This is a genomic window from Cytobacillus sp. FSL K6-0129, assembly GCF_038007625.1.
Classification (GTDB): domain Bacteria; phylum Bacillota; class Bacilli; order Bacillales; family Cytobacillaceae; genus Cytobacillus; species Cytobacillus kochii.
Map to the genome: position 1 here is coordinate 2018497 of NZ_JBBOXM010000001.1, position 57671 is coordinate 2076167.

Annotated in this window: 41 protein-coding genes, 22 tRNA genes and 3 rRNA genes (2 of these 66 only partly in view); 19 read left to right on the forward strand and 47 right to left on the reverse strand. The window is 38.6% G+C overall.

The genetic code is table 11. The features are described 5' to 3' along the window. Together MHI57_RS09935 and MHI57_RS09940 are read left to right on the forward strand one after the other, a co-directional pair. Positions 1 to 253, forward strand: partial view of a GNAT family N-acetyltransferase gene (locus MHI57_RS09935; protein WP_095372147.1) — the 3' portion only. 197 nt of this gene lie to the left of the window's left edge; only the last 253 of its 450 coding nucleotides appear in the window; its start codon lies off the left edge, out of view; the stop codon is at positions 251 to 253. A 41-nt stretch (positions 254 to 294) separates the two neighbouring features. Then, the gene (locus MHI57_RS09940) at positions 295 to 771 is read left to right on the forward strand and encodes a DinB family protein (RefSeq protein WP_340976119.1); all 477 of its coding nucleotides are present in this window, start codon (positions 295 to 297) and stop codon (positions 769 to 771) included. Positions 772 to 802: 31 nt separating this feature from the next. Here the strand turns inward: MHI57_RS09940 and MHI57_RS09945 are convergent, their stop codons facing one another. The 5 genes from MHI57_RS09945 to MHI57_RS09965 all read right to left on the reverse strand — a co-directional run bounded on the left by MHI57_RS09945 (position 803) and on the right by MHI57_RS09965 (position 7292). Beyond that, positions 803 to 2290 carry an o-succinylbenzoate--CoA ligase gene (locus tag MHI57_RS09945; protein WP_340976121.1) on the reverse strand — a complete coding sequence of 496 codons (1488 nt, stop codon included), beginning with the start codon at positions 2288 to 2290 and terminating at the stop codon, positions 803 to 805. A 101-nt stretch (positions 2291 to 2391) separates the two neighbouring features. Beyond that, positions 2392 to 3213 carry a 1,4-dihydroxy-2-naphthoyl-CoA synthase gene (gene menB / locus MHI57_RS09950; RefSeq protein ID WP_095372144.1) on the reverse strand — a complete coding sequence of 274 codons (822 nt, stop codon included), beginning with the start codon at positions 3211 to 3213 and terminating at the stop codon, positions 2392 to 2394. 109 nt (positions 3214 to 3322) lie between these two features. Then, positions 3323 to 4075, reverse strand: a complete 753-nt coding sequence (gene menH / locus MHI57_RS09955) for a 2-succinyl-6-hydroxy-2,4-cyclohexadiene-1-carboxylate synthase (protein WP_340976125.1) — start codon at positions 4073 to 4075, stop codon at positions 3323 to 3325. Positions 4076 to 4137: 62 nt separating this feature from the next. Next, on the reverse strand, positions 4138 to 5889 hold the full coding sequence (menD, locus tag MHI57_RS09960) for a 2-succinyl-5-enolpyruvyl-6-hydroxy-3-cyclohexene-1-carboxylic-acid synthase (RefSeq protein WP_307316624.1): 1752 nt from the start codon (positions 5887 to 5889) through the stop codon (positions 4138 to 4140). Next, positions 5886 to 7292, reverse strand: coding sequence for an isochorismate synthase (locus MHI57_RS09965; protein WP_095372141.1), 1407 nt, complete (start codon positions 7290 to 7292; stop codon positions 5886 to 5888). Before MHI57_RS09965 ends, menD begins: the two co-directional genes overlap by 4 nt. Positions 7293 to 7551: 259 nt before the next feature. Between MHI57_RS09965 and MHI57_RS09970 the strand changes: the two genes are divergently transcribed. Next, entirely contained in the window at positions 7552 to 8481 is a 930-nt protein-coding gene (locus MHI57_RS09970; protein ID WP_095372140.1) for a 1,4-dihydroxy-2-naphthoate polyprenyltransferase, read from the forward strand. Positions 8482 to 8804: 323 nt separating this feature from the next. Then, positions 8805 to 9671 (forward strand): dimethylarginine dimethylaminohydrolase family protein, encoded by an 867-nt coding sequence (locus MHI57_RS09975; RefSeq protein ID WP_180316942.1) that lies wholly within the window; start codon positions 8805 to 8807, stop codon positions 9669 to 9671. Positions 9672 to 9804: 133 nt separating this feature from the next. On the opposite strand, the gene MHI57_RS09980 is transcribed toward MHI57_RS09975, so the two are convergent. The 30 genes from MHI57_RS09980 to MHI57_RS10125 form a co-directional block, all read right to left on the reverse strand. After that, on the reverse strand, positions 9805 to 12192 hold the full coding sequence (locus MHI57_RS09980) for a glycogen/starch/alpha-glucan phosphorylase (protein ID WP_322910389.1): 2388 nt from the start codon (positions 12190 to 12192) through the stop codon (positions 9805 to 9807). Further along, complete coding sequence (gene glgA, locus MHI57_RS09985; RefSeq protein WP_307316614.1) at positions 12182 to 13633, reverse strand: glycogen synthase GlgA; 1452 nt, start codon at positions 13631 to 13633, stop codon at positions 12182 to 12184. Before glgA ends, MHI57_RS09980 begins: the two co-directional genes overlap by 11 nt. Next, the gene (locus tag MHI57_RS09990; protein ID WP_095372137.1) at positions 13630 to 14658 is read right to left on the reverse strand and encodes a sugar phosphate nucleotidyltransferase; all 1029 of its coding nucleotides are present in this window, start codon (positions 14656 to 14658) and stop codon (positions 13630 to 13632) included. Before MHI57_RS09990 ends, glgA begins: the two co-directional genes overlap by 4 nt. A 37-nt stretch (positions 14659 to 14695) precedes the next feature. Further along, entirely contained in the window at positions 14696 to 15838 is a 1143-nt protein-coding gene (locus MHI57_RS09995; protein ID WP_095372136.1) for a glucose-1-phosphate adenylyltransferase, read from the reverse strand. Then, positions 15831 to 17720 carry a 1,4-alpha-glucan branching enzyme gene (glgB, locus tag MHI57_RS10000; RefSeq protein WP_340976137.1) on the reverse strand — a complete coding sequence of 630 codons (1890 nt, stop codon included), beginning with the start codon at positions 17718 to 17720 and terminating at the stop codon, positions 15831 to 15833. Before glgB ends, MHI57_RS09995 begins: the two co-directional genes overlap by 8 nt. A 179-nt stretch (positions 17721 to 17899) precedes the next feature. Next, positions 17900 to 17971, reverse strand: a tRNA-Glu gene (locus MHI57_RS10005). Positions 17972 to 17974: 3 nt separating this feature from the next. Continuing rightward, a tRNA-Ser gene (locus MHI57_RS10010) sits at positions 17975 to 18065 on the reverse strand. Positions 18066 to 18068: 3 nt separating this feature from the next. After that, a tRNA-Asn gene (locus MHI57_RS10015) sits at positions 18069 to 18143 on the reverse strand. A 10-nt stretch (positions 18144 to 18153) separates the two neighbouring features. Beyond that, a tRNA-Ile gene (locus MHI57_RS10020) sits at positions 18154 to 18230 on the reverse strand. A gap of 7 nt (positions 18231 to 18237) precedes the next feature. Beyond that, a tRNA-Gly gene (locus tag MHI57_RS10025) sits at positions 18238 to 18308 on the reverse strand. 2 nt (positions 18309 to 18310) lie between these two features. After that, positions 18311 to 18386 (reverse strand) — tRNA-His (locus MHI57_RS10030). A 9-nt stretch (positions 18387 to 18395) separates the two neighbouring features. Then, a tRNA-Phe gene (locus MHI57_RS10035) sits at positions 18396 to 18468 on the reverse strand. Between the two features lie 19 nt (positions 18469 to 18487). After that, positions 18488 to 18564 (reverse strand) — tRNA-Asp (locus MHI57_RS10040). A 3-nt stretch (positions 18565 to 18567) separates the two neighbouring features. After that, positions 18568 to 18641: transfer RNA gene (locus tag MHI57_RS10045), tRNA-Met, on the reverse strand. A 13-nt stretch (positions 18642 to 18654) separates the two neighbouring features. Continuing rightward, positions 18655 to 18747: transfer RNA gene (locus tag MHI57_RS10050), tRNA-Ser, on the reverse strand. Positions 18748 to 18753: 6 nt separating this feature from the next. Continuing rightward, a tRNA-Ile gene (locus MHI57_RS10055) sits at positions 18754 to 18830 on the reverse strand. Positions 18831 to 18843: 13 nt separating this feature from the next. Then, positions 18844 to 18920, reverse strand: a tRNA-Met gene (locus tag MHI57_RS10060). 25 nt (positions 18921 to 18945) lie between these two features. Continuing rightward, a tRNA-Ala gene (locus tag MHI57_RS10065) sits at positions 18946 to 19021 on the reverse strand. 23 nt (positions 19022 to 19044) lie between these two features. Continuing rightward, positions 19045 to 19121: transfer RNA gene (locus MHI57_RS10070), tRNA-Pro, on the reverse strand. A gap of 8 nt (positions 19122 to 19129) precedes the next feature. After that, positions 19130 to 19203, reverse strand: a tRNA-Arg gene (locus MHI57_RS10075). Between the two features lie 16 nt (positions 19204 to 19219). Then, positions 19220 to 19308: transfer RNA gene (locus MHI57_RS10080), tRNA-Leu, on the reverse strand. A 6-nt stretch (positions 19309 to 19314) separates the two neighbouring features. Then, positions 19315 to 19389: transfer RNA gene (locus MHI57_RS10085), tRNA-Gly, on the reverse strand. Between the two features lie 19 nt (positions 19390 to 19408). Continuing rightward, positions 19409 to 19493 (reverse strand) — tRNA-Leu (locus tag MHI57_RS10090). A 17-nt stretch (positions 19494 to 19510) separates the two neighbouring features. Further along, positions 19511 to 19586, reverse strand: a tRNA-Lys gene (locus tag MHI57_RS10095). 14 nt (positions 19587 to 19600) lie between these two features. After that, a tRNA-Thr gene (locus MHI57_RS10100) sits at positions 19601 to 19676 on the reverse strand. Positions 19677 to 19692: 16 nt separating this feature from the next. Then, positions 19693 to 19768 (reverse strand) — tRNA-Val (locus MHI57_RS10105). A gap of 9 nt (positions 19769 to 19777) precedes the next feature. Further along, positions 19778 to 19895 (reverse strand): 5S ribosomal RNA (rrf, locus tag MHI57_RS10110). A gap of 311 nt (positions 19896 to 20206) precedes the next feature. Further along, positions 20207 to 23140: ribosomal RNA gene (locus MHI57_RS10115) — 23S ribosomal RNA — on the reverse strand. Between the two features lie 326 nt (positions 23141 to 23466). Beyond that, positions 23467 to 25015, reverse strand: a 16S ribosomal RNA gene (locus tag MHI57_RS10120). The 16S, 23S and 5S rRNA genes sit together here with 21 tRNA genes alongside, the layout of an rRNA operon. A 797-nt stretch (positions 25016 to 25812) precedes the next feature. After that, a complete protein-coding gene (locus MHI57_RS10125; protein ID WP_322910393.1) occupies positions 25813 to 26688 on the reverse strand; it encodes a DMT family transporter in 876 nt (291 codons plus the stop codon). A gap of 126 nt (positions 26689 to 26814) precedes the next feature. On the opposite strand from MHI57_RS10125, the gene MHI57_RS10130 reads away from it, so the two are divergent. The 5 genes from MHI57_RS10130 to MHI57_RS10150 all read left to right on the forward strand — a co-directional run bounded on the left by MHI57_RS10130 (position 26815) and on the right by MHI57_RS10150 (position 30549). Further along, positions 26815 to 27510, forward strand: a complete 696-nt coding sequence (locus MHI57_RS10130; protein ID WP_340976142.1) for an MgtC/SapB family protein — start codon at positions 26815 to 26817, stop codon at positions 27508 to 27510. A gap of 61 nt (positions 27511 to 27571) precedes the next feature. Beyond that, positions 27572 to 27644: transfer RNA gene (locus MHI57_RS10135), tRNA-Ala, on the forward strand. 546 nt (positions 27645 to 28190) lie between these two features. After that, positions 28191 to 28661, forward strand: coding sequence for a DinB family protein (locus tag MHI57_RS10140; RefSeq protein ID WP_340976145.1), 471 nt, complete (start codon positions 28191 to 28193; stop codon positions 28659 to 28661). Positions 28662 to 28958: 297 nt separating this feature from the next. Then, entirely contained in the window at positions 28959 to 29459 is a 501-nt protein-coding gene (locus MHI57_RS10145; RefSeq protein ID WP_340976148.1) for an SRPBCC family protein, read from the forward strand. A gap of 565 nt (positions 29460 to 30024) precedes the next feature. Then, entirely contained in the window at positions 30025 to 30549 is a 525-nt protein-coding gene (locus tag MHI57_RS10150) for a GNAT family N-acetyltransferase (RefSeq protein WP_340976150.1), read from the forward strand. A gap of 121 nt (positions 30550 to 30670) precedes the next feature. Here MHI57_RS10150 and MHI57_RS10155 read toward each other — a convergent pair whose 3' ends face one another. Beyond that, a complete protein-coding gene (locus MHI57_RS10155; RefSeq protein ID WP_307318077.1) occupies positions 30671 to 31540 on the reverse strand; it encodes an SDR family oxidoreductase in 870 nt (289 codons plus the stop codon). A gap of 168 nt (positions 31541 to 31708) precedes the next feature. Here MHI57_RS10155 and MHI57_RS10160 point away from each other — a divergent pair, with 168 nt between their 5' ends. The 6 genes from MHI57_RS10160 to yidC all read left to right on the forward strand — a co-directional run bounded on the left by MHI57_RS10160 (position 31709) and on the right by yidC (position 36981). After that, the gene (locus tag MHI57_RS10160; protein WP_340978587.1) at positions 31709 to 32062 is read left to right on the forward strand and encodes a winged helix-turn-helix transcriptional regulator; all 354 of its coding nucleotides are present in this window, start codon (positions 31709 to 31711) and stop codon (positions 32060 to 32062) included. Positions 32063 to 33057: 995 nt separating this feature from the next. Next, positions 33058 to 33282 carry a hypothetical protein gene (locus tag MHI57_RS10165; RefSeq protein WP_095372124.1) on the forward strand — a complete coding sequence of 75 codons (225 nt, stop codon included), beginning with the start codon at positions 33058 to 33060 and terminating at the stop codon, positions 33280 to 33282. Positions 33283 to 33541: 259 nt separating this feature from the next. Further along, positions 33542 to 34678 (forward strand): Ger(x)C family spore germination protein, encoded by a 1137-nt coding sequence (locus tag MHI57_RS10170; protein ID WP_340978588.1) that lies wholly within the window; start codon positions 33542 to 33544, stop codon positions 34676 to 34678. Positions 34679 to 35167: 489 nt separating this feature from the next. Beyond that, positions 35168 to 35623 (forward strand): YrvL family regulatory protein, encoded by a 456-nt coding sequence (locus MHI57_RS10175; RefSeq protein ID WP_340976160.1) that lies wholly within the window; start codon positions 35168 to 35170, stop codon positions 35621 to 35623. Positions 35624 to 35860: 237 nt separating this feature from the next. Continuing rightward, positions 35861 to 36193 carry a hypothetical protein gene (locus MHI57_RS10180; RefSeq protein WP_095372121.1) on the forward strand — a complete coding sequence of 111 codons (333 nt, stop codon included), beginning with the start codon at positions 35861 to 35863 and terminating at the stop codon, positions 36191 to 36193. Between the two features lie 35 nt (positions 36194 to 36228). After that, positions 36229 to 36981 carry a membrane protein insertase YidC gene (yidC, locus tag MHI57_RS10185; protein ID WP_095373619.1) on the forward strand — a complete coding sequence of 251 codons (753 nt, stop codon included), beginning with the start codon at positions 36229 to 36231 and terminating at the stop codon, positions 36979 to 36981. A 68-nt stretch (positions 36982 to 37049) separates the two neighbouring features. Here the strand turns inward: yidC and MHI57_RS10190 are convergent, their stop codons facing one another. Further along, positions 37050 to 37583, reverse strand: a complete 534-nt coding sequence (locus MHI57_RS10190) for a PepSY domain-containing protein (protein WP_095372120.1) — start codon at positions 37581 to 37583, stop codon at positions 37050 to 37052. A 754-nt stretch (positions 37584 to 38337) separates the two neighbouring features. Between MHI57_RS10190 and MHI57_RS10195 the strand changes: the two genes are divergently transcribed. Then, positions 38338 to 38940 carry a DUF6944 family repetitive protein gene (locus MHI57_RS10195; RefSeq protein WP_322910394.1) on the forward strand — a complete coding sequence of 201 codons (603 nt, stop codon included), beginning with the start codon at positions 38338 to 38340 and terminating at the stop codon, positions 38938 to 38940. Positions 38941 to 39193: 253 nt separating this feature from the next. Here the strand turns inward: MHI57_RS10195 and MHI57_RS10200 are convergent, their stop codons facing one another. After that, positions 39194 to 39337, reverse strand: a complete 144-nt coding sequence (locus MHI57_RS10200; protein WP_180316941.1) for a hypothetical protein — start codon at positions 39335 to 39337, stop codon at positions 39194 to 39196. A gap of 141 nt (positions 39338 to 39478) precedes the next feature. On the opposite strand from MHI57_RS10200, the gene MHI57_RS10205 reads away from it, so the two are divergent. Both MHI57_RS10205 and MHI57_RS10210 read left to right on the forward strand, forming a co-directional pair. Further along, positions 39479 to 39763, forward strand: a complete 285-nt coding sequence (locus tag MHI57_RS10205) for a transposase (protein ID WP_095372119.1) — start codon at positions 39479 to 39481, stop codon at positions 39761 to 39763. Between the two features lie 71 nt (positions 39764 to 39834). Continuing rightward, complete coding sequence (locus MHI57_RS10210) at positions 39835 to 40920, forward strand: glycosyltransferase family 2 protein (RefSeq protein WP_340976167.1); 1086 nt, start codon at positions 39835 to 39837, stop codon at positions 40918 to 40920. 35 nt (positions 40921 to 40955) lie between these two features. Here MHI57_RS10210 and MHI57_RS10215 read toward each other — a convergent pair whose 3' ends face one another. The 5 genes from MHI57_RS10215 to MHI57_RS10235 form a co-directional block, all read right to left on the reverse strand. Beyond that, positions 40956 to 45209 (reverse strand): beta strand repeat-containing protein, encoded by a 4254-nt coding sequence (locus tag MHI57_RS10215; protein ID WP_445293217.1) that lies wholly within the window; start codon positions 45207 to 45209, stop codon positions 40956 to 40958. A 587-nt stretch (positions 45210 to 45796) separates the two neighbouring features. Continuing rightward, positions 45797 to 46210 (reverse strand): VanZ family protein, encoded by a 414-nt coding sequence (locus tag MHI57_RS10220; RefSeq protein WP_340976169.1) that lies wholly within the window; start codon positions 46208 to 46210, stop codon positions 45797 to 45799. Positions 46211 to 46214: 4 nt separating this feature from the next. Beyond that, a complete protein-coding gene (locus MHI57_RS10225) occupies positions 46215 to 46835 on the reverse strand; it encodes a hypothetical protein (protein WP_328197445.1) in 621 nt (206 codons plus the stop codon). A gap of 104 nt (positions 46836 to 46939) precedes the next feature. Continuing rightward, positions 46940 to 47074, reverse strand: a complete 135-nt coding sequence (locus MHI57_RS10230; RefSeq protein ID WP_157733909.1) for a paeninodin family lasso peptide — start codon at positions 47072 to 47074, stop codon at positions 46940 to 46942. 45 nt (positions 47075 to 47119) lie between these two features. Next, positions 47120 to 48895, reverse strand: coding sequence for an ABC transporter ATP-binding protein (locus tag MHI57_RS10235; RefSeq protein WP_340976173.1), 1776 nt, complete (start codon positions 48893 to 48895; stop codon positions 47120 to 47122). A gap of 240 nt (positions 48896 to 49135) precedes the next feature. Between MHI57_RS10235 and MHI57_RS10240 the strand changes: the two genes are divergently transcribed. After that, positions 49136 to 52528: a chitobiase/beta-hexosaminidase C-terminal domain-containing protein gene (locus MHI57_RS10240; RefSeq protein WP_340976176.1), complete on the forward strand. Its 3393-nt coding sequence runs from the start codon at positions 49136 to 49138 to the stop codon at positions 52526 to 52528. A 52-nt stretch (positions 52529 to 52580) separates the two neighbouring features. Here the strand turns inward: MHI57_RS10240 and MHI57_RS10245 are convergent, their stop codons facing one another. The 4 genes in view from MHI57_RS10245 to MHI57_RS10260 are tightly spaced (at most 34 nt apart) and all read right to left on the reverse strand, a layout consistent with a single transcriptional unit that may run on beyond the window. Beyond that, entirely contained in the window at positions 52581 to 54128 is a 1548-nt protein-coding gene (locus MHI57_RS10245) for a lipopolysaccharide biosynthesis protein (protein WP_095372113.1), read from the reverse strand. A gap of 34 nt (positions 54129 to 54162) precedes the next feature. Next, positions 54163 to 55350, reverse strand: coding sequence for a glycoside hydrolase family 88 protein (locus MHI57_RS10250; RefSeq protein ID WP_340976179.1), 1188 nt, complete (start codon positions 55348 to 55350; stop codon positions 54163 to 54165). An 11-nt stretch (positions 55351 to 55361) separates the two neighbouring features. Continuing rightward, positions 55362 to 56549 carry a glycosyltransferase gene (locus MHI57_RS10255; protein WP_307318098.1) on the reverse strand — a complete coding sequence of 396 codons (1188 nt, stop codon included), beginning with the start codon at positions 56547 to 56549 and terminating at the stop codon, positions 55362 to 55364. 12 nt (positions 56550 to 56561) lie between these two features. Then, a protein-coding gene (locus MHI57_RS10260; RefSeq protein WP_307318100.1) for a glycosyltransferase crosses the window boundary here: on the reverse strand, positions 56562 to 57671 show its 3' portion. Its footprint extends 69 nt past the window's final position; 1110 of the gene's 1179 nt are visible here — the last part of the coding sequence; its start codon lies beyond the right edge, outside the window — the gene reads right to left on this strand; its stop codon occupies positions 56562 to 56564.

Consider the following 57671-nt stretch of genomic DNA (forward strand, 5'->3'; position numbering starts at 1 on the left):
GCTAGAAGAACTGAATGGGTATTGGATTTATCGTATTATGATTTGTGATAGTCATCAACAAAAGGGATATGCCAAGCAAGCATTAAAACTTATCGTGACAGAAATGAAACAGTTAGCTAGAAAACCACTTATTATTGCAGGTATTCATCGTGAAAATCATGCTAGTATTGCTCTGTTTAAAGCGGTGGGCTTCATTAATAGTGGACATCATTTTGGCAAAGAAACGGCTTATATTTTGTCCATAAACGAATAATAGCTATTGCATAAAGTGAAAATCCATTAGGAGGAAGATGAATGGCTGAGGCGATAGAAGTATTATTAGATCAGTTAGCCGCAAATGCAGACGATCCTAGTTGGTATACCCCCTTCTTGCAAACGGTTGATGAAATTAGTGAAGAAGAAGCGTTTATGAAGCCAAACGATAAAAGTCATAGCATAGCCGAAATTACACAACATCTCATTTACTGGAATGAAGTTTGGCATATTCGCTTTAAAGAAAATAATGTTGGGACAGTTCAACGAATCGAAAATAACGATTGGAGCTTTTTCGTTCCTAAGGGAAAAAACTTTTCAGATTTAAAAGCTTCACTCTTAGTTAAGTTACAACACTGGCAAAAACTCCTAACAACCAATGAATTATTGGATCAATATGTCGAAGGATTTCCTGTTACAGCCCATTGGTGGGCAATCATTGCCAATGTCACTTCACACAACGCTTACCATATAGGACAGATAGCTTATTTGAAGAAATTAATAAAGTCATCTCATTAGAAAATCCGAACAATCGTTCGGATTTTCTCCTTTAAAATGCTTGTACCATTTTTCTTAGTTCTCTTCGCAAGATTTTTTTAGCAGCGTTTCTTGGAATTTGATCGACAATAAAGAATCTCTTCGGAATTTTGTACTTCGCTAATTTTTCTTGGCAATATTCCTCGAGCTCTTTATGAGAAACTTCTGCGTCTTTCTTAATTACAACAAATGCTACCGGCACTTCTCCCCATGTGGAATCTTTCATACCTATCACACCTGTATCATCAACAGCTGGATGTGCTGCAACAATTCCTTCTACCTCAGCAGGATACACATTTTCTCCACCTGAAATAATCAAATCAGAGCGACGGTCAAGCACATAAAGAAAGCCATCTTCATCTAGAAGGCCTATATCCCCTGTTGCTAACCAACCTTGTTGAATTTTTTCAGCAGTTGCCTCATCTTTTCCTAAATAACCACTTGTTACATTCGGCCCTTTAACAAAAATTTCACCAGATTCATTCGCCTCTGCCACTTCACCAGTCTCTCGACATATCTTTACTTGAGAAGGAAATAAGGCTTTACCAGCCGAACCTAACTTTTTAATACTATCCTCAGGTGATAATGTTACGATTTGTGAGGATGTCTCTGTCATCCCATATGTTTGATAAACCGGAATACCACAAGAAACGGAATCTTCTAATAGTGCACGCGATGCCGGTCCCCCTCCAAGTAACATACAGCGAAATGAATCGTGCAACGGCTGCTGTTGCAAACGTTCTACCATTTTTTTCAACATCGTACTGACTGCAGACATAATGGTCACTTTTTGCTCACGAATCAGTGTTATCGTTTTATCCGCATCAAAACTATCAAGTAGTACAATCTTATGACCATATATGAGTCCTCTCATAAGAATGGAGAAACCGCTTATATGAAATAACGGGACAGCACATAACCATACATCATCATCCCTTAATCCAAGGTTCAAACTTGAGCCAACAGCACTCCATAAGTGATTACCGTAAGTTTGCATCACACCTTTTGGATGACCTGTCGTGCCTGACGTGTACATAATTGTGCAAATATGATCTAATTGGATTTCACTTACTATCATAGGCTCCTCGAAATCATCAACCATGATTTCCTCTTTCACAAGTAAACGAAGGGATGATACTTCCATTTCAACATCAGCTCTAACTTTTTTAAAAGCATCTTCAGTTATAAAAAAAACAGACCCTGAATCCTGTAGTTGCCAAATGATTTCTTTACTCGTTAATCTACTATTCAATATTACCGCTTTAACGCCAAGAAGTTGCAAAGCGAATAAAACGAAAACCGATTGAAGATTATTCTTAAGCAGTACACCCACGAATTGTGATTGCTTTACTCCTTTAGCTGATAAGATACCAGCCCACCGATATGCCTCATGATAAACGGTTTCAAAAGTATAACTTTTTCCTTCGTAATAAAATGCTTCTCTTTTCGGTGTAGATAGAAACCTTTTATAAATAAAATTTTGCATCTCTTGATTAGACAAAACAGACACCTTCTTTAATATAGTCACAACGAATCCTAAAAAGAAACAATGGCAAAACAGCTTGATGGTTATCCCATCAAGCTGCTCATTTTATCATTTCATTAAGGGAAACGTGGGAATTGTCCAAAGTCCGGATCACGTTTTTCTTTAAATGCGTCTCTTCCTTCTTTTGCTTCATCAGAAGTATAGTAAAGAAGTGTTGCATCTCCAGCAAACTGTTGAAGGCCTGCTAGACCATCAGTATCTGCATTAAATGCAGCTTTTAAGAAACGAATCGCAGTTGGACTTTTTGATAGAATTTCTTCACACCATTGAATCGTTTCCTCTTCTACTTTTTCAAGTGGCACTACTGTATTAACTAGTCCCATATCTAAAGCTTCTTGTGCGTTATATTGACGGCATAAGAACCAAATCTCACGCGCTTTCTTGTGGCCTACAAGACGTGCCAAGTAACCAGAACCGTAACCAGCATCAAAGCTTCCAACTTTAGGACCTGTTTGACCAAATACAGCATTATCTGCAGCAATTGTTAAATCACAAACAACGTGAAGAACATGTCCACCACCAATAGCATAACCTTTTACCATTGCAATAACAGGTTTAGGAATGACACGAATTAATCGTTGTAAGTCCAGTACGTTCAAACGAGGAATCTGGTCATCTCCAACATATCCGCCATGTCCTCGGACTTTTTGGTCCCCACCAGAACAGAAAGCTTTATCCCCTGCTCCTGTAAGAACGATTACACCTACATTAGAATCATCTCGTGCGTATGCAAATGCATCCATTAATTCCATTACAGTTTTCGGAGTGAATGCATTATGTACGTGCGGACGGTTAATTGTAATTTTAGCAATACCGTTATATGTTTCATATAGAATTTCTTCATATTTACGGCCTGCTACCCATTCTACTGCTGACATTTCGAAGTCCTCCTTCTATATTACTAACTCATTTTGTAATTTTAATAGTGCTTCCTATCATATTTTAGCAATAATTGACGAAAAACACACCTTTTTTCATCATTTTCTTCTAATAGGTTGATGTTTCCAATAAAAATTTCTCTATTTCATCTACATACTGTAAAGGTTTTTCAAGGTGAACGGTATGGCCTGATTTTTCAATCGTTTGATGTGTAGCACGTTGAATACGCATAGACATTTCTTCACCAATCGTACAAAACTTTTGATCGATTGAACCGGTCAAAATAAGGACTGGCATCTGAAGCTCAGCTATCGCTGTCCACCAATTAGGTTGCGCACCAGTACCCATCCCAATAAGACTGTTTATTAACCCTTGGGGGCTATTTCTCAGACGTTGCGTACGTACCAGCTCTCTCTTATGTGCTGTTAATTTCTTTTGACTTGCGAACAAAGGAATGTTTTCCCAATAATTCACAAATCCCTCTATTTCTTTATCTTTAATCAATTGACAGATTTTCTTATCATTTTTAATACGTATTTCTCTATCTTCAATAGATTCAATTCCTGGTGTTGTACTCTCAAGGATCAGGCGATGGACCTTTTCTGGAAAAAGCAGAGCAAAGGTAATGGCTAATCGCCCACCCATTGAATAACCAATTACATCAACTTTACTTATTTTCATAAGGTTTATTAAATGTGCTAGCATAGCCGCTTGCTCTTCAATTTGATAATGAGAAATATCATCCGGTGATTCTGACTGTCCGTGACCAATAATATCCGGTGCAATGATTGTTCGATCAGATATTATTTCTGAATAAAATTGCCAACCGCTGCTATTACCTGTAAATCCATGAAGTGCCATGATTGGTTCTCCATGACCGAAAGTTTCGACATGATATTTCACGTTTTTGTAGAAAAAGTCCATTACTCTTCGTCCTTTATTCTCTTATCTATTTCCCGGGAAACAGATTCCCACAAATTCCGATGCTCTTTTACATTATTTTCTCTATTGGTCATAACCTCAATTACCTTTAAATGAGATGTCTCCGTCGCAATTGCTTCCGAGAACTGCTGCCAGTCTTCCACCTTTATATAATCTCCACCAAACATTGTTACACTGTGTGAGAAATCTATGTTCAATGGCGTACCAAATAATAATTCAAAATGCTTCGGGTGTTCTGATTGTGGTAAGAAAGAGAAAATCCCTCCGCCATTATTATTAATAACAATAATCGTAATAGGAATATGGTATAGTTTACTAACAATCAACCCATTCAAGTCGTGGAAAAAGGTTAAATCTCCAACAATTAGATAAAGTGGTTGTGTATACATTGCCACGCCTAGCGCTGTGGAAATTGTACCGTCAATACCATTTGCTCCTCTATTACCTAAAATCCTCATAGATTTGTTATTAATAAAATAAAAGCTATCTAAATCCCGAATGGGCATGCTATTCCCAACGAAAATCGTAGACTCTTCAGGCAGTAACTGACCTAATTGGGCAAATATCTTTCCCTCATTGAGTTGTTCAATCTCCAATACTTTTACCATTTCTTTTTTTGCCACTTCATTAACGACCTGCCATAAAGTAAGATAGCCATTCTCTTTAATAGCAAAAGTATTGGCACGAAGAATCAGTTCTTCACAAAATTGTTTCTCATCACAATATATCATATCTGTTGATAACAATGAGGGATCTCTAAAGCCTCCTCCACCATCGACAATTAATTGACGCGTTTCTGGATACTGCTTCATAAACAGTAGCAACGGTTTCGATACTGGCATCGCGCCAAAACGAATGATTAACTCAGGTTGCAACTCAACTTTCGCTGTCTCACTTTTCAAAATGGCATCATATGCATCAATGATTTGGCTTTGTTCATGGCATCCACTGCGTAATTGTGAAAGTGGATCAGCAATAATCGGAAATTGTAGTGCCTTTCCAAGTTCAACAATCTTATGTGAAAGGTCCGCATCATCCATAGGTCCGCAGATAATCATTCCTTTATTATGTGTTGAAACAGTTTGTGCAATAGTATCAAATTGGGCATCATCCACTGTTAAAATAGATGGTGACACTGTCATATACTTTTGTTCTCTAGAAGAGCTAAGGAAAATCTCCGGATCGTTTAGGTCAGGGATAAGCGGTTCCCTAAACGGAAAGTTCATATGAACAGGACCTTCTGGATTCCTCTTCGCAGTAGCAACTGCTCTTACAGCAGCCGTACGGACATAATTAATCATCGAAGGCCCATTTTCAGGTGGTGCCATTTCTGCAAACCATTTGACATGTTTTCCGTACATTTGAATTTGATCGATAGCTTGTGGCGCGCCTATATCTCTTAGTTCATGAGGGCGGTCTGCAGTAAAGACAAGTAGAGGTACTCGAGAGTAAAACGCTTCGATTATCGCAGGATAGTAATTTGCTGCTGCTGTACCCGAAGTACATAAAATGGCGACTGGACGTTTTGTCCCTTTGGCTATTCCAAGAGCAAAGAAAGCTGCCGAACGTTCATCAACATGGATATGGACTTGAAGATCTGGGTGCTCAGCCATTACCATAGCCATGGGCGTAGAACGAGATCCAGGACTGACGACCACATCTTCTACGCCATTTTTTACTAGTTCAGAAATGAAAGCCGCAATGTATTTAGTTAAAGCCTGTTGATGGCTCATTTCAGTTCCCCTCCAAGCGCTGATAACATTGGTCTAAACTTAATTTTCGTTTCCTGAAATTCACTTTCAACTTCAGAATCTTTCACAACACCACATCCAGCAAAGATCGAAGCCTCATTACCTTGTATTAATCCTGATCGCAATGCCACTGCAAAATCGCCATTGCCTTGGTAATCAAGCCAGCCAATTGGACTACCATATAACCCTCTGTCCAAAATCTCTAAACCCCTAATGACTTCTATAGCTTTTTCTGTCGGAACTCCACCTAGAGCTGGTGTTGGGTGCAGTTTTTCTATAATTGCCAAGAGCGACCCTTCCTTACTAGCTGCTGCAATAACTGGTGTATAAAGATGTTGAATATCTCTTAATTTTAAAAGTTGCGGACCCTCAGGTAATTCGACTTCTGTACCTACCATTTCCATCGCTTGACGAATCATATCTACAACGTATTGATGCTCTTGGAGATTTTTTTCATCTTGTAATAATTCTTTCCCGAGAACATCATCCTCTTCCTTTGTCTCTCCTCTTTTCATTGAGCCCGCTAAACAAGTCGTATAAAGCGTATGACCTTGTTTTTTCACTAACCGTTCTGGTGTCGCTCCAATAAAACAATCGGACCCCGACTCAAAGGCAAAGATAAAGCTGTTTTTTTGCTTGTCTAAAAGATTTTGTAGGACGCTTTCAATTTGTACAGGATGAGCAAAAGTAAGTCTCGTTTCTCTCGCCAAAACAACTTTTTGTATAACGTTTTTTTTCATCTCATCTACTACTTGTGCGACAGCTTTCTTCCATTCTCTAGACGCCACCTCATGTTGGGCAATCACCTTGTTATTTATCCCCGTAGGTAATACTTTAGCATTTTGTAATAATTGCCTACGTTCCTCTAACATATACTCAATACGTTCTTCTCTATCGTGTGGATGAACAAGCATATTCGTTGTTAAAAAAGCACGACCACCAGTAATAGTGCACATATATTGCGGTAGATGAAAATCTGTATGCTTATATTGACTCCATAATTTGGTCTTTTCTTTCAGAGGATCGAAAGTGAATCCACCAAATAATGTTGGACCAATCGCGTCGATTGAGTATGAATTATGGATTATTGCATCATCAAGCAATGACTGCCACTTTTTTTGCACATAAAAAAAGCGGTCAGTAGTCTGATCCGATTGAAATAAATAGTTAATACCAACACCAGTTATTACAACCTCATTATCAGAACCTGTCCAAAAAAACCGATCACCTAGTTCTGTCTTTTTTCCTGCTCCAAAAAAAGCTAAAGGGTCTATGCAATCTATCTCACAAACCTCACTAAATAAAATATCATGGTTCGTTCGTTGTGCTTTCGATAACGCTTTAATAAACCCTTCTTTAAATTCTGTGTGCTGTAAAGTAAACAAAAAAATCCCTCCAATAACAGCTACAGTCAGCTGCTATTCTTCATTCATTAAAGATACACCTCTTGCTTAAATGCTGTCAATCATTCCAATCAATACACTTCCTTATTATATATTATTTTGAGTAAAATAAGCACTGTTCGTTCTTTAGTAGGAAATATCCTCCTTCGCTTCTTTCAAAATTCAATTGACACTTAATAGGACATTACCTAAACTTAAGAAAGTGATTTGTTTTATTTGACTTAATTGGAGGTACTAAAAAGTGCAAACACAACCTAATATAAACACGCCACATTCTACGAAGAAGAAATGGCAAATCTGGTGGCAATTAACACGTCCACATACATTAACAGCTGCCTTTGTTCCTGTACTACTAGGTAGCGCATTGGCTATTTATGAAACGTCGTTAGATGCCGGACTTTTTATCGCCATGATGGTTGCTAGTCTTTTCCTTCAAATTGCAACGAATATGTTCAATGAATATTATGACTTCAAACGCGGCAATGACACAGCTGAGTCTGTAGGGATTGGTGGAGCAATTGTTAGAGAAGGGATTAAACCACATGTAGTGCTTAACTCCGCTTTAGGGTTATACGGCGCTTCCATCTTGATAGGGATTTATATTTGCATGAATAGCAGTTGGTGGTTAGCAGCTGTTGGACTTCTAGGTATGGCTATTGGCTATTTATACACAGGTGGGCCATTACCAATTGCCTATACACCTTTTGGTGAAATTATTTCTGGTTTTGTTATGGGTATGTTACTTATTTTGATCTCATTTTTTATTCAAACTGGCACAGTAACTACGACAAGTGTTCTTGTCGCCATTCCTAGTCTTTTATTAGTTGGAGGTATTATGCTCTCTAATAATATTCGAGACTTAGATGGGGACAAGGAATTTGGTCGAAAAACATTAGCTATTTTAATCGGACGTCCAAAAGCCGTAAAATTATTAGCAACCATGTTTATCGTTTCTTATATATGGGTATTTATTTTAATTGTAATGCAAGTTGTTTCACCATGGCTTGCACTCGTGGTACTAAGTGCACCAAAACCAATCAATGCCATTAAAGGCTTTAAAGGCAAGACGATTGCATATGAGATGGTCCCAGCAATGAAAAATACTGCCCAAACAAACACTGTATTTGGATTACTACTTTCTATAGGATTATTAATCGGATATATTCTATAAAATCAGTAGCACTTTGCTAAGCGCCTTTTACTTATAAGGCGCTTTTTCCTACTTTTTTAGCATTCAATCTCTGCTTAGCGTACCATAAGATGATAAAATAAATGAATAATTATCGCAATTTTTCACTTATTTTAACCAACAACGGCACATCTAGAAAGCGACTAAAGTATTTGAACTAGGTCATATTATAAGAAAAGCTGCAGTGAAACTACCTAATAATCAAGATGAAAACTTAATACATCCTGAATTCACCCATGTAAGATGCTAAATAGGAATAGATACAAAGGACGAAATCTCACTAAAGATTGTAAGGAGGATGAAAGATGCTGGATAGTCAGTATAAAGCACAATGTAGTACCGAGTATGGTCGTTTAAAAACTGTCGTATTATGCGAACCAACCTACATGAATATTGAGAATCAAATCAATGAAACACAAAGAAGGTATTCTGATAAAGGCTTTAATGTGGAGCAAGCCATCATTCAGCATCAACAATTCGTTGCAAAATTAAAAGATTTAGGGATTGAGGTCGTACTTTTACCTCCAGGTAAAAACTATCCTGAACAAGTGTTTACGCGTGACATTGGTTTCACCCTTGGGGACACTGTATTTATCGCTGCGATGGCAACAAAAATAAGACATGGTGAAGAAGATATTTTACAAGAGTGGTTAAAATCCCATAATGTATCTTATAACAATATAAAACATGGTCATGTTGAAGGTGGAGATGTCATTATCGATCAAGATACCGTTTATATTGGACAAAGTGACCGTTCCGATACGATTGGTATTCAATATTTACAATCTAAATTACCACATATGAAAGTATTACCAGTACCATTTACTAAATCCTTTTTACATTTAGACTGTATCTTTAACGTGCTATCTCCTACAGAAGCACTCCTATATCCAGGACAAATGGATAAAAAAGTAGAAGAATATTTATATTCAAGATATGACATTATTGAGGTCTCTAAGGAAGAACAGTTCACACTAGGAACAAATGTCCTTTCTGTAGGTAATAGACAAGTATTCTCACAACCAATCAATACACAAGTAAATCGAGCTCTAAGTCAAAGAGGCTTCGAAGTAATCGAAGTAGATATTTCTGAAATCATAAAATCCGGTGGTGCCTTCCGCTGTTGCACAATGCCCCTATTACGTTTAACAGACCCAGCTTATTTTGATTGAGGAACAAATGCGGTTGATTGAATAAATATAGAGACTCCCTCCGTTTTCTCTAGCATTTATAATATAGTGCTTATACGTTCCAACATAAATAAAAAGCAGAAGTGTGTATGAACTGCACCCCTGCTTTTTTTATCTATTTAATCCCCCATATCCCTTGAGCATATTCATTAATTGTTCGGTCGCTGGAAAAGAAACCCGATTTAGCGATATTGTTAAGGCTCATTTTCCGCCATTTCTCCTGTTTTTCATAAGCGTACCCCGCTTTTTCCTGAATATGAACATAGCTAGAGAAATCACGTAAAACAAAATATTGGTCATTTTCCATAATTAGAGAATCATAAATGGGTTCAAATTCATCAAATACATCAGGAAAGAAACCATTTCTTAACTGGTCCATTACTTGCCGAATTCGATGATCATGATGATAATATTCAGTCGCTTGATAGCCACCATGAGCATAATAATGATTGACCTCATCAGAGCGTAAACCGAAGATAAAAATATTCTCATCACCTACGCGCTCATGAATTTCAACATTAGCACCATCCATCGTTCCAACAGTAATCGCACCATTCATCATGAATTTCATATTTCCAGTTCCAGACGCCTCTTTACTTGCCGTCGAAATTTGCTCACTAATGTCTGCTGCAGGAAAAACATCCTCTGCCAGTGATACCCGATAGTTCTCAAGGAAAATCACCTTAAGGTATTCATTTGTTTTAGGATCATGATTTACCTTTTTAGCAACAGTATTAATAAGCTTTATTACCTTCTTAGCAAAATAATATCCTGGAGAAGCTTTCGCACCAAAAATGAATGTACGGGGGTGCATTTTAAAACTCTCATCTTCTTTGATTCGATTATATAAATACATGACATGAAAAATATTTAATAGTTGTCTCTTATATGCATGTAGTCTCTTTACTTGAATATCGAATATGGAATGGGTATCAATTTTTATTCCTGTTTGGGTAAAAATACGATGGGCAAGATTTTCTTTATTTGCGTGTTTAATATCAGCAAGTCTCGTTAACAAGTCTGTATCATTTTCATATTTTAATAATAATGCCATTTGCTCTGGATCACGAATCCATTCCGCTCCCAACTTTTCTGTTATTAAATCAGCAAGCGACTGATTAGATTTAAGTAACCAGCTACGATGCGTAATGCCATTTGTTTTATTATTAAACTTCTTAGGAAAAAACTGATAAAATGAATGCATTTCTCGATATTTTAATATCTCGGTATGGAGTGCAGCCACTCCGTTTACACTATGGCTACCTACAATAGCCAAATGAGCCATTTTTACTTGGTCATGAGCAATAATCGCCATGTTTTCGATATGCTGCCATTTGCCAGGATACTTTTCCCAAAGCTTGGCACAGAACCGTTCATTGATCTCATTGACAATCATATACATTCTTGGTAATAACGGTTGGAAAATGCGAACTGGCCATTTTTCCAGTGCTTCAGATAAGGTCGTATGATTAGTGTAAGAGATTGTTTGTGTAGTTACTTCCCAGGCATCATCCCAACCAAGCTTTTCTTCATCAATTAATATCCTCATTAATTCTGGAATCGCTAATACTGGATGCGTATCATTAATATGAATACTAATATATTGATGGAATTCCTTCATATCCTTATGCTGTCGTTTAAATGAGCGTATGATCGACTGAAGACTTGCACGAACTAAAAAATATTGTTGTTTTAACCTCAGTATCTTGCCTTCATCTTGCGTATCATCAGGATATAAAAACTCAGATATTGCTTCAGTCTCTTTTTTATATTTTAAGACATCTTGATTGGTAGGATAACGGACTGGCTCTGCACTCCATAACCTAAGTGTATTAATCGTTTCAGTATGATACCCGACGACTGGCATATCATATGGTACTGCAGTTACTCTTTCAGCATGGATGTGTTGAAACACTTGTCTGCCATTTTCTTCACGTATATCTACTTCTCCCCAAAACGGAATTTCAACTGATAAATCTGCCTTTCTCACTTCCCAGACATGACCATTCCTTAACCATTGATCGGGTAGTTCTACTTGATATCCATCAACCACTTTTTGTTCGAATAACCCGTGCTTGTATCTAATCCCACAACCATGGCCAGGCAAATTAAGAGAAGCTAATGAGTCAAGGAAACAGGCTGCTAATCGACCTAAACCTCCATTACCTAATCCTGCATCTGATTCTACTTCCTCTAAAGAGCTTAATTCGATACCTAAATCTTGCAACCCAGCAGACACCACTTGCTCTATCCCTAAATTTAATAAGTTGTTTCGAAGTAGTCGACCTAATAAAAACTCTATCGACAAATAATAAACCTGCTTTACTTGGTCTATCCTGTAACGCTCATTGGTATTAATCCATTCCGTACTTACATACTCACGTATTAATAAGCCCAATGTATAGTAATGATCTTTTTCTGTGCTATCAGCAAAGCTTTTTCCGCATGTCATCTCTAGCTTCTTTAAAAATGCCTCTTTAAATTCTTCTGTATTAGAAAACATGGCTCTCACTCCTAGAGATCACATCTGAATATAATTGATTATATTTAAAAGCGGATTGTGCCCAACTATAATCTTTTTCCATAGCAGTTATAACTAATTGACTCCACAGTGGTTGGTTCCGATAATATGCTAGTGCTCGACGATAAGTATAGAGCATATCATGTGCGTTAAAGTTTTTAAAAGTGAACCCCCAGCCCTCACCTGTCTTCTCATTATAAGACTGTACGGTATCATTCAACCCTCCTGTTTCTCTTACTATAGGAATGGCACCATATTTCATCGCAATGAGTTGACCTAATCCACAAGGCTCGAACTTAGACGGCATCAAAAATAGATCAGCACCCGCATATACTTGATGCGCAACTTCTTCATTGAACCCAATATAACATTTACATTTTTCCCCGTAATTAGCTTCCATTCTTCTGAAGAAATTTTCAAACGCTACATCGCCTGTGCCAATAAGAATAAATTGCACATTTTCTTGCATCATTTCATGGAATACTCTCTCTATTAAGTCCATACCTTTTTGTGTTGTTAACCTTGTGATCATAGCCACAATGGGGGTATTCCGATCTATCTTTAAATCGAATATTTTTTGTAAATATGCCTTGTTTTCCTTCTTTAATAGCCATTGCTCTGGATGAAATGCTTGATAAATCGTCGCATCTTTCTCTGGGTGATAGACGTCTTCATCAATTCCATTCAATATCCCAATTAAACGGTCCTTTCTTTCCTGTAACAAACCATTTAATCCCTCACCAAAATAATCTGTTAGAATCTCATCTCTATACGTAGGACTTACAGTTGTTATTTGATCAGCTGCTACTATGGCACCTTTCATAAAATTAATACAATCATAATACTTTAATTGATCTTCACGATAATACTCAAACCCCAACCCAAACAAATCATGAATGGCCTCTTTAGGGAAGACACCTTGAAAGTGTAGATTATGAATCGTAAAGACTGTTTTAATCAATTCATACCCACTTCTTTTTTGATAATGAACTCTTAATAAAAAAGGAATCATGCCTGTATGCCAATCATGGCAATGAATAATATCAGGATAATAGTCGAGCTGTGCCAGTGCTTCTAATACAGCTCTATTAAAATAAGCAAATCGCTCACCATCATCATCGTAACCATATAATTGTTCTCTCTTAAAATAGTATTCATTATCTACAAAATAAAAAGTAATATCATTTAACTCGAGCACTTCAATTCCACAATATTGATTGCGCCAGCCAACAGCGACTACGAATTCGGCTATCTTTTTTGTCTTATTCTTATATAAGGCAGGGATGTTCCCATACTTCGGTAATATTATTCTTACTTCCGTCCCTTGTTTCGTTAATTCCTTCGGTAACGAACCTGCGACATCTGCTAATCCACCTGATTTAATAAAAGGGACACATTCTGAGACGGCAAATAATACTTTCACGAATTCATCAACGCTCCTTGAATTGACCCTTTTTTAACAACAAAAGGGACCGATTGTGTGCCTGTTAAGTAGGTTCCTTCTTCTACTTTCACATCTTTATCTAAAATAACAGAATCTAATACACATCCCTCTTGAATCTCACATTTCTGCATAATCACACAGTTTCTTACTATCGTATTTTTACCGACTTTTACACCCCTAGCAATAATACTATTTTCTACTTTTCCTTCTATTTGGCAACCGTTGGCCACAATAGAATTCTTTACTTCACAACCATTTAGATATCTTGTTGGCGGTTCATCTTTTACTTTTGTATAAATTGGAAAATCTCTTAAAAATAAATTTCTCCAGACATCGGGGGTTAGTAGTTCCATGCTCGCTTGAAAATAAGATTGGACAGAATCGATAGTTACTGCCTCCCCCTTATATTCATAATGACAAATTGTGTAAGGCTGATGGATATCAGCCATAATATCACTTATACATGTATAACCTGTTTGTCTCCGAGTTTGAATCATATCTATTAGAAGATCTTTTTTGACCAAATACATTTCTAAAGGTTGATTTAGCTGTTGAATTGACGTAATATCACAGCCAGATTGAATATGTCGCTGTAAAACTGGTGAGAAATCAATATTACAAACGGTATAGCAATTAGCAATTAATGCATAATCTTGTGAACTACGATAAAAATAATCAATGTTAGCGACAAAATGATTAAATGAACCAATCCCACTATTTGAACTATCAATCATCGGTGATGGGAAGAAGAAAAGACCATCTCTTTTTCTATCTAGATCCCAGTTCTTCCCCGATCCTAGATGATCCATCAAAGATCGGTATTGATATTTCGGAAAAATCGCCACACTCTCTATTCCTGAATTGACCATATTAGAGAGAATAAAATCTATTAGTCTATATCTTCCAGCAAAAGGAACAGCAGCTAAAGAACGATGAAGGGTTAACTCATCCAGTCCCTTATGATAAGTTGTCGCATCAATGACTCCTAATAAACGATTATTCAATCAATATCCCCCCAGTAAAAATCATACAGTTCTACATTTATGCAAAATGACAAATACTTTCTGGCGTGATTAACAATGCTTCACTTGTTTCTTTTCTTTCTTTAATTACTGTCCCATCTGGTATAACTATATTAGATGGGACAATGACTTTTTCTAATATGACATTCTTACCAATCCTTGTATTTGGCATAACTACTGACTCTTTAATAACAGACCCTTTATCAATCGCTACACCTTGAAAGAGAACTGATTTGATTACCTCGCCTTCAATCGTACATCCTTCATTTACTAAAGATTGTTTGACCTTTGCTTGTGGAGAAATATATTGTGGAGGATGGTTAGGATTAACTGAGTAAATTCTCCAGTCTTGATCAAAAAGATTTAACTCACAATTGTCATCTAATAAATCCATATTAGCTTCCCATAGACTTTGAACTGTACCAACGTCTTTCCAATAACCATTAAAAGGATAGGCATAAAGTTTCTTATTTAACTTCAACATCTCAGGAATAATATCTTTTCCAAAATCATGGCTTGAGTCCTTATTTTGATTATCCTTTTGTAAAAACTCATTTAGTACTGACCATTTAAAGATATAAATGCCCATTGATGCTAAATTATTCTTTGCTTGCTCAGGTTTTTCTTCAAAATCTTCTATTCTCATATCTAAAGAAGTATTCATAATACCAAAACGATTTGTTTCATGCCACGGGACCTCTATAACAGAGATTGTCGCATCAGCTCCTTTACTAATATGGTAATCTAGCATTAGGTCATAGTTCATTTTGTAAATATGGTCACCTGATAAAATTAATACATATTCGGGGTTATGTTGCTCTAAATAATTGATATTCTGATAGATAGCACTTGCCGTACCTGTATACCATTTGACTTCAGAAGATTCACTGTATGGGGGAAGTACTGTCACACCGCCATTTCTTCTATCCAAATCCCAAGCGCTTCCTATGCCAATATATGAATTGAGTATTAGCGGTTGATATTGTGTTAGTACACCGACTGTATCGATGCCTGAATTTGTACAATTACTAAGTGTAAAATCGATGATGCGGTATTTACCTCCAAAAGGTACAGCTGGTTTAGCAAGCTCCTTCGTCAAAGAATTAAGGCGGCTTCCTTTGCCTCCAGCAAGCAACATCGCTACACATTTCTTGTTAGCCATTTACAACATCACTCCTTTTTCTTTTTCTAACAGGACGTAAAACTGAAATACCGAATGGTGGTATCGTCATTTCGATGCTGTATGGTTTTCCATGATAGGATAGTTTTTTTGTATTTAATACACGTTTATTAATACAATGGGAGCCACCAAATTCATTATTATCACTATTAAACACTTCTCTATAACTCCCATTTTTAGGAACACCCATTCGAAAATTCATATATACTTGAGGGGAAAAGTTACATACAACAATTAATATTTCTTGTTCTTCTACTCCTTTACGAATAAATGAAAAAATGGATTGCTGATGGTTATTAGCATCAATCCACTCAAAACCTTCTGATCTGTGGTCCCATTCATATAATGATTTAGATCTCTTATATAACTTTATTAACTTCTTCACATAATGATTCGTTTTTGCATGCATTTCATACTGAAGTATGTGCCAATCCAACTCAGCTTCATCTTTCCACTCGGCAAATTGTCCTAGCTCAAACCCCATAAATAACAGCTTTTTACCTGGATGTGTCATCATAAAACCTAAGAGCAAACGATATTGGGCAAATTTTTGCCAATAATCTCCTGGCATCTTGTCTAGCAGGGATTTCTTCCCATGGACAACCTCATCATGTGATAACGGTAAGAGAAAATTTTCGGAGTATGCATACATTAATGAAAAAGTCATTTTATTATGGTGGTATTGCCGTTCATGTGGGGCTTTCTCCATATAAGATAATACATCATTCATCCACCCCATATTCCATTTATAACTGAAACCTAATCCGCCATAGTGAACAGGAGCCGTTACTTGGGGCCAATCTGTAGAATCCTCTGCCATCATCAAGATAGAAGGATCATAAGCAAAAACAGCCTTATTTAATTTCTGTAAAAATTGAATACCAAATGGATTTTCCCTATTCTCGTTATTAGGCCAAAAAATGATATTTGATACTGCATCAATTCTAAATCCATCGACATGGTATTTTTCCATCCAAAAAATAGCATTGGATATGAGGAAACTATGAACCTCTGTTTTACTTAAATTAAAATTAGCTGTACCCCAAACAAAATTTTCCCTATCAGCTTCTGTTTCGTATTCATAAACATATTCACCATCTAAACAATATAGCCCATGTTGATCTTTACAGAAATGTCCTGGTACCCAATCTAAAATAACACCAATATTATTTTGATGACATTGATCAATAAAAAACATTAAATCTTTTGGTTCACCATATCTACTAGTAGCCGAATAATAGCCTGTTCCTTGATACCCCCATGAACGATCATAAGGGTGTTCAATTATAGGCATCAATTCAATATGTGTAAAACCATGCTCCTTTACGTAAGGAATGATTTCTTCTGCTAGTTCACTGTATGTCAATAAAAGGCCATTCCTCTTTTTCCATGTACCTAAGTGCATCTCATATATCATCATAGGTTCTGAAAATGCTTTCCTTTGTTGTTTTTCCTTTTGCCAGCCTTGGTCCTTCCATTTGTAACCTTCTAAGGAATAAACAATCGAAGCAGTACTAGGCCGTAATTCTGAACAAAAAGCAAAAGGATCAGCCTTTAAAAAAGTTTGTTCATCCTTGTTCTTAATTGCATATTTATAAAGTTCTCCTGTTAAATCTCCATCTAGCTGAATTCTCCATATCCCCTCTTTATTTACTTTATCTAATGAAAAACCTTCGCCATTCCAATGATTAAAAGAACCAACTAATGATATTGAGGTGGCATGTGGAGCATAGATAGTAAAGGAAGTAACCCAATTATCTCCTTCTTTATGACGGTGTGATCCAAACAGTTCGTATGCCTTAAATAAGCTTCCTTCATGAAACAAGTGCATTTCGAATTCAGTGGGGTATGCAGTTGTATTCATCTTAATTCATTCCACTCCTTGTATTACATTACTCTTTCTTAAATAATTCGTCTTAAGTATAAAAATCCCTTGTTATTTTTCGAATTATTTTGACATCTAATGACAGATAATATAACATCCAAAAAGTGTTAGCCACATAAAAAAGAAGCTGTCAACTTATGTTGACAGCTTCTTTTTTATGACCCCTACGGGATTCGAACCCGTGTTACCGCCGTGAAAGGGCGGTGTCTTAACCGCTTGACCAAGGGGCCAACTGGCGGAGAAGGAGGGATTTGAACCCTCGCGCCGGTTGCCCGACCTACACCCTTAGCAGGGGCGCCTCTTCAGCCACTTGAGTACTTCTCCATATGGCTCCGCAGGTAGGATTCGAACCTACGACCGTTCGGTTAACAGCCGAATGCTCTACCACTGAGCTACTGCGGAATAATATAAATGGTGGGCCTAAATGGACTCGAACCATCGACCTCACGCTTATCAGGCGTGCGCTCTAACCAGCTGAGCTATAGGCCCCTATTTAAGCGGGTGAAGGGAATCGAACCCTCATCATCAGCTTGGAAGGCTGAGGTTTTACCACTAAACTACACCCGCAATGGGGCGGCTGATGGGAATCGAACCCACGAATGTCGGAACCACAATCCGATGCGTTAACCACTTCGCCACAACCGCCATAAAAGATGGCTCAGGACGGAATCGAACCGCCGACACAAGGATTTTCAGTCCTTTGCTCTACCGACTGAGCTACTGAGCCAAAATAATAAATATGTAAATGGCGGTCCGGACGGGACTCGAACCCGCGACCTCCTGCGTGACAGGCAGGCATTCTAACCAACTGAACTACCGGACCAGATTGCGGGGGCAGGATTTGAACCTGCGACCTTCGGGTTATGAGCCCGACGAGCTACCGGACTGCTCCACCCCGCGATAATAATATGAATGGCGGAGGAAGAGGGATTCGAACCCCCGCGGGCTTTAACACCCCTGTCGGTTTTCAAGACCGATCCCTTCAGCCAGACTTGGGTATTCCTCCGAATAATGGTGGACCTTGTAGGACTCGAACCTACGACCGGACGGTTATGAGCCGTCTGCTCTAACCAGCTGAGCTAAAGGTCCATCATTCTATCTATGGTAGCGGCGGAGGGGATCGAACCCCCGACCTCACGGGTATGAACCGTACGCTCTAGCCAGCTGAGCTACACCGCCATAGAATATTTTGTATAAAATTAATTGGTGGAGCCTAGCGGGATCGAACCGCTGACCTCCTGCGTGCAAAGCAGGCGCTCTCCCAGCTGAGCTAAGGCCCCTAAAAATATATATGTATATCTAGTGGTCGGGAAGACAGGATTCGAACCTGCGACCCCTTGGTCCCAAACCAAGTGCTCTACCAAGCTGAGCTACTTCCCGATACAAAACGCGCCCGAGAGGAGTCGAACCCCTAACCTTTTGATCCGTAGTCAAACGCTCTATCCAATTGAGCTACGGGCGCTTAATTTTAAAAAGAATGGTGCCGAGGACCGGAATCGAACCGGTACGGTAGTCACCTACCGCAGGATTTTAAGTCCTGTGCGTCTGCCAGTTCCGCCACCCCGGCACATATTGGAGCGGAAGACGGGATTCGAACCCGCGACCCTCACCTTGGCAAGGTGATGTTCTACCACTGAACTACTTCCGCAAATATTTAAAATGAAAAATGGTGCGGGTGAAGGGAGTCGAACCCCCACGCCTTGCGGCGCCAGATCCTAAGTCTGGTGCGTCTGCCAATTCCGCCACACCCGCATATTAAAATGATCAAATGGTGAGCCATGAAGGACTCGAACCTTCGACCCTCTGATTAAAAGTCAGATGCTCTACCAACTGAGCTAATGGCTCGTACAAAGCACGAGTGGTGCCGGCCAGAGGACTTGAACCCCCAACCTACTGATTACAAGTCAGTTGCTCTACCAATTGAGCTAGGCCGGCAAATACACACAAAAAATGGTGGAGGATGACGGGATCGAACCGCCGACCCTCTGCTTGTAAGGCAGATGCTCTCCCAGCTGAGCTAATCCTCCAATATGTATGCCCGGCAACGTCCTACTCTCACAAGGGGACAGCCCCTAACTACCATCGGCGCTTTAGAAGCTTAACTTCCGTGTTCGGTATGGGAACGGGTGTGACCTTCTCGCTATCGCCACCGGACTTTTTAAAGACATATATTATTATAACGTCTTTAATAAAATTTTCAAGAGAAATTTTAAATCATTCTCTGAAAACTAGGTAATGTTGAAGAAGATATTTATGAGTAATCGCCTATGCGTTGCTGATGCGACTACTTACGTAGTGCTGTCTAGCTGCGGCGGCTTGGAGCCGCCCGCATTTCGTATTGTCCAGCTACAGCGCCTAGGTGCTCGAGGTCATAAGTCAAATTTGTCATGAGGTTAAAGAACAACCTCCTGTCAAATCTGTCTTATGCTTGTCGCACCTGTGCAAGGCGCTTTCGCTTTTCGTTTTTGGTTAAGTCCTCGATCGATTAGTATTAGTCAGCTGCATGTGTCGCCACACTTCCACCTCTAACCTATCAACCTGATCATCTTTCAGGGATCTTACTAGCTTGCGCTATGGGAAATCTCATCTCGAGGGGGGCTTCATGCTTAGATGCTTTCAGCACTTATCCCTTCCGCACATAGCTACCCAGCGATGCCTTTGGCAAGACAACTGGTACACCAGCGGTGCGTCCATCCCGGTCCTCTCGTACTAAGGACAGCTCCTCTCAAATTTCCTGCGCCCACGACGGATAGGGACCGAACTGTCTCACGACGTTCTGAACCCAGCTCGCGTACCGCTTTAATGGGCGAACAGCCCAACCCTTGGGACCGACTACAGCCCCAGGATGCGATGAGCCGACATCGAGGTGCCAAACCTCCCCGTCGATGTGGACTCTTGGGGGAGATAAGCCTGTTATCCCCGGGGTAGCTTTTATCCGTTGAGCGATGGCCCTTCCATGCGGAACCACCGGATCACTAAGCCCGACTTTCGTCCCTGCTCGACTTGTAGGTCTCGCAGTCAAGCTCCCTTGTGCCTTTACACTCTACGAATGATTTCCAACCATTCTGAGGGAACCTTTGGGCGCCTCCGTTACTCTTTAGGAGGCGACCGCCCCAGTCAAACTGCCCACCTGACACTGTCTCCCATCCCGATAAGGGATGTGGGTTAGAATTTCAATACAGCCAGGGTAGTATCCCACCGACGCCTCCACCGAAGCTAGCGCTCCGGCTTCTAAGGCTCCTACCTATCCTGTACAAGCTGTACCAAAATTCAATATCAGGCTACAGTAAAGCTCCACGGGGTCTTTCCGTCCTGTCGCGGGTAACCTGCATCTTCACAGGTACTATAATTTCACCGAGTCTCTCGTTGAGACAGTGCCCAGATCGTTACGCCTTTCGTGCGGGTCGGAACTTACCCGACAAGGAATTTCGCTACCTTAGGACCGTTATAGTTACGGCCGCCGTTTACTGGGGCTTCGATTCAAAGCTTCGCGTGAGCTAACCTCTCCTCTTAACCTTCCAGCACCGGGCAGGCGTCAGCCCCTATACTTCGCCTTGCGGCTTCGCAGAGACCTGTGTTTTTGCTAAACAGTCGCCTGGGCCTATTCACTGCGGCTCATCAAGGCTTTAACACCCTAATGAGCACCCCTTCTCCCGAAGTTACGGGGTCATTTTGCCGAGTTCCTTAACGAGAGTTCTCTCGCTCACCTTAGGATTCTCTCCTCGCCTACCTGTGTCGGTTTGCGGTACGGGCACCTTATTCCTCGCTAGAGGCTTTTCTTGGCAGTGTGGAATCAAGAACTTCGGTACTAAATTTCCCTCGCTATCACAGCTCAAGGTATATGACCATGGGATTTGCCTCATGGTCCCTCTAACTGCTTAGACGCACATCCAATAGTGCGCTTACCCTATCCTCCTGCGTCCCCCCATCACTCAAACAGAATACGGTGGTACAGGAATATCAACCTGTTGTCCATCGCCTACGCTTTTCAGCCTCGGCTTAGGTCCCGACTAACCCTGAGCGGACGAGCCTTCCTCAGGAAACCTTAGGCATTCGGTGGATGGGATTCTCACCCATCTTTCGCTACTCATACCGGCATTCTCACTTCTAAGCGCTCCACCAGTCCTTACGGTCTAGCTTCAACGCCCTTAGAACGCTCTCCTACCACTGAACATCAACGATGTTCAATCCACAGCTTCGGTGATACGTTTAGCCCCGGTACATTTTCGGCGCGGAGTCACTCGACCAGTGAGCTATTACGCACTCTTTAAATGGTGGCTGCTTCTAAGCCAACATCCTGGTTGTCTAAGCAACTCCACATCCTTTTCCACTTAACGTATACTTTGGGACCTTAGCTGGTGGTCTGGGCTGTTTCCCTCTTGACTACGGATCTTATCACTCGCAGTCTGACTCCCATGGATAAATCTTTGGCATTCGGAGTTTGTCTGAATTCGGTAACCCGATGAGGGCCCCTAGTCCAAACAGTGCTCTACCTCCAAGATTCTTACGCATGAGGCTAGCCCTAAAGCTATTTCGGAGAGAACCAGCTATCTCCAAGTTCGATTGGAATTTCTCCGCTACCCACACCTCATCCCCGCACTTTTCAACGTACGTGGGTTCGGGCCTCCATCCAGTGTTACCTGGACTTCACCCTGGACATGGGTAGATCACCTGGTTTCGGGTCTACGACCACATACTAAATTCGCCCTATTCAGACTCGCTTTCGCTACGGCTCCGTCTGTCCAACTTAACCTCGCATGTAATCGTAACTCGCCGGTTCATTCTACAAAAGGCACGCTATCACCCATTAACGGGCTCTAACTACTTGTAGGCACACGGTTTCAGGATCTCTTTCACTCCCCTTCCGGGGTGCTTTTCACCTTTCCCTCACGGTACTGGTTCACTATCGGTCACTAGGGAGTATTTAGCCTTGGGAGATGGTCCTCCCTGCTTCCGACGGGATTTCTCGTGTCCCGCCGTACTCAGGATCCACTCTGGAGGGAACGAAGTTTCAACTACAGGGCTTTTACCTCCTATGGCGGGCCTTTCCAGACCTCTTCGTCTATCTCGTTCCTTTGTAACTCCGTATAGAATGTCCTACAACCCCAAGAGGCAAGCCTCTTGGTTTGGGCTAATCCCGTTTCGCTCGCCGCTACTCAGGGAATCGCGTTTGCTTTCTCTTCCTCCGGGTACTTAGATGTTTCAGTTCCCCGGGTCTGCCTTCCATACCCTATGTATTCAGGTATGGATCCTATCCCATAACGGATAGGGGGTTTCCCCATTCGGAAATCTCCGGATCAAAGCTTACTTACAGCTCCCCGAAGCATATCGGTGTTAGTCCCGTCCTTCATCGGCTCCTAGTGCCAAGGCATTCACCGTGCGCCCTTATTAACTTAACCATTGTTCGGCTTGCGATAAGCTACGCATTTCGGCGTCAGCTCACTCGTCAACATCCTCATGTGCACAAGACGCACACTCCGGTGTTTCCTCGCTCGCTTCCTTGAACTGCTTGCTTCTCACAACCCTCTCGGTTGTGTTTATTAAAAAAGTTTAGTATCTTAAATCAATCTATAATATATAGAGAGAAAAAATAACTAAGGTGGCGATTACTCGGTAATCTTCTTCATTACATTATCTAGTTTTCAAAGAACGATTGAATTGAGAGATTATACTCTCAAAACTGAACGAACAGTCTAACATCAAGTTAATTCCGTATATTCCTTAGAAAGGAGGTGATCCAGCCGCACCTTCCGATACGGCTACCTTGTTACGACTTCACCCCAATCATCTGTCCCACCTTAGGCGGCTGGCTCCAAAAGGTTACCCCACCGACTTCGGGTGTTACAAACTCTCGTGGTGTGACGGGCGGTGTGTACAAGGCCCGGGAACGTATTCACCGCGGCATGCTGATCCGCGATTACTAGCGATTCCGGCTTCATGTAGGCGAGTTGCAGCCTACAATCCGAACTGAGAATGGTTTTATGGGATTGGCTAAACCTCGCGGTCTTGCAGCCCTTTGTACCATCCATTGTAGCACGTGTGTAGCCCAGGTCATAAGGGGCATGATGATTTGACGTCATCCCCACCTTCCTCCGGTTTGTCACCGGCAGTCACCTTAGAGTGCCCAACTAAATGCTGGCAACTAAGATCAAGGGTTGCGCTCGTTGCGGGACTTAACCCAACATCTCACGACACGAGCTGACGACAACCATGCACCACCTGTCACTCTGTCCCCCGAAGGGGAAAGTCCTATCTCTAGGATTGTCAGAGGATGTCAAGACCTGGTAAGGTTCTTCGCGTTGCTTCGAATTAAACCACATGCTCCACCGCTTGTGCGGGCCCCCGTCAATTCCTTTGAGTTTCAACCTTGCGGTCGTACTCCCCAGGCGGAGTGCTTAATGCGTTTGCTGCAGCACTAAAGGGCGGAAACCCTCTAACACTTAGCACTCATCGTTTACGGCGTGGACTACCAGGGTATCTAATCCTGTTTGCTCCCCACGCTTTCGCGCCTCAGCGTCAGTTACAGACCAGAAAGTCGCCTTCGCCACTGGTGTTCCTCCAAATCTCTACGCATTTCACCGCTACACTTGGAATTCCACTTTCCTCTTCTGCACTCAAGTTCCCCAGTTTCCAATGACCCTCCACGGTTGAGCCGTGGGCTTTCACATCAGACTTAAGGAACCGCCTGCGCGCGCTTTACGCCCAATAATTCCGGACAACGCTTGCCACCTACGTATTACCGCGGCTGCTGGCACGTAGTTAGCCGTGGCTTTCTGGTTAGGTACCGTCAAGGTACCGGCAGTTACTCCGATACTTGTTCTTCCCTAACAACAGAGTTTTACGATCCGAAAACCTTCATCACTCACGCGGCGTTGCTCCGTCAGACTTTCGTCCATTGCGGAAGATTCCCTACTGCTGCCTCCCGTAGGAGTCTGGGCCGTGTCTCAGTCCCAGTGTGGCCGATCACCCTCTCAGGTCGGCTACGCATCGTCGCCTTGGTGAGCCGTTACCTCACCAACTAGCTAATGCGCCGCGGGCCCATCTGTAAGTGATAGCAGAACCATCTTTCAATCTAATTATATGTATAAATAGATATTATCCGGTATTAGCCCCGGTTTCCCGGAGTTATCCCAGTCTTACAGGCAGGTTGCCCACGTGTTACTCACCCGTCCGCCGCTAATCTTTGGGAGCAAGCTCCCTCAGATTCGCTCGACTTGCATGTATTAGGCACGCCGCCAGCGTTCGTCCTGAGCCAGGATCAAACTCTCCAATAAAGTGTTTGATTAGCTCATTTGCACCTATGGTGCTTTGTTGCTGATAAATCAGCTTTTTAGAATTACGCTTGACGTTTTATGTTCGTTCAGTTTTCAAAGAACAATCTCGTTCGCTTTAAAAGCGACTTTATTATCATAACATCCCGTCTTCATCACGTCAACTATTTTTTTAAAATAATTTAAGTGATTAAATTAGTAAATTTTTCTTTTATCGGGAACAAAAATAACTATATCATGATTAAAAAGTGTTTGCAATATAATTTTAAAAGTTTTAATCAAGTTTTTCATATTTTTATTAAGTATCGTAACTATCATATAGTTAAGCGTTTCCATTAATTGATAACCACAAGAAACTATTAATTATCTTTTGCTTTACTTATATATAGATACTCTTCAGATACTCTTCAATCATTCTTCCCTTCTTCTAAGCTCCCGTCTTAACTCAATAAGTAATCTCTCTTTCTCTTCATCCTTATCATAAATATTTGTCATAAAGTTGAGAATGGGTCATATAATCTACTAATCTCATTCTATTATATATGAAAGGTGTGAATAGAGCTGGAAGATGTAGCACTATACGTATCAGTAATTATGGCCCTTTTTTTATTTTCATTCGCTTATGTGGAAGGTATTCGCATCGCTAATTCACCAGGTAAAGTTTATGGAGGAACTTTCATCTTCACCGTAACAGCTGCATTTATTTTTAGTAGATTATCCTATTTATTTATATAAAAAAGGTGAGCTCATTCTTGGCTCACCTTTTGCTTCATTTTCTAAACTTGATCTTCATTATTTGCCTATAATCGTTTCTTTCTTCTTCTTCTTTCATCTATTAAAAAGGAAGATAGCCCTACTATAACAAATAGCCCACCCAAAATTTGTGACCAAGCTATTCTTTCTTGTAGTACAAAATAAGCTAAAATGGCTGCACCCACAGGTTCAAACAAAGTAGCCATCGAAATAACAGAAGTACTTAAATACTTTACAGACCAATTAAATAATGTATGGCCTAATAATGTTGGAAAAAGTGCTAAGAGAATTAAAAAAATCCAGTCATTTACTTGATAAGGATACAAAGGTTGTTTGTTAAGCATGACATAGATAAAAAGTGTCAATGTGCTAATACTGTATACAATAAATGTATAAGTAATCAGGGATACTCTTTGACGGACGGTCTGCCCAAACAGTAGATACCCTGTTACTAGCCCACAGGCGATGAGTGCTAACAAATCTCCATAGAGCGCCTTTTCACTTAGTAGAAAATCACCCCAGCTAATAATGATACAACCGCCTATCGCAGTTATAGTTGACAAAATGGATTTCCAAGAAGTTTTTTCTTTAAAGAAGAGATAAGTACCTATAAATGCAAAAATCGGTTGTAAGGCAACTAACACAGTCGAGCTAGCAACCGATGTGTATTGAAGAGACTCAAACCATAAAATAAAATGGAAAGCTAAAAAAATACCCGCAATGATAGAAAACAGCCAATCCTTGCTTGTAATATGACGAATTTCATGAACATATTTTAAAAGAAAGATTGGCATCATAAGCACGACTGAAAAAAGGAGACGATAAAAAGCAATAATACCAGGGGGAGCTGAAATCAACTTTACAAAAATGGCTGAAGTTGAAACTGAAACAACTCCTATAGCTAATACAAAAAGCGGATTCATCTTAACTACCCCATGCTATCACCTTGTCTCTATATATTGATATTTAGGTATAGACTATTTTACACCTTAAACCTATAGTAAAGGTAACTTATTTAAAATTTATTAAATGATAAAGCAGGCGATATTATGTACGGATTAGAAATGGATGTCCTAATGAAGTTAGGGATTTCAGCTGTGCTTGGTCTTATTATAGGACTAGAAAGAGAACTAAAACGTAAACCAGTTGGCTTAAAAACAAGCCTAGTCATTTCAATCGTTAGCTGTCTTCTCACTATTGTGTCAATAGAATCAGCATACATATTTCCAGGTAATGACGATATTAATATTACAATGGATCCTTTACGTTTAGCAGCTCAAATTGTATCAGGAATTGGCTTTCTTGGTGCAGGGGTCATATTGAGGAGAGGGAATGATAGTATTTCCGGCCTTACAACCGCCGCCTTAATTTGGGGCGCAGCTGGAATTGGTATCGCTGTTGGAGCTGGATATTATATGGAGGCTGTTGCAGGCGTCGTATTACTTATTATTTCAGTTGAAGTTGTTCCCTACTTATTAGGGCTTATTGGCCCAAGACAACTACGAGAAAAAGAGATTACGATGAAAATGGCAGTTGAAACGAAGGACCAGATCACGACGATTATTCATACCATTAAAGAGCAGCAAGCGGCTATTCGCAGGATGAGAATTAAAGATACTGAAGAGGGCTACCCACAAGTTTATTTAACTATTGCAGTAGATTATCGTAAAAAAACAACTGACTTTTATCATACAATTTCTCAAGTGCCGGGAGTAAAGTCGATGGAAATAGAAAGCTTGCACTAATTTTTTATTTTTGACTATTGAAAAATATTCATTCTCCCGCTATAATTTCAATATATCTAGCGGGGGATTAGCTCAGCTGGGAGAGCGCATCGCTGGCAGCGATGAGGTCAGGGGTTCGAGCCCCCTATTCTCCATACCAAGAAGCCTTGATTTATCAGGGCTTCTTTTATTTTTGTCTAATTATCCTCCCCCACTACAAACCTCATTCAACACCTTTAGAAGCATCACATAAATTGTATAAGCACATAATCAAGTGCAAACATTCTGAAAACAAGGGTTGCCATTAAAGTACATGCTGTAAACCCAGAAGATGAAGATGTTATTAGAGAGGAGCAGGGTTGGACAGAAAATGAATCGGTTCCATAAGTTACTAACTCGATTATAAAGATCCTGAATATACTCACCTTAACAATTGTTTCTCCTGCTTCTGCTGCAGGTGAAGTAAAACCACAAGAATGCACTAAATGGTATTGTCATATTCCATGGTAATTCTGTACCTCATTTGACTGAATAAGGCTAGTAAGTCCGTTGTTAAATGCAGCTCCTGTGCCTTATTCTCTTATTCTTCCACTTACTTCTACATCACTCCTCTAATCTTGTTTTTTAAATGCTCAACTAATCCTCTTCAACACGAACGTTTATTCGTGTATATTAAAGATATAATTTTCAAGGAGGATATTATGAACTCAGTTAATTTAATTATTTTAAACTTCAACGAAATTAGAAGAAGAAGTATTAAGGTCTGGACATCTATTCCTCAAGATAAGCTAGAATGGAAGCCTGATGATGAAGCCTTGACATGCCTAGAAATGATTAGGCATGTGTTAGAAAGCGAACATTATTATCACCTAGCAATTAAAAATAGAAGGAGTTTGTCCAAATTCAATTCTCCATTCGAAAATCGTCCTTTCACTTCTGTAAATGCAGAATTGGATTTTGCTGAACCATATAGACAGCAATTTATAAATACAATTAAATCAATTTCAGAAGAAGACCTATTTAATATAAAAATTGACCGTTCCGATGCAGGTTACATACGAGATTTAGGTGACATGCTATTACGAATTGCTTATCATGAATCTGTTCATACCGGTCAGTTATTGGATTACTTAAGATCAGCAGGAATACCTAGAATCCATATATGGGATTAAGTCTCATTGGTGTTATCAACAACTCGCTGATACGTATGGTGTAGAGAATGAATACAAATTGATGGCTACAAAGTCTTTGAAAATTGGCTGAAATGATAACTTCTTGATATCCTGCTTTCATTCTGACGTTCTCAAGAAAAAGTATCGAGATTTAACCATTGATGGTTTTGTAATATTATCCAATATTGGTTATACTATTTTTTTGAAAGGCCACTTTCGTATATAAGAGCAACGTTTCAAGTAGTAAAGACGTAAGAATGAATCAAAAGAATAATAATCGTTGAGAGGATGGTTCAGATGGCAAAAACATCAATAACAACCCTTAATATGAAACGCAAATTTAATGTTCCAGCAGAAAAAGTATTTGACGCGTGGACTAAAGCAGACACGATTAAGAAATGGATGTTCACCATGGAAAATACAAATAAAGTGGCAAAGAGTAATCCTCGTGTAGGTGGAACATGGGAAGTTGTGGATCATCGGGATGGGAAAGATTATCGAGCTATTGGAGAATACAAATTGGTTGAACCACCAGCGAAACTTGTTTTCACATTCAAAATGCCTCAATTTAGTGATTTAGAAGACGACATTACAGTGGAAATCGAATCGCTTGAATCTGGCTGTGAAATGATTTTCACACAAGAAATTAACGTAATCCATGAAAAAGATTGGACTACTGCAGATATTCAAAAAGCACATGAAGATTGGAAAAAAGAGACCGAACAAGGTTGGCATTATATGTTCTTAGGTTTGAAGGAATTAGTAGAAACAGGAAAAATTACATATCCATCATTTTAATAAAAATAAAAGCTAACAGAGGTTTTACTTAATCTAAAAGAACTGTAAAAGGTGTCTAGAATTACGGAGTAGCAATTTTGGGGTCATAAGGTTGTAAAAAGAGCAGGAAATTTCCATTTGTAAAATAAGGTATTAAAAGTCCCAACTGTATAATTGGTGTTGGGACTTTCATTTATTGAGCCAGTTTCAATGGCTAGAGGTGCTTTAGTTAAAAAGCCCCCTCCATTAAGAAGGGCTTATTTTTATTCAGAAACTTCTTCCTCATTGCATCTTTTTAAATTTCTTGTTTCTAAACATTAGTATTTTTATCGATGTAAACAATAATTGATGCAACAATATAATTACATCTTAAAGATGAGAATGTATCCCAACATCTTTTAAGCACTCCTATTATAAATGTACTTATTTAAGGAGTTAATGAAGGGTTTTCCTTAAAGAAACGGAGAATTTAGGTGAAGAGGCTATTCATTTACTATGGTGAAATATGTATTTAAGGTAACATATAAAAGGAGGCTAGATACTATAAGAAATGTTTGTAGAATAAAAGCAAGGGGGAAGAACTAACTTGAATATCACAACAGAAAGACTACTAATCAGACCTTTTAAGCGTAATGATTTACAGGATGTATTTGCTATTTATAATAATGATGATACTTGTAAGTTCTTATTACATGAGAAGTGGACTGACGAAGATATGAATAAAAGGTTTGATAAAAAGTTAGCAAACTGTGCACTCACTAAAGAATCCATGTTAAGTTTGGCAGTTATATACAAGAATATAGTAGTTGGTGATTTATCCGTATGGTATACAGAAATGAAAGATACTGTTGAGATTGGTTATAGTTTTTCAAATGAAGTTGCTGGTAGAGGTTTGGCAACAGAAGCAGTAAGTAGTTTGGTCTATAAATTATTTGATGAATTTAATGTACATCGTATACAGGCTAATCTAGATGCACGAAATATAGCTTCACAAAAATTATGTGAAAGAATTGGTATGAGAAAGGAAGCACATTTCATACAAGATTTTTGGAATAAAAATGAATGGACAGATAGTATTGTGTATGGCATGTTAACTTCCGATTTGAAGTAACTGACTTATAATGGTGACTTATGTTAAAAAGCCCTTCCAACTGGAAAGGCTTTTTAACATAAGTGCAAGTTCATTTAGTGGTATAAAATTTTTGTTTGTTTTTGCAGAAAATTTAATTGACCTATTTAGTAGTTATTAATAATTTTAAAAGAGCTTGCCTCAATGATGTAGCAGGACGTTTTAATAAGAATTCCAAATCGGAATGTGTGGATTCTAAGCCACCTTCACGTATCCCTTTTTGAGTCATTACCAACATAGGGTGGTAAGCTTCTGGTACTCCGGCATCTTTTAACATTTTTTCAAAAGAAGCATCGTCTACTGCTACTAAAGGAACTTCCTTACCTGTTACTTGATTTAATATATCAACAAATTGCTGGTGTGTTAAATTTTCACCAGAAAGTTCATAAATGTTATTTTCATGACCATCTTCTACTAAAATATTTGCAGCTGCTTCAGCTAAATCTGGTCGGTATACCCAACCGATTTTCCCCTCACCTGCAGAAGTTACCCAAGGGGCACCATCCATACAACCTTGGATTGTATTAAGCTCATTTTCTATATACCAGTTGTTACGTAGAATTACATAAGGGATACCTGATTCAATAATAGCTATTTCACGTGCTCTATGAAGAACTGCTAGGAAGAAATCATTTTCTTCTGATCTAGTAACACTTGGATAAATAATTTGTTTTACGTTTGTTTCTTTGGCAGCTTCAACTGCATTTAAATGTTGTCGCATAACCGTTTCATAATCACCAAATGTTGATATAACAAATACTCGATCTATATCTTTAAATGCAGTAATTAGGGTATCTTTCTTTTCAAAATCCGCTACTCGCACTTCCAAGCCTTTTTTCTTATAACCCATTGCTTTTTGAGACTTGTCGTCACGTACACCAACAACTACTTCTTCTACTGATAATTTGGCAAGTAAATATTCTACAACTTTAGAACCTAAATTTCCAGTTGCCCCAGTTATTAAAACTTTCATAGAAACTCCTCCACTATGGTGTATTTTTGATTTTTAATTCTAATATCTATACTATTTGTTATATAGGATTTATGTAAGTAGGCACATTTTAATAACATAGTCATAAAAATAGCACCTAGAGAAAAAGGAGGTTTTATTATGGCACGTTTTAGTTATTAAGATGAATCAATCACTGAGGAAATACAACAAGAAATCTGTCCATTAACAGTCACCCAAAATGCAATTGCGGGCAGATGGAAAATCGTGATTTTATGGCATTTAAGCCAAAATAATATCATTAGGTTTAATGAATTATTGAGAATGTTACCTGGAATATCAAAAGGAATCTTAACAAGACAATTGAGAGAACTTGAAGAGGACAACCTAGTACACAGAGAAGTTTATAAAGTTGTACCACCAAAAGTAGAATATTCATTAACCGAACAGGGGCGAAAATTTATACCTATTTTAGAAGCAATGCAAACCTGGGGTAAAGATTTGCTAAATAAAAAAATAGAGATGAATGAAAAATCTAAGTATTAATGAACTCTTACTAACTTACGAAAGAACTAAACCAGGCTACCATATAAAAAAAAACAGCACCTAGTATTGTTTATTTAAAAAAATCTAAATACTACTTAAAGGTGTTTAAAATTTGTATAGCCCTCAATATCAAGAGGGCTCTCTTTAATATTCACTCATAAGCGCTAATCAAACCGATTTCTTCGGTTTTTTTCATACATTTAAGATTCTTAACATCTATTAAAAACATCCTCCTATATAAGATTAATAAGCACCAACCAATTAAATCTCTAAATTATTCACCTTCTATCAACTACGTATTTAGAAATAGATTTTTAAAATTCAGAAGATAACCCTTAAAAGGATGCTTCATTGATTTTCATCTGGTCAAAACGTTATAAATGATTGGAGCTTCTGTGTTTTTTCTAACATTCCATATTCTCTTGCTCCCTCTCGGAGAACGTATTTGATTGGAGAAGTTACAGCTATACCCCTTCCGGCAATCTTCAATTCAATAAGGATTACTCCAACAAAGGGAAACAAGATTCCTAAACGACTAGAGCTATACGTTTTGTCTTCAAGCAATTAGAGAATAAAGCAGCACCATAAAATTGTGTATCCTCTTTTCAAAACTTTTCATCTTATAGTAAAATATACCCACAATGTATATAAGGAGGATCCATATGGATATTTTTAAGGGGATAGAATTTAACTACATGCAATTTATTGGACCATTGCTAATTCTGTTTATTACAATGTTTGGTTTAGCTTTCATTTATCGATTTTTGCTTTTTAAACTATTGCCAGTTAAACTCTACAATTTTTTTATCGGGCCAATAGCCTTATTAGGCTTTTTTATTTGGTTAATACCTATGGAATTAGGTTTCCATCAATTTTTTAAGTAGGCACCTTCATTTGGGTGCTTTTTTAAATAAACTTAATAATTCTTTAATACAGCTCATACATGCACCCAATTCCTTTAAAATCATAAGATGCTTTGAAGGAGTGATATCACCATGCCATGGCAACATAAAATTAATTATTTAATTGGCCAACCAATTGGTATCTCATTCACCAATGGTCAAGGGACATCAGGGAAACTTTGTGGTACATCTCAAAGAAAATTATTAGTGATTGAATATTTATATCAATCCCAATTCGCATTAAAACAATATGATTTTCATATGATTCAAGATATAAGTGGGTTTCCATCCTGTCATAACCAACAACCATTATATTGAAGCACAGTCCACATCAGTGGGCTGTTTTTTAAGAGACATTATACATAATCTGTAATTCATCCTGTGTTCGCAGATACATTGGTTAATTAAAATATACATCTACTTCGAAGCACATAATTCTGAGATTAAATACAAAAGCATACCTGGTAAAGAGCATGAAATATGTAAATGACATTATAATTTATGAATACTTAAGTCCATTTAACATCACTCTAAGTTAAGATAGTATACCTTAAAGGGGAGAGTTAAAATTAAGAGGATCCTCATTACCATGATTATGTTTCTTTTGTTAAGTGGATGTCAAAAGCCTGTAGAAATTCAATATCAAGCATACGCCATTGGTTTTGGTGTTGACTTTATTGACGAAGAATATGTGGTATATGTTCAATTCTTGGATTTTTCAAATGTAGCTAAGACCGAGAGCAGCTCTATTAATCAAGATAAACCTGTATGGTTGGGTGTAGGAACAGGCAATACAATAAATAAAGCATTAACTAATATTTATAAAACCATGCAAATAAAAATTAATTTTGATCATATCAATAGCTTTATTTTTTCAGAAAATATAATCAAGTATAAACTAAAGGAAACGACTGATTCACTATCTTCGAATTACAACATACGTGTCCATGGGTGGATTTATGGCACTAGTGAAGATTTAGAGGAAATATTGACACTTAAAATGCCTTTTTATTATCCCTATACAAGCAGTATTATTAATCAACCTCTAGACACACAAACACAAGTTTCAGAAGTACCTGCTATTGATGCAACTAAATTTCTTATTGGTTTAGGTGAAGCGACAAAGACTATCTTACTACCACGAATTGAAATAACTAATAATAATGTGAGAAAAAATGAATTGAAATTTTTAGTACCCTATTTTAATGGAGGATATTTTATTAAAGGCGGGAACTACAAAGGTTTTTTAAACTCATCTCAATTAAGTGGTTATATCAAAGCTAATAAGCAGGCAGATGTTGAAAGAAGTTTAATTCAAGTCAATATGGAAAATAAAAACGATCCTGTTGAAGTCGAACTTAGAGATCCTAAAACGAAATTAACGTTGGAGGAAGACAACTTTCATTCTAAATTCAAGTTAAACATAAAATCCACAATCATTTTAAGGGAGGGAGCCTCCGAAGTAAATCAAGATGCACTTAAACATAAAGTTGAAGATAAAATCAGAGATGAAGCGTTCTTATCTTTAAAATCTGGGAGGGAAAAAGGTATAGATGTATACCTTTTTGAAGATTACCTCTTTAGGCATCATAATAAAATTTGGAAGCAACACAAATTTCAAGACATGTTTAAGAATATTACTGCCGAAGATATAAATGTAGAAATTAAATATTCTCATAGTCCAAATAAAGTATTTAAATCAAGAAGCAAGTAAAAGTGAGTAATTATTCGCTTGAAAGACTCTTACCTATTCATAGGACTTCAATTAAAAGTAATATAAGGGCATAAAGTAAAATAAAGAGAGGCAAAGGTCCTTTGAATGACAAATTTGTATTTTTTTCATCAGTTTCCTTTGCCATCTTCTCCTATGCCAAGTTTCAACTACCTCTCTATATCAAGCACCTAGGAATCCTTTTGTTACATATTGAGCTATTCATTCTTCACTTTCTAGCTTTCAAATAGCCCCTTAAAGTTTTAATTGAGTTATTCCTATAACGGTGTCCGGTAGCAATAGCCTGACTGAGACAAACTATTCATCTGGTACTCATACATTTAATGATGGCCACCCCTTTAGAAATAAAACGGTACATGACCTCCAATGTCTGCTACAAGATTATTACAAAAAAACTAATATAAGTTGGCAAACACTTTAATACAATGTAAAATTTTACATATTAACGAAGTCTATTGGGAGGATGAGGAGATGAAAGACAAACCATCATCAAAGAAAAGTAACTTCAAAAGTATCATTGGGTCAACTATCGCGATAAGCATCATTGTTCTGTTGGTCTTATCATTCGTTCTTGCTCTTTACTTTTTTAGTACTCTAGGAATCTTTCATTTACTTAACATCAAATTTGAATCCTTCCCATCCATCATTTCATTTATTTTGCTTTATTTTCTCATTGGAATCGTATCTGATATTTTTATAGGAGCTCTCATTTTATTGCTGAATCATTCGGGGAAATATACCCTGAAGCAACAGCAGGTTACATCTTTAGTGTTTTCTTTTTTGACAAACTGGGCGATTGTGTCTTTTTTGGATTATGTCATGCATTCCCTCCAAATCGGATTGTTCGCTACAATTATTTTAGCTTTGATTTTTTCTTTAATAGAGTATGCATGTGAAGACTTAGGGAAGGATGAGGAAAAAGAATAGACTATAACAACTACCCATTTACTGCTTGCAATCATGAATACTCCCATAACGTAACAGCATTTTTTAGAATGGATGTACCAGAAAAAGAAGCTTGTACTATCTACTTAATATTTAAATATAATAGTCACAAAAAGGTTATCCATAGCCTGTAAGTCTTGCTTCATTTACTTTTCCTTCTGATTCCGTTATGATTATGATGAAAATATGTAAAAGAATTGAAAGGAGGGGAGCAGTCTAATGAGACATTTATCATTTAATCATACCATTCTCTTTGGGATGATATTTGCTGGTCTTTTTGAACTTGATTATCAAACGATTCATGACTTAACCTTAGCTGGTATTGTCTTAACAATCCTACTCCCCGCCTTAACGATATATTTCTTACAACGAAATACAGGCATGCTTTTTTATCGTCTTCAAGAAGCAGACGCTGATTTAATTAACCACTACGCATCTGTTCTTTCTAATGTGCTTAATTGGGCATGTAAACAAAACCGTTTACTTACAGTTCGTCGCAAAGAAAGTCCAGACGATAGCGATGAAGCATTTCTTTCTCTAATGACTAATTAAAACAATCATTAGAGGAGGAAATATTTTTGAAGAAAATGATATGGTTAGTAATTACAATTTCATTGGTTTTAGCTGGCTGTCAAGCAAATGGTGGTACAGACACAGGGTTTTTCCATCATTATTTTGTGCAGCCATTGATCTCTATCATCGACTTTTTTGCAGGCATATTCCACGGAAATTATGGTTGGAGTATTGTGCTAGTGACTTTATTATTAAGGTTGATCTTACTACCTTTAACCGTTAAACAAGTAAAAAGCTCTCAATCGATGAAGGTCAAAATGGAAGCGTTACAACCTGAAATGAAGGCTATACAAGAGCAAATGAACAAAACAAAAGATGAAGCTAAGAAGCAAAAATTACAACAAGAGCTTATTGGTTTATATGCGAAACATGGGGTCAACCCATTGAATATGGGGTGTTTGCCCTTGCTGATACAAATGCCGATTTTGATGGCTATTTATTATGCTATTAGAACATCTCCTGAAATCGCTACCCATGGCTTTTTATGGTTTAGCTTAGGACACGCCAATATTCCAATGGCTATTATCGCTGGTGTCATTTATTATTTGCAATTCAGAGTTTCCCTTATGCAATTACCAAAGGATCAACAACAAGGACCAATGAAAATCATGGGATACCTTTCACCGGCAATGATCTTGTTCATTTCCCTATCTGCACCAGCTGCACTGCCTTTATATTGGTCAGTGAGTGGATTATTCCTTATTATCCAGACATATGTCATCCAGAAAAAATATAAGAAATCACCCGTCGTGCAACCTAGTCTTTAATAATAGGTTAAAAAAAGTCCAATGATTAAATTAATCATTGGACTTTACTATCTGCTGAGGAAAAAAATTTAATCTCTGCCTACTAACTCACCACTTATCGCATTAATAATATAATCGATATCTTCACTACCATCTCTGACTTCGATTTCATACTGCTCTGTTCCATTCTCTACTTCTAATGTCCAACCGCCAATTTCATTACTCGTTTCTGCTTGAACAATTTTCATCGCTTCTGAAGGTGAAAGAATCTCATTTAAAGAAATACCTTGTTCTTCATCCCCTTTTTCAATTGCCTCTTCACTTTGATCTAAAATATCTCCAGTATGTGCATCAATCACAAGCTCATACTCTTTTTCATTAGAAGCTCCAGCCACATCATATTTCCATTGATCCATATCACTATCTAATTCAACTTTTGTAATATAATCCACTTCATATTCTCGCAGAAAGATATCTACGGCATTTTGAAGACTCACTTCAATTTCTTCATCTGCTAGATTAGGTTTATCAATGTTTCCACTCTGAGAATCGCCCTCACCATCGCCACATGCAGTCAAACAAAACAACGTCATTATCGATAATATAAGTAAAAATCTCTTCATCTTTAATCGTTCTCCTTTAACTATTATGTACTTATGTTTTATATTCCCTCTTCTTTCAAATAAAAAACAAGTATTAGATTGTATTCACTTAAAGTTAACCTTTAAGAGTAGGTGAATCAAGTTATTTGTTAAGTTTACTGCTAATAATTGGAGCTAAGATAATGGGATGAACAATAAATTTACGATTACTACTGGAGATATCTCTAGTATGAGCGCTACAGTTCTACTATATTTGCTAAAAAGGGGCAGAAGTAATTGTAACAGATATAGATGATCAAGTAAGAAAAATGCTTAAAAAAATTGAATGTTGCAAATGAGGGAAAGCTAAATGAATCAGACTTAACAGAATCCGATACTTGTACAAAAGAGTTCCTGAGGATAAAACAAATGATGAATAAAAAAAGTCAATGTTGATTAGATGTGAAATTCTTAAAAGTTCAAGCATTAAAGGAGACACAATCGACTGGCTACACTTCATGTTGCAAAAGAGAAGAAGATTCGTATGAATAGAGTCCAGCCAGGTTTCATTGCGATGAACTGGCAACAAACAATTTTAAAAAGATGAACTAATTGCCAAAAAACCGTTAGTCGATGAGGTTATGCTGTTGTACCTAGCTTCTAATGATTCGACTCTTACTACGGGTCGTGTACTAGTTAATAAATGGTCTTTATTTGGAAGAAGTAACCGGTAAATGTACATCTTTCATTTTTATCTCCTTAAGTACAAACCCACTTCCTTCACCACATACATATAATGAAGCGAGTATGGGAGGGATTAGGCCTGAATAGTCAACTAAAGGAGATTTTTGGCTCTGTATTGTCAACTATCGGTACAATTGAAGCAGCTTTAGGAAGTACTCCTCAACTCCCTATCAATGAACAGCTAAAAATTGATTTGCGTTTGCAAGGAAATATACTTCAAGCTACAGGCGAAGCACTTTCCGCTGATGGCCAAGGAACCTATTCACTTGAGCTTATTGGTGATGAAGTCCAAGCTGTTGGCAATTCTCTCGTTATCATTGGCATCCTTTTTGACCCAAATAAGGACTTGAACCAAAGAATAATCATTACTGGTAATTGGTTCCAGGCTTTAGGAAGTTTTGTTGCATTAAGTGATGAGTTTTTTGATTTAACACCCTCGGGTAGATTTTTAAATATAGTTGGTGGCTTCCTTCAAGGAATTGGCAATAGTATGCAAGCAAAAGGAGGGATTGAATCATTAAGAGACAAGAGTAGTGAGAGCGGTGAAGCATTGGGGTTTTATGGTAGTTGGATTCAGGCGATCGGGTCTGTTTTATCACTTATTGGTCAAATGAAAGAAGAGCTTCAAGAAATTGCACTTCATATTAATGAGTAAGTTTATAAGCCTCGTACAAGTAATCATGTTTACCTCTCTTTTTACATATACCTTTAAAGAAAGGATGTGTAAATTCATGAGTGAATTTGTACTTTGCAATAAATGTCAAGAGCTTGTTTATTATCATGAAATACTAATCGTAAAAAGAAAGACCATTTGTATGACTTGTTTAACTAAAAGAGTTGTTCACAAATCAAAATAAGCGGTGTCCCATATTTGATAATTACAAATATGGGATCCGCTTATTTTTTTCTTAAATCTTAAAACCACGCCTTATTTTCAGTTTACGAGAATAGCATTGGTCACAAACACCATCATTATCAATATATTCATTCTTGTCTTCTATTACTTTCTCACATTTAGAGCAAATCCACTGTTGTTGTTTCACTTGTTTCATTACTCTCAGCTCCTTTTCACCTATCATTCGACAAATCTAGGTAAGTTCCTTTTCGTTTTTATATTTTTCGGAAAATAAATGTATCTTTCTTTGAAAAATAACAGAAGCTAATCCTATCACTCTTCTTAGGAGGGTTTTTTAATGGTATTTTTCATTGTATTGATGATTATAATGATTCCTCTTTTAATGGTTTTTGCTAATAAATATTGGGCACCTACACATATTGTGCTAATTTCTTTAGCTACCATTTCCCTTATCGTTTTTGAAAGTATAACAGCTACAACAGTTTATGAAATCATTAGCGAAAACTTAGTATTTATGACAACCGTCCATGTCGTCTTTCTCAACCCTTTATTTTTAATTACAGGGGGATATCTAGGGGTTTTCTTACTTTATTTACTATTTTTAAGACTTGCAATGAAATAACTAATTAGGTTTGAACCCATTTCTTTCACCATTCATATAGTATAAGGATTCTTTATTTGGTGGTGAACGGGATGATAACAATTAGCCTTTGTATGATTGTAAGAAATGAAGAGGAAGTACTTGCTGAATGCTTAAAAAGTGTGTCTGATTTATGTGATGAAATTATAATTGTAGACACGGGCTCAACAGATGAAACAGAGAAAATCGCTAAAGAGTTTACTGAACATCTTTTTCACTATGAATGGACAGATGATTTTGCCGCAGCAAGGAATTATGCTTTTGAGCAAGCTACACAAGATTATATTCTCTGGTTAGATGCAGACGATATACTTTTACCAGATGACAGACAAAAAATGAAAGACTTAAAAGGAGCGTTATCTTTTGACGTAGATGCTGTCGCAATGCTCTACCATTTAGCCTTTGATGAGGAAAATAAACCAACCTTTAGTTCTCGTAGACATCGGTTAGTTAAAAGAGACCGACATTTCAAGTGGCATGGTCCTGTCCATGAATATTTGGAAGTCGGGGGCCATATTATTGAGTCAGATATTGCCATTAAGCATAATAAAAGTAGGAAACAAACACATCATGAACAAAGTGACCGCAATATTAAAATATACGAGAAAAGGTTAGAAAAGGGTGAGGAGTTTTCACCAAGGGATTTGTTTTATTTTGCAAATGAACTAAAAGACCATGCTAGATTCGAAAATGCAATTTCCTATTATGCACAATTTTTACAGAGTAAAAAGGGATGGGTCGAGGATGAAATTAGGGCATGCTTATCTATAGCTGAATGTTATAAACATTTAAATATAGAAGAAAGTGAGCTTGAGGCACTCATTTTAACCATGAAGTTTGATACACCAAGACCCGAAGCCGCTTGTAAAATTGGTGATATTTATAAAGAAAAAAATGACTTTAATAAGGCCATTTTTTGGTATCAATTAGCAACTACGCTCGAGGAACCGACTCATTTTAATTTTAAAGATGAATCTTATACTACCTGGTACCCACATATTCAACTATGTTATTGTTACTGGCAAAATGGTAATGAAAATCAATCATATTTCCATCACTGTAAAGCAAAAGAGTACCGACCCAATGATTCAAGAGTCAATCATAACGAGCTTTTTTTCAAAGAATATTACATCAAATAAGCAATGTGAGGATAATGATTCCCACATTGCTCTTTTTATCCAATTTGGTGAATGGACCAAACAATGGGTAAAGTCCCTGATCCCAGATTCAAGCTAATTGTAAGCCCATTTGCATTATAGAATAAACCCACAGTATCTCCCGCATTTAAAGTCATATCACCTGAGAGAGTAACTGTTCCAGAACCCAATATAGTTCTCAGACTCAATAATAAAACAATATTCACATCTAGAATAGGAAATACACCAGTAATTAAATCAGTTGAAGTAGATATTCTTCTAACACTAAAAGTCGGACTAACTCCTGCACCGATAGCTATAGAAATAGTGGTAGTTGTTTGATAATTAATTGTTGCCTTAATAGAATATCTCCCTGTATTTGGTACTGTAAAAGTACCTGTAGTAGCATTAAAACTTGCACTACTATAGCTAGGCGAAGCAATATTCCAATTAGCAATTTGTTGCGAAGCACTAATCCCACTTAAGTTTGTTCTAGCCGAAAAACCGACAATAGGTACTGAAATGCCTGATGGACCAGTTACACCTGTGATTCCTGTCACTCCTGTTGGACCCGTGATCCCGGTAGATCCTGTTAGGCCAGTCAGACCTGTTACTCCCGTTGGGCCGGTTGTTCCTGTGAACCCTGAGGAACCTGTTAAACCCGTTAATCCCGTTAGACCGGTTGGTCCGATTGAGCCTGTTGAACCGGTTGGGCCCGTTAGTCCCGTAGGTCCTGTTGTTCCTGTTAAGCCGGTTGTTCCCGTTAAACCGATTGCTCCTGTGACCCCTGTTACTCCCGTTAGACCTGTTGGGCCTGCACTCCCCGTGATTCCTGTCGCACCAGTACCACCCGATACTCCGGTACTTCCCGTGATACCGGTCACCCCTGTTGAACCCGTGACCCCCGTGGCTCCAGTTAGACCTGTTGCTCCAATCAAGCCTGTTGGACCCGCTGTTCCTGTGATTCCTGTTGGTCCTGTTAAACCGGTGACTCCCGTCAAGCCGGATGGGCCTGTGGTCCCCGTCGCTCCTGTTAGCCCAGTAGTTCCTGTCGCCCCAGTCAAACCGGTTACCCCTGTTAGGCCAGTTGATCCACTCAAGCCTGTTGGACCCGTTGTTCCTGTGATTCCTGTTGGACCTGTTGAACCAGTTACTCCTGTCAAACCGGTTGTTCCTGTTACTCCTGTTGTTCCAGTTAAACCAGTTACTCCTGTCAAGCCGATTGAACCCGTAATTCCTGTTGTTCCTGTTATGCCCGTTGCTCCAGTAATTCCGGTGATACCGGTCACTCCTGTTGAACCTGTTACTCCGGTTAAACCTATTGCTCCTGTGATTCCCGTTAGCCCTGTAGTTCCTGTCGCCCCCGTTAGACCCGTCGTGCCGGATGAACCGGTGATTCCTGTTGAACCTGTAGCTCCTGTCAAACCGGTTGTTCCTGTTACTCCTGTTGGTCCTGTTAGACCTGTTACTCCAGTCAAGCCGATTGAACCCGTAATACCTGTTGTTCCTGTTATGCCCGTTGCTCCAGTACTTCCGGTGATACCGGTCACTCCTGTTGAACCCGTGGCTCCAATTAAACCAGTAGCTCCTGTCAAACCGGTTGATCCAGTTAAACCAGTTACTCCAGTCGAGCCGACTGACCCAGTAATTCCTGTGGTTCCTGTTAAGCCCGTTGAGCCAGTTAGACCTGGGATTCCCGTTAGCCCTGTGGTTCCTGTGACACCGGTTGAACCCGTATTTCCGGTCGTCCCTGTTAGACCTGTTACTCCTGTTAAACCTATTGCTCCGGTGATTCCGGTCGCTCCTGTTGAACCCGTAGCTCCTGTCAAGCCGGTTGTTCCTGTAATTCCTGTTAAACCTGTCAAACCTGCTGATCCTGTTATTCCTGTCGCTCCTGTTGGACCTGGTGCTCCAGTCAAGCCGATTGAACCCGTAATTCCTGTTGTTCCTGTTATGCCCGTTGCACCAGTAATTCCGGTGATACCGGTCACTCCTGTTGAACCTGTTACCCCGGTTAAACCTATTGCTCCTGTGATTCCCGTTAGCCCTGTAGTTCCTGTCGCCCCCGTTAGACCCGTCGTGCCGGATGAACCGGTGATTCCTGTTGAACCTGTAGCTCCTGTCAAACCGTTTACACCGGTTAGTCCAGTTGATCCGGTCAAGCCAGTTGGACCAGTTGTTCCTGTGAATCCTGTTAGACCTGTTACTCCAGTCAAGCCGATTGACCCTGTATTTCCTGTGACTCCGGTTAAACCTATTCCTCCTGTGACACCAGTTGGACCGGTTGTTCCCGTTACTCCTGTTGATCCAGTACTACCAGTAACTCCCGTATTTCCTATTATGCCGGTCACTCCTGTTGAACCCGTGACTCCCGTGGCTCCTGTCAAACCGGTTGTTCCTGTTAAACCTGTTACTCCAGTCAAGCCGATTGAACCCGTAATTCCTGTTAAGCCCGTTGATCCAGTTGCACCTGTCACTCCTGTTGATCCAGTGATTCCGGTCGATCCTGTTAGACCTATTACTCCCGTTGCGCCAGTTGAACCCGTGATTCCGGTCGTCCCTGTTAGACCTGTCACTCCGGTTAAACCTATTGCTCCGGTAATTCCTGTTACTCCCGTTAGACCTGTATTTCCTGTACTACCCGTTACTCCGGTATTCCCTGTGAGTCCTGTCAATCCTGTTAAACCTGTGATACCCGTTAGACCGGTGATTCCAGTTGCACCTGTTAACCCCGTTGATCCGGTTGGACCCGTCGAACCTGTTGATCCAGTTACCCCTGTTAGACCTGTGACTCCGGTTAAACCTATTGCACCAGTGATTCCGGTTGACCCTGTTAAACCCGTTACTCCCGTCAAGCCAGTTGGGCCTGTGATCCCCGTCGCTCCTGTTAGCCCAGTGGTTCCCGTAGTCCCAGTAAAACCGTTTACACCGGTTAGACCAGTTGTTCCTGTCAAGCCGGTTGGTCCCGTTATCCCTGTTAATCCTGTTGTACCAGTTGGACCTGTGATTCCGGCCGCCCCTGTTAGACCTGTTACTCCCGTCAAGCCGGTTGAACCGGTGACTCCGGTGGATCCTGTTAAACCTGTTACTCCTGTCAAACCGCTTGACCCCGTAATTCCTGTTGCTCCTGTTAAGCCTATTGAGCCAGTTGGACCCGTTAGACCTGTATTTCCTGTGTTACCAGTTGAACCAGTAGTTCCAATGATTCCTGTCGGTCCAGTACCTCCTGGGATACCTGTCACTCCTGTTGAACCCGTAGGCCCCGTCAAGCCAATTGCTCCGGTGATTCCTATTGCGCCCGTTGAACCTGTGGCTCCCGTTAGACCCGTCGAACCGATTGAACCTGTCACTCCGGTTACACCCGCCAAGCCTGTTGGACCCGTGACCCCTGTCACTCCTGTTGAACCAGTAGTTCCCGTTATTCCTGTTGTTCCTGGTAAGCCCATTGAACCGGTGATTCCGGTTGATCCTGTTACTCCCGTCAAACCGATTGAACCTGTGACTCCTGTTGCTCCTGTTAAACCCGTTATTCCTGTTACTCCGGTGTTGCCAGTGGTTCCGGTACTCCCTGTAAGACCCATTAAACCAATTGGGCCTGTGATTCCAGTAGGTCCAATCATTCCCGTTGAACCTGTGACTCCTGTCAAACCAGTAGGACCGGTTGAACCCATTATTCCAGTCTCGCCTATTGGCCCAGTGTTGCCTGTTGCACCAGTACTTCCCGTCACACCTGAAACGCCCGTAGCCCCTGTCAAGCCTGCGACTCCTGTTGCACCTGTTAATCCTATTTCTCCAGTTAGACCCGTGACACCGGTATTTCCTGTGCTCCCAGTGATACCTGGCGTGCCTGTGGGACCAGTAACGCCTGTGACTCCTGTTTCTCCAGTTGTTCCCGTCACCCCTGCGCTACCTGTTAAGCCAGTAGGTCCAGTCATTCCCGTTACTCCTGTCACACCATTAGGGCCGGTGGTTCCTATTGAACCAGTTACGCCAGTGGCTCCGGTTAATCCCATCACTCCAGTAGGACCGGTGATACCTGGCGCTCCAGTTAAACCATCTACCCCTGTTAGACCTGTCACTCCAGTAGCTCCAGTTAGACCGGTGGCCCCCGTTATACCAGTGATTCCCGTACTTCCAGTTAAGCCTATCGCACCAGTCATACCCGTTGGTCCAGTTGCACCTGTTATTCCTGTCTCACTGCCTGGTGGACCTGTTGGACCTGTTGCCCCTGTAGGACCCGTTATTGTTAATCCGCTTCTCCCAGGTATTCCTGGATAACCCCTCGGACCCATTGCACCTGTCGACCCTGTTGCGCCAGTCATACCTGTTACTCCGGTAACTCCTGTTGCACCCGTTACCCCTCTTCTGCACCATCTACACATCCGACAATTACATCTTTGATTACAAGCATGAGGGATATTTATTTCACCAGCTGCTCCTTCACTTACTTCTCTCAAGATTGGAACTAATATGGGATCTTGTAAAATCTCAGCCAAGAGTCTAAGAGACTCACCAGGAATCTCATGAATTTCCGGTGAAAATTCACCTATTCTATCCGGAAACAGCAATTGAAAAAGATATGTGAGCCTCTCTTCTACCTCTTCAACATCGAATAGGCCTTGGTCATACATATTACTTAACAATAGCCTCAATTGATTGATTTCCTCGATGATTCTCACATATCTCAAATTTCCTCTCTCCCTTATAGATTTTAATAAACTTTTTATCTATTTATTTTATATTCGTTTCATATTCAATTACCTATATGCTATTCCCATTAAAGTATTCTGTTTGTGTATTCGCCTGTAAAATAGACATTTGTAACAAAATAAACGGAATAAAGAAGCTTTAATTGAAGAGAAGAAATGGACACTGCAATTCACCACTTATACCTTTTCTTAACAATATAATAAACAATGAAAATACCGATAAAGTTCTTAAAAATATCAACAAAAGAGAAAGAACGATAAGGAATATATAATTGATGAATTTCATCAATCAGACTATAAAGTAAAGACAAAATGAAACAAACAATCATTTTCTTTTTTGTAAACTCTCCATTAGGATTGGCCTTAAAGGTAAGGATAAGGAAAATAAATAAAATGCCAAACTCGATAAGATGCAATAATTCAAAAACAGTGCCGAGAATTACTAATATAGGAAAATCTAGTCTATAAGCATATATTTCAATTAATTGGGGGTTAAAATATTCAGATTGAAGCCAAATGAAAACCATATAACCAATCGTCATGAGCATCCAACTAACCTGTTTTCCGTATCTCCAAAGTACCAATGATTTACCCCCTAAGAATACGCACAGCTTTATTTTTCAATCGGTTTAATCCTGATCTGAAGAAATATTTCCACAACAATAATTTATTTCTCCGCAAGAAAAGTGATTGTATGATTGTATCATCCTTCATTATTTGTTCTATCTGTATTACAACTGGAATAAGTGATGCTTCTGATCTGACAGTTTGTTTATCGACCCGTATCATTCGTCGACCAACAGACATTTTTAAAAGTCTATATAACTTTTTTTCTAATATAGCTATATAATATTTCGGCTGATGAAGAAGGGCATGATCATAAATGATTTCAAAAAAATGAAAGAAATAACCTTGTCTATGATAATCTTTATGTAAGCATAGTTTATCTATCTCCCATACCCGATCCTGTTGTTGAAAAATAGATGGGATTTTAGAAAAGCGAAAATACCTTTCTACTTCCACTTCTTCATGATAAGGAATAAATTCAATCGTACCGATAACGGTCGGGTCTCTTTTAGATAACAATAGTTGATACCTCTCGCCTGTTTGTGCATAAGGGTCTTTATGCCAACCATTTCTCTCACAAAAATATTCCCATGTAGCAGCAAAAGCCTCTTGTTCCTTCTGACTAGTTACTTTTTTAAACATATACTCACCACCTAAATAAAAAACGCAGAGCGCCCTGAAATAAACAAGTTAATCTCTTTTCTAGTAAAAAATCCTTATGTACAAAAGTACATAAGGACATTTCCTCAACTGTAGATATCTGTTTCCGGCTCTGGATCAGCAGGATCCTTAGGATCCTTTCCTCCCCCATGTCCTCCACCTTTCATGGTCATTTTTACATCTAGTACTTCCAGTTTTACTTCTCCCCACGGCTTTTTCATAAAATCACGAATCCTTTCTATTTTTTCTTTAGGAAAAGGAAATATTTACATTGCCTCCACCTGCCTCTGTAACAGTTGACTAAATAACTGGTTCTTATCTTTAGATAATTGAACAAATTCTCCGACTTGAACAACTTTACCTGCATCTAACACGATTACTTGATCGGCATCTCTAATGGTGGAGAGGCGATGAGCAATTACTATGATTGTCATTTTTCCTTTTAATTGTTCAATACTCTCTTGAATGTTCTTTTCATTTTCGGTATCTAAACTACTCGTTGCTTCATCAAGTATAAGAATTAAAGGATCTTTCAAAATAACTCTTGCTAAAACAAGCCTTTGTTTCTCACCACCAGATAACTTTATTCCTCGATCGCCAATGTAAGTTTCTAAAGATTCAGGTAATTTTTTCACAAAATCAGCTGCTGAAGCAAAGGACAAGGCTTGCCATAGTTCTTGATCTGTCGCATTCGGGCGAAGTAGTAGCAAGTTTTCTCTAATCGTACCGTTAAATAAGAAAGGCTCTTGAGAGACATAACCAATGCTCTGCCTTAATAAGGCAAGCGAATGATTGCTAATCTTTTGTCCATCAATATACAATGCGCCTTCCTGTGGTTGATTTAAGCCCATCAGTAAATCCACGAATGTACTTTTACCCGCACCTGATTTGCCGACAATTGCTGTCATCTTTTTTGATGGGATTGTTACATTAATATCCTTTAAGGCATATTTCTCTTTAACGTAGCGAAAAGACACCTGTTGATAAGTAATACTGTTCTCTAATTTGAGTTTTTCATCTGATGAAATAAGTTCCTCGCGAGCTTGTTTACATTCACTTTGTAATAATTTTACCGCTTTAAAAGATGGGATAGCTGTTGTTATTTGTTCTAAAGAGGATTGAATACCTGCAACTCTCGGCCAAAGGCGAGAAAATATAACAACAATTAGTAATAGTGTTGCTGATTGTGCTTGAAATAATTGAATAGATAGATAAACAAAGACCGCGATGAATACAGCTAATGAAATTTTATAATTCAACTGTGAACGTAATCTCGTATTCATATAATTCACTTGCTCTTCTTGCATTTGAGCCGTCATTTCACCAGCCCAGCGTAGTTGTGCTTCTTCTAAATGGTTAGATTTAATTTCCTTGATTCCCCCTAATTGGTCTGTTATTCCAGATAGGAATTTTTTACCTAACGTATAATTTTGTTTACCAAAAGCTTGTGTCAGCTTCAAATATTTCCTGTTCATATAAATGGCCACCATGCCAAGCAAAAGAACAAAGCTTGTAATATATGGAGACAGAATAAACGCCATGCCAATTTGCACGCAAGCGAAAATCAGATTCGTACATAATTGTAAAATAGACCTCGTACCACCACTTGTTTTGGCAATCTCGGTTAGCACGGTATGGATTAAATCGGAACTGCTCTTTTTCAGGAAAAAAGACCAATTACTCAACAATATGTCCTGATAGATACTCATCCGTAAATGTGTCAAAAAACCCATTTGTATGCGCGTATGCTTTATCATCACAGCTTTTTCAATAAGATGATGAACAGCTACAATGACAACAAAAATCAGTAAGATCAACGGCAGTACTACACTAGATGGTACATACTCGAATAAGGAAAAAGAGGATAAAAAGGAGTTTTCTAAGCCGAAATCGACCATACCGGTAAAATGAATCAATGGGATTAGTAAAAGGATAGCTAATCCATCTAAAAGACTGACAATTGTAACTGCTATTAAGCTAGCGAATAGTCTCCAACCAGCGTATTGGTAAACTTGTTTTAAAAAATAGATAATATCCTTCAAGTAACCACCCCTTGTTCCTAAAAAGAACATTTATATTCTATATAACGAACTCCCATTATCAATTTACCATGATTCACCACTAGACGTCAATAAAAATTAGGTTAAACGAACTATGTTTAATTACATTCATAATGGTTTACACTGATTTCCTCATCTAAAGTACTATTAAACACAAATATATAGTAAAAAAGCGACAGTACGCGCATAAGATAACCTATCTAGAAAAGGAGGCGAGAAAAAGTGATTTTTATTATCAAAGATTATTTCGAGAATAATGCACCAACGATTAAGAATTACGATACCGCGATGATTCGTTTAAAAATAACAAATTTACATCCAACCACTTCGTTGTCATTTAACATTCACAACATCACGATTACCGTTAGGGCGAATGAAACATTCGAGGGAAACTTTGCTCCGTTTAACACGCTCTCTGTGCAATCATCTGTCCCTTTTAGATGTTATGTAAGTTCTTGGTTAAATAATGACGAACTCAAACCTGAGCCTGAATCACCTCCAAGAAATGTAGAAAACTTAATGATTCATCAAGTAACTGCTACTAGCGTTACGTTACAATGGGAGCCACCTCTTTATCATGATGGAATTACCTCTTATGACATTTCTCAAAATGACCAATTTAGAGAGAATGTCGTCAATCCTTCTGTCACTTTAGCAAACTTGTCCCCATCCACCTTTTATACTTTTACCGTACAAGCAAAAAATGAAGCTGGTCAAACCTCTACAGGGGTTAGCATTACCGTTACTACCTTAGAATTAGACGAAACACCACCTACTTTAACGGTGACACCTAGTGGCTTTTTTTCACAATCACACGAAATTACTATTACTTCAAGTGAACCAGCGACGATCTATTATACTTTAAATGGAGACGAACCCACTTCAACAAGCCCGGTTTATTCAGGTCCATTTATAATTACTGAAACCACAACCTTACAGGCTTACGCAATAGATAATACTGGAAACAAGAGTGCGCTACAATCTGCCTTATATCAAAAAATTGGCATTCAAACTGAGGGTATTATTCTTCATTATGACTTTACCAACCGTTCCGGGGAAACGAATAATTCTATTAGTGATACGATTCATGGGGTCGTTGCTTCCTTAATAGGTCTTTCACATGATGGAGTGAGCGATGGTTATGTGACAGATCAAGGTTTATTAGTCAATCGCGAGGATTATGTAGAAATACCGACAAATGCCTCCCCACTGAATCAACTCATTACTTTTGAAAATGGATTAACTATCCAAATGGCCAGCTTCAACACAAATGGATCGCACTGGAAAACAGTAGATGGGAAATTCACAGCTGCACGCTCAGATGTATTTATTCCGTATTTGACTACAACAGGACAGCAAAACACAAGAGCAATTAATTCATATTGGTTTAAAGATGAACAAGGACAAAAGAAAAGTTATCAAGATTGGCTAAACCCTATTGATTCACATGCGATTAATCTCTTTACACTCAGATTTAATACCGATCAAACAGCCAGTCTCTTTATCAATGATGCAATCAATGATAATGGTCCAAGACCTGTACCTAATGATTTTGCTAGTACCGTAAATGCGCTTATTCAATCACCACTTCAATTAAGAAAGGACTTTGTCGCACACAATCAAGCACCTGAAATCATTGTGGCTTTTGCAATTTATAATCGCGCATTAACGGATGAGGAAGTAAAAAACAATTATGACTATTATCAGCAAACAGAACAATTAATTGGCATTTCTGCGTTACCACAAACCATCTCTTTAGCCATTGGTGAAAGCCAAAAGTTATTTATTGAAGCCATTCCAAGTCAATACACTTCAGACCTCACCCTTGATTTTCAAAGTAATAATGAACAAATAGTAGAAGTAGATAACAGAGGCCGTATAAAGGCATTAACCGCAGGGACGACGTCCGTAAATGTAATGGCTGCCTACGAAGAACAGAGCTTTACGACAACTATTCCTATAGATGTGCAATTATCTCCCTCTCTCCCCCCATCTAATCGGACGATCACCGAGATTGTTATTAATAAGAAGAAGGAAACGATGGTTGTTGGTGAAGCGACTGTATTGATGGCGACTGCATTATCAGAAGGATTACCTTTTGATGTGCTAAATGATAATATTGTCTTCTGGGAAAGTGAAAATATTCATATCGCCACAGTACAATATGGAGTGGTTGAAGCACTTACGAGCGGTACAACGACTATTACTGCTTATGATAGTAGTAAAACAATTGCTGCAAGCTTTACTTTGACTGTATCTGAACGAGCGGAGCAACCGATTGAGGAAGCCGACATTTTGTATGTGAATGCAGAACAATATGATATACATTTGGATGAAACAAACGCTCTCGCAACTACTAACGGGATTCAAGCAGCATTTGATGATGCCTTACTGGGCCCATATAAAAAAGTCATTTTCCCCTACGGCCATTATTTAATTAATCCAACTGTTAGAACATTGTTTCCTCCGACTAATATCATCATTGATTTCAGTGATAGTAAGATTCAAATTGAAGCAAGTGAAAAGACAAAAACTGGGTACAGAATGTTCTATTTTACTAATCTTGAAAATACCAAACTCTTAAACGCCCATATTTATGGCGAAAGAAACGATACAACTGTTGCAGAATCTACTGAAGGTTGCCTGAGTGTGCTCATTGATGATTGTAAAAATGTCTCCTTTGAGTCATGTACGTTTAATCAATCACCAGGATTTAATTTCATCACTGGAACAATTCATAACCGTGAGCTCGGAGAAGTGAAAAGTGATACGGTTGTTAGCTGGTCACATTTTGAACCAGGAGATATAGATGATCAAGGGAATGCGCGTGCAGAAATAAACAATCATCGTTTTCGCTCATCTACCTATTTAAATATTTCAGGACTGGGTAGTTATTATTTGTTAGGTTACACTCAAGGTTATCAAGGGTTCCGTTATTTACGATCCAGACTGTATTCTATATACTTTTACGATGAAAATCACCTATTCATTTCTTCCCAAACTTATAATCTACAATTTTACAATTATGATAAGCCACAAGCGGCAAAATGGGTCAAAATTGTCATTTATCAAGAAGCCCCCCCTGCAGATGGCGATACCGACTTTAACGGCGCAGTCGCTTTCCTTCGTACCATTGGCATGCCAAGACAATGTAAAATTAAAAACTGTCATTTTGAAGAAAACACCAGCACAGGTCTTGCGATGTGTGGTGGTCAAGAGTGGTTAATTGAAGGAAACACATTTGTTAATAATAAAGGACGAACACCAGGCTGTGACATTGATTGGGAAGATGGCTGGGATGCAATGGCGTTGGATGTTGTGAGGTATAACCGTTTTACTTCGCCCCTAGGTATTATCTTAAGTGCTGGTAGCAGTTTAGCTCTTTATGAAAACGAATTTACTATGTCAACAATGAAGGCATGGGGAAGAACACAAAACTTTAGAATTTATAATAATATTTTTATGGGTAAAGGCGCAATCACCAATGACTTTAGTACGCAGGCAGAATCCATTCTCGCCAGAAATATATTTACCGATGGTGCCGGTTTTACCACTGGTAAAGAACATGAGAATGGATCCTATCAAGTTCACACTTACCAGAATACTACTATTTAAAAAAGCCAATATCACGTCTAGGACTAGACAAGAATCACCTAAAATATTGCTGCTAAGAAGAGAGCATTCTATCTCTTCTCTTCGCTTGCAAGCGTCTTAGTATAGTCAAAACCATTTTTAAAATATATTGGAATTCGTCCGTTCGGTAAAATACGATTATATATAATAAATTAGGCAGCACTAAACTTACAAATAAGTAAATAAGAAAAGTAGAAAAACTGACAGGAGAAAACTGCATAAGAATGATTTTCGTTAATAAATAAGCTACCAATCCTATCAACATAAGAGACAAATAAGAAGTAAAATATTGTCTTACTGGTAGCTTAAACAATTTTTTATAGACCACATAGGGGGTAAACCAAAAAGGAACGAAAAGAGCACTAAGGAAATGCCCTAAAAATATGCCAGTAATCCCTAGAAATTGTACAAGGACAAGTGCAAATATTAAGCTGATTCCTGCTTGTAATAGCGGTGCATATTGATCTTCTCGAAATAAACCCGCTGTTGTTTTTATTGCTGATATAGAATTTCGCATGCCACGTTCATAGAACGTCAATAATAGAATGACGAGTAACGCTTCTTGATAAAACAAGAAGTCGCTTCCTAACCAGATTCTTATAAACGGCTCCAATGTAAATGCCAATACAATGGTTAACGAAGAATACAGCCAAAAATTTACTAGACGATAACATTTATAAATCGCTATGATCTTCACCATCGATTCATTAGCCACGAGATTGCCAACACTATGATACACATTACTAAATACCTGGTTAATAAACGTACGAGCAATATCAATGACCATTTTATAATTCGAATAAATTCCAACAGCCACTAAGCTAACAAAGGATGCAATCAGAAGATGCTCTGTCCCGAATAATAAATAATTCCCTATGTTTTGAATAACAATCGCCTTCACGTTGGTAGTGATTTGTCCCTTTGTTATTTCATCTAATTTACCCTCCACCTTCTCGCGCAAATATGGGTACATTCGATTGACCATCACAGCAAGGATAATGGAATTGGCAATTGTAATAACACTATCAATTATTAAATAAAGTAAATAATTTTGAGTATAAGATAAAATAGCTATTTTCATTACGGCCGTTACTATCGATGAAACTGTGTAAACAGCTGTAACAATATAACCACGCTGTGCGACATTCAGAAATGAATTTTTATGAATGTAAAAATAGGGAGCAACTGTATTAAGCAAAAAGATAAAGTAAATGAGTTCTACATCCTCAATATTCGCCCCTTTTACAAAAAAATCAAGGAACGGAAAAAGCAATAAACCGAGTACGAAGACAATTGCTGCAATAACCATATACGCTTGACGATAAAATTTCATAAGAATGCGGATCTTCATATAATCATTGTCCGCAACAGGCTTATATAAACTGTACATAATGCTAGCACCTAGTCCTGCTTCAGCGAGCGTAAGCATCGCTAAAAGATTCGTAAACAAACCATTAATCCCTAAATATTCTACACCTAATGTTTGGATAAAAATTGTTCTTGATAAGAAGCTTAACATGGTAATAATCAACTGATTGGTTAAACCTGCTGTTATATTAATTAGAGAGTAGCGTGATCTCATTTTGTCCCCTTCTCACTTTCTTTGTTCACACCCATTAGCTCACAGCTTGTCTATCTTTCTTTGTCTCCTGATATCTTCTTTTCTCTGCCAATAACCTTAGCGACATCCCTTGCGTAAACGGCAGGATATCAAACAATTGGGAATAAACGCCAATATCCTTTGTGTCTCCTTGTGAGAAGTCAATCGCTCCCGTCCTTCTCGTTACCTTCATCAAATAATGAATAGCTTTATCTCTACCTTGGCAACACTGATCCGCAATCTCCTCGATATAAGCAGCATGAGCTAAGAAATATCCTAATGTCGCCGTTGTCGAAGAGTCCGCTCTCGCTTCTTTTCTAGTCATTAACCAACTCCAGGAACCAGAGTCTTGCTGTAGACTCAAAATGACTTTTGCCAATTGTGTTATCCTTAACTCTAATTCATGTTTATAATGATGATGATTCGGTAACTCCTTCCACGAATCAATCACGCCTAGCGCTAACCATGCCATTCCTCGTCCCCATCCATATAGTCCAGTCCCCACCTTTGATTTTATATGATAAGCATGAGCGGGTACTGCCATCTGACTACTCATCCCATAAGTAAAAAAGGATTCTATTTGATGAATCGCAAGGTCAATGCATTCCGGCTTATTATTTTTCACACCGTAAGTAATCAGAAAAGGGCAAATAAAACCAATCGTATCGACGTACCGATAGTCTACCATTGACTTTCTATACATGACGGTTCCATCCTTCCCAATATGTGCTTGAATCACTTGCCACATTTCATCCATTGCTTGCTGATAACACTCACCATTTAACCGATTATTTTTAAGGATTGCATAAGCTAAGATTGCACCATCTATCTGTTGTGGACATGTTTTCCATTCACCAGAGGGAGTGATTTTCTTATTGATAAAACGATCGACTTCTGAAATAAACTGGGGTGATGGTAATGCCAATAACAAAGCTGCCTCTTGCCAATATTGGATCTCGCCTCTTGTATATTGTCCTTTGATGATATCTAAAGCCACCCAACGCCTTTGGTCGGTTAAAGGTACTTTCGGTGTTCGCTTTAACCAACGAGCGACTGTAGTGATGATAGGTTTCTCCCAATCGCGTTCATTTTCATATTTGCCAAAATGAATCCGTGAAAACCAAGTTTTAAATATAAGAAATAAATCCAAACCGATTGCTCCAACCAAAATCAGTATGAAAAAGGCTAACGGCCATATAATCATTAAAGATTCGCCTACCCTACTTTTATATATTGGTAAAAACGCTTGATTTCGTCTTCTGTTCCAAGTTTCTCTTTCCCTAGTCCCTCCATTAACTGATGCTGTAAAGATTCATCTGCAAATAATTGTACAATCGTTTCTGCAAGTGATTCTGCTGTCATATTTGCGATTAGCCCCGTCTGTCCATGATTAATTTGATCGCCTGCTGTGCTATAGTTTGTGACAATCACTGGCTTGTACAATATTTTGGCTTCCTCAACAGCAACTGACTTTCCTTCAAAGCGCGAAGGCTGAATATATATATCTGCCCACCGAATATATGGATAAGGATTCTCCTTTATTCCGATAAATTTCACTTCTTCTTCTAATTGATACTTTGTAGATAACTGGATTAAATTCTCCCTTTCGCTACCTTCTCCTAAGATGAGCCATTTAAAGGGTACACCTTTTTTCTTCAGTAACGCAGCTGTCTCTAAAGCTAAGTCAAAACCTTTTTGTCGATGTAATCGTCCAATAGATAAAAGCTTCAATCCTGGAAATGGTAAAGGCATCTCATTCATAGACAACGTTTGAATAGTCGATTTAGATAAGATATTTTGTATGACTTTTATTTTCTGTTGATATTCTGGAAATTGTTGACGTAATACTTCGGCACAGGAATCTGACACTGTCATAATACCGTCCAACTGCTGAAAGTATGGAGAGTCCAACGTTTTATCCATGCCCATTTGTTTATAATCATTATGGATAAACCCTATTTTCCTCTTTGCTTTTACTTTTTCTAGACAAAAATAAATAGGATTCTTTTCTAAGAATCCTATGGCAACATCATATTCTTTTTTTACACTAGATAAGCATGGGGATATATATTTCCACACTTTTTGTTCACAAACAGCTCCATTATTTTCCGTTCTAAAAATACGGGCTGCCCTTATACGAGAAATGGCGAGATCAAACCTTCGAGATGAAATAGCTTTTAACACATTATCGATGACTCTGCCATCAAAGTAACGAAATTCCTCTTGTTCATTTAAAATGGTTACTTCATTTGGCACGATATTCAAAAATACACCTTCCTTTTTAAATAACAGCAAGTCCACCTCATATCTTTTATAGTCAATGGCATGTAATAATGAGATAAGTGCCTTTTCTGCACCGCCACATTGGAGGTTATTCATCACAAAGAGTAGTTTTGTTTTCATGCTTATACCCCTCTATACGATTTGATAAAACTTGTCTATTTCAGATTCTGTTCCATAAGAGTGCCCGCTTAAATTGACTGTTAACTGTTCTCTTAAAGCATCATCTTTCATTAATAAGCTAATTCCCTTTTCGATCCCATCCACGTTTAAATCTACGATGAGTCCCGTAACTCTATCTATAATTTGATCTTTTGCTGTAGTATAGTTTGTTACGACAATCGGTTTGTGCAGTATTTTTGCCTCGTCTATAGCAATTGCCTTACCTTCAAACCTTGATGGCTGTACATAAATATCAGCTACATCGAGCCAAGGATAGGGGTTCGCTTGTTGTCCAAGCAAAATGAAGTGTTCCTCTAGTTGATGAATTCTAATCAATCTTTCCAATTTGGTTCTTTCTTGCCCCTCGCCAATAATGTACCATTTCAGTTTCATTCCTTTTCGTACTAAACGGCTACAAGCCTCAATTGCCATATCTAGACCTTTTTGCGGATGCAAACGGCCAATGGTTAGTAACGTAAACATTTGCTTTTGTAACGGTATGGACTGACGTGACATTTCGTAAATGATTGTTGGTGACACAATGTTATGAATCACCTTTACTTTATATTTCAATGAAGGAAACTGTTCGATAAACACGCGTGCACATTCATGAGAGACTGTGACAATAGTGGACATTTCTTTAAAATAAGTATGATCGTATGTTGCATCCATACCCATTTCATTGTAATCAATATGTACCCACCCAATTTTCTGTTTCGCATTTACTTTCTCCACACAAAAATAGGTTGAAGATTTCTCTAAAAATCCGATCGCTGCATCGTACGTTTTGACTAGTTGTGGACATGCTTGTTTTAAATATTTCCAGGCATACTGTTCTTTTTGAGCTGTATTTCCTATTCTTCTATTAGCTAAAAAGTATAATAGACGGTTATACACGAGCTTCCATCTGCGTCTCTTGGCTAGAGCCCATATAGCTGAATGGACTGGTAAAGAGAAATGTTCAAAATCTACGGAGTGATTTAGCACAGACACTTGAGGAGGTAGAAACGATAGAAATACACCTTTTTTGGCAAAAAGAAAAACATCCACCTCATACTGGTCATAATCGATTTGTGATAGAAG

What these genes read in the sequence shown, in the direction of transcription:
- MHI57_RS09940 (WP_340976119.1), top strand. Translation starts at nt 295, where the DNA reads ATGGCTGAGGCGATAGAAGTATTATTAGATCAGTTAGCCGCAAATGCA.
- menB (WP_095372144.1), bottom strand. Translation starts at nt 3,213, where the DNA reads ATGTCAGCAGTAGAATGGGTAGCAGGCCGTAAATATGAAGAAATTCTA.
- menH (WP_340976125.1), bottom strand. Translation starts at nt 4,075, where the DNA reads ATGGCACTTCATGGATTTACAGGTAATAGCAGCGGTTGGCAATTTTAT.
- menD (WP_307316624.1), bottom strand. Translation starts at nt 5,889, where the DNA reads ATGAGCCATCAACAGGCTTTAACTAAATACATTGCGGCTTTCATTTCT.
- MHI57_RS09975 (WP_180316942.1), top strand. Translation starts at nt 8,805, where the DNA reads ATGCTGGATAGTCAGTATAAAGCACAATGTAGTACCGAGTATGGTCGT.
- MHI57_RS09980 (WP_322910389.1), bottom strand. Translation starts at nt 12,192, where the DNA reads ATGTTTTCTAATACAGAAGAATTTAAAGAGGCATTTTTAAAGAAGCTA.
- MHI57_RS09995 (WP_095372136.1), bottom strand. Translation starts at nt 15,838, where the DNA reads ATGGCTAACAAGAAATGTGTAGCGATGTTGCTTGCTGGAGGCAAAGGA.
- glgB (WP_340976137.1), bottom strand. Translation starts at nt 17,720, where the DNA reads ATGAATACAACTGCATACCCCACTGAATTCGAAATGCACTTGTTTCAT.
- MHI57_RS10125 (WP_322910393.1), bottom strand. Translation starts at nt 26,688, where the DNA reads ATGAATCCGCTTTTTGTATTAGCTATAGGAGTTGTTTCAGTTTCAACT.
- MHI57_RS10130 (WP_340976142.1), top strand. Translation starts at nt 26,815, where the DNA reads ATGTACGGATTAGAAATGGATGTCCTAATGAAGTTAGGGATTTCAGCT.
- MHI57_RS10140 (WP_340976145.1), top strand. Translation starts at nt 28,191, where the DNA reads ATGAACTCAGTTAATTTAATTATTTTAAACTTCAACGAAATTAGAAGA.
- MHI57_RS10145 (WP_340976148.1), top strand. Translation starts at nt 28,959, where the DNA reads ATGGCAAAAACATCAATAACAACCCTTAATATGAAACGCAAATTTAAT.
- MHI57_RS10155 (WP_307318077.1), bottom strand. Translation starts at nt 31,540, where the DNA reads ATGAAAGTTTTAATAACTGGGGCAACTGGAAATTTAGGTTCTAAAGTT.
- MHI57_RS10165 (WP_095372124.1), top strand. Translation starts at nt 33,058, where the DNA reads ATGCCATGGCAACATAAAATTAATTATTTAATTGGCCAACCAATTGGT.
- MHI57_RS10175 (WP_340976160.1), top strand. Translation starts at nt 35,168, where the DNA reads ATGAAAGACAAACCATCATCAAAGAAAAGTAACTTCAAAAGTATCATT.
- MHI57_RS10180 (WP_095372121.1), top strand. Translation starts at nt 35,861, where the DNA reads ATGAGACATTTATCATTTAATCATACCATTCTCTTTGGGATGATATTT.
- yidC (WP_095373619.1), top strand. Translation starts at nt 36,229, where the DNA reads ATGATATGGTTAGTAATTACAATTTCATTGGTTTTAGCTGGCTGTCAA.
- MHI57_RS10190 (WP_095372120.1), bottom strand. Translation starts at nt 37,583, where the DNA reads ATGAAGAGATTTTTACTTATATTATCGATAATGACGTTGTTTTGTTTG.
- MHI57_RS10195 (WP_322910394.1), top strand. Translation starts at nt 38,338, where the DNA reads ATGAAGCGAGTATGGGAGGGATTAGGCCTGAATAGTCAACTAAAGGAG.
- MHI57_RS10200 (WP_180316941.1), bottom strand. Translation starts at nt 39,337, where the DNA reads ATGAAACAAGTGAAACAACAACAGTGGATTTGCTCTAAATGTGAGAAA.
- MHI57_RS10205 (WP_095372119.1), top strand. Translation starts at nt 39,479, where the DNA reads ATGGTATTTTTCATTGTATTGATGATTATAATGATTCCTCTTTTAATG.
- MHI57_RS10210 (WP_340976167.1), top strand. Translation starts at nt 39,835, where the DNA reads ATGATAACAATTAGCCTTTGTATGATTGTAAGAAATGAAGAGGAAGTA.
- MHI57_RS10215 (WP_445293217.1), bottom strand. Translation starts at nt 45,209, where the DNA reads ATGGGTCCGAGGGGTTATCCAGGAATACCTGGGAGAAGCGGATTAACA.
- MHI57_RS10225 (WP_328197445.1), bottom strand. Translation starts at nt 46,835, where the DNA reads ATGTTTAAAAAAGTAACTAGTCAGAAGGAACAAGAGGCTTTTGCTGCT.
- MHI57_RS10230 (WP_157733909.1), bottom strand. Translation starts at nt 47,074, where the DNA reads ATGAAAAAGCCGTGGGGAGAAGTAAAACTGGAAGTACTAGATGTAAAA.
- MHI57_RS10245 (WP_095372113.1), bottom strand. Translation starts at nt 54,128, where the DNA reads ATGAGATCACGCTACTCTCTAATTAATATAACAGCAGGTTTAACCAAT.
- MHI57_RS10250 (WP_340976179.1), bottom strand. Translation starts at nt 55,350, where the DNA reads ATGATTATATGGCCGTTAGCCTTTTTCATACTGATTTTGGTTGGAGCA.
- MHI57_RS10255 (WP_307318098.1), bottom strand. Translation starts at nt 56,549, where the DNA reads ATGAAAACAAAACTACTCTTTGTGATGAATAACCTCCAATGTGGCGGT.